The organism is uncultured Microbacterium sp., from assembly GCF_945952435.1.
Lineage (GTDB): Bacteria > Actinomycetota > Actinomycetes > Actinomycetales > Microbacteriaceae > Microbacterium.
This window is the reverse complement of the sequence record NZ_CAMFHZ010000008.1, coordinates 56,199-113,869: the sequence shown is the minus strand read 5'-3', so window position 1 is coordinate 113,869 and position 57,671 is coordinate 56,199. Positions and strand designations below refer to the sequence as shown.

Here is a 57,671-nt window from a genome sequence, read left to right as displayed (position 1 = left end):
ATCGGGCCGGGCGCGACGCCGTTCACGCGGATCCCGTGCGGGCCCTGCTGCTCCGCCAGCATCTGCACGAACGCGACGAGCGCGGCCTTCGTGAGTGCGTAGTCGAACAGGCCGGGAGAGGGGTCGAAGCCCTGGATCGAGGTGGTGACGATGATCGACGATCCTGGAGGCAGGTGCGGCAGCGCCGCCTGCGCGATCCAGAACGGCGCGTACAGGTTGGTGCGCATCACCCGGTCGAACTCCTCGGCGGGGATCTCGTCGACGTCGTCTCTGCTGCGCTGATAGCCCGCGTTGAGGACGAGGAGGTCGAGTCCGCCCAGGCATTCGGCCGCATCGGCGACGAGATCGTGGCACAGCGTCTCGTCGGTGATGTCGCCGGGGAGCAGGGCCTCCGCGGCGCCGGCCTTGCGCACCCATTCCGCGGTCTCCTCCGCGTCCTTCTGCTCGTCGGGGAGGTAGCTCAGCGCGACGTCGGCGCCCTCGCGCGCGAACGCGATCGCGACGGCCCGCCCGATCCCCGAGTCGCCGCCCGTGATGAGCGCGCGTCGCCCGGTGAGCCGTCCCGATCCCCGATAGCTGTGCTCCCCGTGGTCGGGTCGCGGCTCCGTCTCGTCCGTGAGCCCCGGCTGATCCGTTCCGGGATCGCGCGGATCCGGCAGGGCCGGATACTTCGTCCTCGGGTCCGTCATGACGTCGCTCATGCCGTCACGCTAGGCCGGGGAAGGCAACCGTCCGAGGGGGTTGACGTGTGAGGCGCGGGCGCGTATCGCGCCGTGCCGGAGGACCCGGCAGTCGGATCAGCCGTCGAGCAGCGCCTCGAACTCGGCCATGACGTCGGCGCGGTACGCGTCCACGTCGAGGTGGGCTGCGGGGACCTCCCCGGCGAGGAACGCCCGCATGCCGTCGGCGAGGGCCCGATCGTCTTGCGGCACGATCCGGATGGCGCCCTCGGGGAGCGCGCCATAGACCGAGCCGAACGAGGTGGAGACGATCGGCAGAGAGCAGATCGCCGCCTCGATGAGCACCATCGGCTGTCCCTCGTAGAGGCTGGAGAGCACGAAGCAGTCGCTCGCGGCGAGCAGCGCGTAGGGATTGCGCTGAGGGCCGGTGAGGAACGCGACGTCGCTCGCACCCGCGTCGTCGATCTGCTGCTGCAGTTCGTCCCGGAGGGGGCCGCCGCCGACGATGAGCAGCCGGGTCTCCGGATGCTCATCATGCACCTCCAGGAAGGCGCGGATGAGGCGGGCGTGGTTCTTCTCGGGGGAGAGGCGGCCCACCGTGATGAACCAGCGCAGCTCGCCCTCGTCGGCCTGCAGCGCCTCGTACCACGCCGGGCGCGGGACGACGATGCCGTCGATGCCCTCCTCGTCCTCGTCGTCGAAGAACTCGGCGAGAGGACGGCGCATGCCCCGCGTCACGTGCTCGACGTCGGGGAAGTTGCGCGCGGTCCGGAAGCGGTCCGCGGGCGCGTACTCGGCGAGCTCGACCTGGTTCAGCTCCGTGAGCTGGTGCGAGACGGAGACGAGCTCGTCGTACTGGCGGTACATCGCGAACACCGCGCCGAGGCCGCGGCGCATGTGCGCCTTGCCATTGACCGTGCGCTCGCGATCGGCGGCCATCTCGTTGTGCATCCACACGGCGCGGATCGGAGCCGGCCCACCGTCCTCGGGGGCCGGCGCATGCAGCAGCAGGCTCGTCCAGAGCGGGCCGTACCCGCTGAAGTCGGCGACCCAGTCGAAGCGCGCGTCGCCGAAGACGCGGGCCCATTCGGCACGCCAGAGGTTCTCGTGCCACGGTTCCGTGCCGGTCTGCCGGGGTGCCCCGCGCCAATCGTCGATCCGACGACGCAGGTGCACGGCCTTCGACCCGTTCATCCCGCCGGTGCGGAAGACCTGCCGCACGGTCGAGGGGATCCGCGCCTGCGTGAACGGATCGGTGGACAGTCGCCGCTTCGGCAGCAGCGCCGTCACGTCGTACTTCTCCGGATCCAGGGCGCTCAGCAGGTTCATCGCGGAGGTCGTGATGCCGTTGGGCTTCATCCCGCCGAGGTACACGAGCAGGCGGCGACGCCCGTCGCGCGCCGCGGATCGCACCCGGTAGCCCTCGGTCCGCCCGCCGAAGACGATGTCCACGACGCGCGCGGTGGCCCCTCCGTCGTCGAACGGCGTGAAGCGCTCGGCCCACGAGGCGTACTGCGGATGCGGCTGCGCACCGTCGGCCAGGAGTGCGCGCAGGGCGCGCCCCGTCGCCTCCGCGTCGTCCGACACGGGGCCGGGGAGGGTGTCCAGCGGCATGTAGGTTCCGCGCCCGGACGAGTACAGATCGGCGTCCGGGGTGAAGAAGGCGACGGGACGCCCGGTCGCCAGGTAGTCGAAGAAGATCGACGAGTAGTCGGTGACGAGACCGGCGGAGGCGCCCAGGAGGACGTTGGTCGGGATCGTGTTCGGGGCGAGCGAACGCGCCAGCTCGGGTCTGTCCGCCGCGCGGGCGTGCACGATCTGGTGCGTCTTGAGCACGACGACGTACTCGTCGCCGACCCCGGCCTGCAGGGCCTGGAGCTGCAGCTCGAGCTCGTCGATGTTGTCCTCGGGATCGTCGAACGTGCTCCCGCGCCAGGTCGGTGCGAAGAGCACGATCGGCTTCCCGTCGAGGATCAGTCCGTCGGATTCCAGCTCGGCGCGCACCGCCTCCTCCGCGGGGGCGTCGAGGTGCTGCCGGTCGATGCGCGGGTAGCCCTCCTCGACGATCGCGCCAGGGTAGACGTTGGTGAGCCGGTAGGCGTGCTCGTACATCGTCTCGGCCATGAACGGATTCGCCGCGAGCAGGTAGTCCGCCATGAGGAAGTTGCGCAGGGTGTTCGCCGACTGCACCGCCCCCGAGGGCATGTCGAAGCCCATGAGCTTGAGCGGGGTGCCGTGCCAGGTGTTGAGGTACACCTGCCCCTCGCGTTTGCCGAACCAGGTCGGGAAGGTCGCGTTGTTCACGAGCCAGCCGCTCACGGCGAGCGCCTGGCGGTAGGAGGCGGATCCGCGGCGCACGAACGACACGCGGTCGTGGCCGGCGAACTCGGCACGGAACCGTGCGATCGCGGCGTCGTCGGCGATCACCCAGACGTGCCTCAGGTGCGCGTACGCCGGGTCGTCGAGGAGGCGACGGAAGATCGCCTCGGGGTTGCACAGCACCCCGTTGCCGGCGAAGGACTCGTAGAGCACCTGGTCGCGACGGATCGGACGAGAACGCCAGAACGCGATGCGTTCCGCCTCGATGGCGCGCTTGAGCCGCCGGGCCGCGGTGCGCACGCGTCGGAGGGAGGAGGGGAGAGGCACCTCTCCAGGATATTCGGAGCCCGGTGTGGGATTGCCGGGAGGTGACGGGGAGGTGAACGTCGGGGACGCGCCCGTGAACCCCGGTGCGGGCACGGCGTGCTCCGAGGCGCCCCCAAGGAGCGCCCGATACGCTCGGACCCCGTGACCTCCACCGACGCGCTGGCGCCCCCGACGACCGGGGAGCGGGCGGATCCGCGGCGCCTCGGCGTCTGGGCCGCGGTCGTCGGCGTGCTGGCCGTCGCCGCGAGCGCCGCGGGAAGCTGGATCCCCTCGCTGTGGGGGGACGAAGCCGCGAGCCTCATGTCCGCGACGAGGCCGCTCGGCTCGCTGTGGCACATGCTGAGCTACGTCGATGCGGTCCACGGCCTGTACTACCTCGGGCTGCACGGCTGGATCGACGTCTTCGGGCCCAGCCCGTTCTCGATCCGCTTCCCCTCCGCGCTCGCGATCGGCGTCTGCACCACGGCGGTCGTGTGGCTGTGCGGGCGGTTCGGGACCCTGCCGTTCGCGGTCCTCGCCGGCGCCTTCACCGCGACCCTGCCGCGGCTCATCTTCGCGGGCGAGGAGGCGCGCTCCTATGCGATCGGGGCGGCCTTCGCCGCGGTGCTCGTCGTGATCGTCGTCGAGATCGGGCGGCGACAGGGATCGGCGCGGGGGTGGTGGATCGCCTACACGGCCGTCTTCACCGTCGCGATCTGGACCTTCCTGTACTTCGCGCTCATGGCGGTCGCGATCGGCGCCGTGGTCCTGCTCTCCGCGCCGCTGCGCGGTCGGTGGCGCGCGTGGGCGACGAGCACGGCGATCGCCTTCGTGCTGTGCTCGCCGCTCGCGTGGTTCGGCTTCCTGCAGCGGCGGCAGATCGCGTTCCTCGCCGTGCGGGAGTCGGTCACCGCCGAGGTGGTGCTGAAGAACATGTGGTTCCAGGAGTGGTGGTTCACGATCCTCGCGTGGGCGCTCATCCTCGTCGCGGTCGCGGCGTTCGTGGCCGAGGTCGTGCGGATCCGTCGCCGGGGCGGCGAGCTCGGACTGCGCCTGGAGGTCGTCGCGCTGTGCTGGATGGTGCTGCCGATGGGCGTGCTGTTCGCCGTCACGCCGTTCACGGCCGTCTACACCGCGCGCTACGGCACGTTCTCGGCGCCCGCGGTCGCGATCGTGATGGCGCTCGGCGTGCGCCGGCTCGCCGCGTTCGGCCGGGGACGGTGGATCGCGGGGCTCGCCGCGGCGGCGGTGCTCGTCGCGGCGGTGCCCGTGGCGGTGCTGCAACGCGGCCCGTACGCGAAGAACCAGTCGGACTGGAACGACATCGCCGCGTACATCCAGACGCACGCCCGACCGGGCGACGGCATCGTCTTCGACGACGGGGCGAGGCCCTCGCAACGCACCCGGCTCGCGAAGGCGACGAATCCCGCTCCCTTCGCGAACACCACGGACCTGCTGCTGAAGACGCCGTTCACGCGTTCGTACACCTGGTACGACCAGACCTTCTCGATCGCGCACGCCGCCGAGCGCGGACGCTTCGACGGCGTGGACCGGGTGTGGCTGGTGGAACTGAACTTCCAGGGCGTCGTCGACACCTGGGGGCAACGGGACCTGACCGACCTCGGCTACCACCGCACGGCTCGTCACGTGGGGGCGGGCAGCATGATCCTGCTCTACGAGCGCACAGGGGCCGCATCGAGCCGCTGAGCGCGCGGGCGTCGGGGGATCAGACGGTCGCGAGGATCGCGTGCGAGGCCTTGAACAGGGCCGTCGCGGGGGTGCCGACCGCGAGGCCGAGGTCGTCGGCGCTCGCCGTCTTCGACACGCACCGGAAACGGATCCGAAAGTTCGGCGGGATACGCGCCCTTCGAGCCGAAGATGCGTGCGCGCCGCACCGCCCGCGGCCCGCGGGGGCGTCACAGCTCCGGGACGATGCGGATCGCGCCCTTGTCGGCCGACTGCGCGAAGTGGGCGTAGGCGCGCAGCGCGGGGGTGATCTCGCGCACGCGGTTGCGCGGACGGTAGCCGCCGTTCGCCTCGAGGTGCTCCCTGCGGCGCTCCAGCTCCTGCCAGGGCACCTCGAGCTCGAGCTTGCGGGTCGGGATGTCGATCGAGATGATGTCGCCGTCCTCGACGAGCGCGATCACGCCGCCCGCCGCCGCCTCGGGCGAGATGTGCCCGATCGACAGCCCGGAGGTGCCGCCGGAGAAGCGGCCGTCGGTGATGAGCGCGCATGCCTTGCCGAGGCCTCGGCCCTTGAGGAACGAGGTCGGATAGAGCATCTCCTGCATGCCGGGACCGCCCTTGGGGCCCTCGTAGCGGATGACGACGACGTCGCCCTCCTTGACCTGCTTGTTCAGGATCTTCTCGACCGCCTCGTCCTGGGACTCGCAGACCACGGCGGGTCCCGAGAACGTCCAGATCGATTCGTCGACGCCGGCCGTCTTCACGACAGCGCCGTTCTCGGCGACGTTGCCGTGCAGCACGCCGAGACCGCCGTCCTTCGAGTAGGCGTGGGCGACGTCGCGGATGCAGCCGCCCTCGGCGTCCAGGTCGAGCGCCTCCCAGCGCTCCGACTGCGAGAACGCGGTCGACGAGCGCTTGCCGCCGGGCGCCGCGTGCCAGAGGTCCTGCGACTCGTCCGAGGCGGAACCGCTGCGCACGTCCCAGGCGTCCAGCCACTCCCCGAGAGTCGCGGCGTGCACCGTGTGCACCTGGTCGTCGAGGAGCCCTCCGCGGCGCAGCTCGCCGAGCAGGGCGGGGATGCCGCCCGCGCGGTGCACGTCCTCCATGTAGTACGTGCGGCCGCCGGCGGAGTTCGGGGCGACCTTCGCGAGGCACGGCACCTTGCGCGAGATCGCGTCGATGTCGGCGAGACCGAACTCGACCCCGGCCTCGTGCGCCGCGGCGAGCAGATGCAGGATCGTGTTCGTGGATCCGCCCATCGCGATGTCGAGCGCCATCGCGTTGCCGAACGCGGCGTAGGTGGCGATGCTCTTCGGCAGCACGCTGTCGTCGTCGTCCTCGTAGTAGCGGCGGGCGTTCTCGACGACGAGCGACCCCGCCTTCTCGTACAGGGCGCGACGGGCGGTGTGCGTGGCGAGCACCGATCCGTTGCCGGGCAGGGACAGGCCGATCGCCTCGGTGAGGCAGTTCATCGAGTTCGCGGTGAACATGCCGGAGCAGGATCCGCAGGTGGGGCAGGCCGACTCCTCGATGCGCAGGATGTCGGCGTCCGAGATCTTGTCGTTGACGGCGTCGCTGATCGCGTCGACGAGGTCGAGCGTGCGCACGGTGCCGTCCACGAGCACGGCACGGCCCGCCTCCATCGGGCCGCCGGAGACGAACACCGTCGGGATGTTGAGGCGGAGCGCTGCGAGCAGCATGCCGGGGGTGATCTTGTCGCAGTTGGAGATGCACACGAGCGCATCCGCGCAGTGCGCGTTGACCATGTACTCGACGGAGTCGGCGATGAGGTCGCGCGAGGGCAGCGAATAGAGCATGCCGCCGTGACCCATCGCGATGCCATCGTCGACCGCGATGGTGTTGAACTCGCGGGGGATGCCGCCGGCCTCGCTGATGGCCTCGGAGACGATGCGTCCGACCGGGGCGAGATGGGTGTGGCCCGGCACGAACTCGGTGAACGAGTTGGCCACGGCGATGATGGGCTTGCGACCGAGGTCCGCGCCGTTCACGCCCGCGGCGCGGAAGAGGGCGCGGGCGCCCGCCATGTTGCGTCCGTGGGTGACCGTGCGAGAGCGATAAGCGACCATGCCCCCATTGTGGACCCGACCGGTGCTCGTGCCGAGTCCCCGGGCAGGGAGGCTTTGTACTAGTACTCGGAGTACTGTTTTCGCATGATCCGTCCGCGCACCCCCCGCCGCGAGCAACTGGGCGAGTTCCTCGCGACCCGACGTCGTGCGGCGAGCCGCTCCGCGCTCGGTCTGCCGTCCGCACCGCGGCGCGGCGACCTCGGGCTCAGTCGCGAAGAGGTCGCGGCGCTCGCCGGCGTCAGCGCGAGCTGGTTCACCTGGCTCGAGCAGGGCCGTGACATCGGCGTCTCCCGGCAGGTGCTCGGCGCCGTCGCGCGCGTGCTGCAGCTGAGCGCCGCGGAGATGGACTACGTCGTGCACCTCGCCGGTCCCGATGACGAGACGGTCGCCGAGGAGCCGGAACGGCTCCCGAGCCACCTCCAGAGGCTCGTCGACGCCCTCGACTTCCCCGCGTTCGTCGTGGCGAGCGACTGGGCGATCGTCGGCTGGAACGCGCCCTACGCCGGGCTCTACGAGCCGATCGCGACTCTCGCGCCCGCCGATCGCAACCTGCTCTGGCTCGTCTACACGGATCCGCAACTGCGCCGCATGCTGCCGGACTGGGACCAGGAGAGCCGTCGGTTCCTCGCGGAGTTCCGCGCGGAATCGGGCGTGCGGCTCGGGTCGCACCGTCACCGTGCACTCGTCGCCCGCCTGCAGGAGGCGAGCGACGACTTCCGGATCCACTGGGCCGAGCATGCCGTCGAACGGTTCTCCTCCCGTCGACGGGTCTTCGAGCACCCCGTCCAGGGCCGGCGCGTCTTCGAGCACCACAGCCTGGTGCCGTCCGACGCGCCGGGGCTCTCGATCGTCCTCTACGTCCCCGTCTGAGCGGTCGCGGCCCGACCGTCGCGGCTCACGCGGACGCCGTCGCCGGATCGGCGTCCTCCGCGGCGACCTCGGCCGCGCTCGCCGCGGCCTCGGGGGACGGCGCGGCGTCGAGCGCACGACGTGAGGTCCAGAACAGCACGGCGGCGAGCAGGAACGTCAGGAACTCCGTCACCGCCATCGCCCAGATCACGCCGGGCAGGCCGATGACGGCGTTGCCGAGCAGGATGACGGGGATGAACAGCACACCCTGGGCGACCGACATGATCGTCGCGTTGCGCATCTGCTCGGTGGCCTGGAACACGGCGATCGCGAGGCCCGTGAAGCCGTTGAAGAGCGTGGAGATCAGCATCGCGGTGAGCAGGGCGGATCCGTCGGACAGCACAGCGGGGTCAGTGCTGAAGAGGCGCAGGATCGGATCCTTGAAGAGCAGCACCAGCCCGGAGAACACGACCGTGAACGCCGCGATGGCGAGGGCGACGCGCGCGATCGCCCCGCGCAGGCGGGCGTGGTCGCCCGCACCGAAGGCATAGGCGAAGAGGGGGAGAGCACCGAGGAACATGCCCATGCAGATCATCTCCGGCAGCTGCACGACGCGCTGCGCGATCCCCATCGAGGCCAGCAGCGCCTCGCCGTAGCCGGTGCCCACCCAGTTCATCACCAGGGCGCTGACCAGCAGGAACGACGACATCAGCAGCTCGGACACGCCCACGCCGAAGACGGTGCGCAGCATCTCGCGATCGGCGCGGAACCAGCGGGGGGCGAGCGACACCGCCGTGGACCGGCGGCTCAGCCACCACACGTAGTAGCCCGCCATGACGACGTTCGAGAGCCCCAGGGCGATGCCCGCACCGAGCACGCCCCAGCCGAGGCCGAGGATGAAGACGACGTCGAAGACGAGGTTCGCGACCGTGGAGGCGATGAGCCCGATCATCGAGGCGGTCGCGGCGCCCTCGGCCCGCACGAGCTGTTCGAGCGAGAAGGAGAGCACGAGCACGGGGGTGAAGGCGAACATCGCACCGATGTACTGCGCGGTCGGCGCGAGCGCGGGCCCCGTCGCACCGATGACGGCGGCGATCGGGGTGGCGAGCAGCAGCCCGGCGATGCCGACGACGACACCGGTCGCGAGCGAGCCCCAGAACGTGAAGGAGCCGACCTCTTTGGCCCGCACGGGGGAGGAGTCCTCCCCGCCGTCGGCGCCGAGCAGGCGGGAGACGTAGGTGCTGCCGCCCACGCCGAAGACCCCGCCGACGGCCATGATGAGCGCGAAGACCGGCATCGAGTAGGCGAGGGCCGCGAGCAGCGACGTGTCGTGCAAGGCGCCGATGAAACCGGCGTTGATGAGGTTGTAGACGACCCCGACGGACATGCCGGCGATCATCGGGATGCAGAGGTGCAGCAGCGCGCGCCAGATCGGCGCGGATGCCAGGGAGAGGCGGTTGCGGGACATGGGGACCTCCAGGGGTCGGTCGGGGGCGCGACGAAGGGACGCGGGACGCGGTGGGTGGCGTGGATCCGCGTCCTGCGGACACGCCGAAGAGGGCGACGGCGGTGCGGCGGGGCCGCGGAAGCCGGCGACTCGCGGGAAGGATGCCGTTCTGGGCCGGGCTCAGGTGGTCCGGGCCGGGCTCCCGTTCTGGGCCGGGCTCAGCCGGTCCGGCGTGGACGGCCGGGGCGATCGACGGATCTGCGGGCCGGTGGCCCCTGCATCACGGGGATGCCGGATCCGTCGATCGTCTTCTGCAGGAGGCGGAGCAGTGTCTCCTGCTCGGCCTCGGTCAAGGGGGCGAAGACGCGGGCCTGGGCCTCGCGCATGGCGTCGTCGAAGCCGACGACGAGACGGGATCCCTCCGCGGTGGCGCGGACGAACTTCACGCGCGAGTCGTCGGGCGACGCGCGGCGCGTGATGAGCCCGCGCTCCTCGAGCCCCTGCAGGAGACTCGTGACCGAGGCGGGCGTGGTGCCGGACACCTCGGAGAGCTCGCGCGCGATGACGCCGCGGTCCTGGTGCTCCTCGATGTAGCCGAGCGTGAACGCCTGCTGCCGGGTGAGGCCGCTGTCGCGCACCCACTCGTCGCCCGCCGCGCGCTGCGCGAAGGCGAGCGTGCGGATGGCCACGCTGAGACGTTCTTCGATCGACATGGTTAGAACTCTAACAGTTTGAAATCTAACTATCAAGCGTCAGGTGCAGGATCGTGGTGACGTGCACGCGATGGGTCTCGACGACCCGATAGCCGAGCGACTCCAGATGCCGCACATCCGGCGAGGCGCTCGGGGACGCACCGCGTTCGAGCGCCCAGACGTCGGGTCCGAGGTCCGCGACGCCGAGCGCCGCATTGGGCCGCGTCCGATCCCAGAGCCCCGTCCGCTCCCGGAACGACACGAGCAGGGCGGGATCCCGCAGCCCGCGGAAGGCGTGAGGGTAGGTCGCGGCGAACAGGCGCGGCTGCTCGGAGTTCTTCGGACGGTCGTCGAAGACGACGGCGGAGCCCGCGCGGGCGTGCGTCTGCAGGTACGCGGCCGCCTCCCGTCCGTCGCTGTCGTCCTTCGCGAACGGCATGCGCTGGACGATCGCGTTCGGCACGAACGAGGCGAGCAGCACGGCGAGGAGCACGCCGGTCGCCGTGGACGTGCGCACGCCGAGGAGCCTCCGCGCCGCGCGCGCGATCGCGAGCACCCCGAGCGCCACCAGGATCGCCGCCGCGGGCGTGCAGAAGGAGAGGTAGCGCACGGTGTACATCGGCGCGATCGTGACGCTCGCCAGGAGGATCGCGCCCGTGGGCAGCGCGACCCAGATGAGGCAGAGGGCGGCGAGCCGGCTCTCGGCGGGGTGGATCCGGCGATCGCGGACGGCGCAGACGACCCCGACGACGAGGAGCGCCAGACAGGGCCAGGCCGTCACGGGATCGAACCACTGCAGCGCGAGGACGTTGAGCGGCGTGAGGTAGTCCCGCGCGGAGAGGAAGCCGATCTGATCGCGCTGGATCGCCGCGAGCACGATCACGGGCGCGGCGAGCGCGACCCCCGCGGCGGCCGCGGCGGCCCAGGGGAGCAGGCGACGACGGGCGAGGAGGAGCACGAACAGTCCGTGCACGGCGACGAGAAGGGCGAGATAGAGGAAGACGTAGATGCTCGCCGCGACCCCGAGCGCGTACCCGGCCCACGCCCACCGATGCCCGGGGCGCTCCCGCAGGAGCACGAGCAGCACCGTGAGCCACACGGCGATCGCGGATCCGATCGCATAGGAGCGTCCCTCGGCGGCCATGAGCACCGTGCGCGGGATCAGGCACGCGATGAGGCCCGCCGTCACGGCCGCCCTCGGACCGCCGAACCTCCCCGCGAGCAGCGCGGTTCCCGCGGCGAGGAACCCCGCCGCGATCGCGCTGGGCAAACGCACCGCGAACTCTCCCGCGCCGAAGACGCCGATCCACACGTGCAGGAAGGCGTAGTACGCCCCGTGCACGCCGTCGACGTGCTGGAGCATCCCCCACAGGGAGGGCCAGGACCGCGAGGCGGACATGACGCTCGCCGCCTCGTCGCCCCAGAACGAGGGGATCCACGATCCCGCGACGCCGAGCAGCGCACCGATCACGCCGATCGGCAGCGTGATCCGCCACAGGCCGGCCGGGGAGGTCGAGGACACGGGTCGAGCCTGTCCTGCTCTGCTGTGAATCCGCCTCAGCGTGCGCCGTGGCCGAGGCGTCAGGCGAGCGGCAGCCGCAGCCTCACGACCGTGCCCGAGCCCTCGGCGGAACGCAGGTCGACAGTGCCGCCATGCCGGCGCAGAATTGCGGCCACCAGGCTCAGGCCGATGCCGGAACCGGGGAGGTCGCGGGCGTTCTGCGCACGTCCGAGCTCATCGAACACGTGCGGCAGGTCGGCCACGGGGATGCCGCGGCCCGTGTCGGCGACCTCGATCACGGCCTGCCCGGCCTCCTCCCGCAGGCGCACCTCGATCGGACCCGCATCCGAGTACTTCGCCGCGTTGCTGAGCACGTTGTCGACGGCGAGCGAGAGCAGATCAGGGTCGGCCCGGAGTGGCGGCACGGGCCAGGGCACGCGAGTCACGGCGAGCGCGATCCGGGATCCGGCATCGGGGCGCTGGGCGGCGAGCGCGGCGATCGCCTCGACGAGGAGCGGCTCGAGGTCGACACGCTCGCGTTCGAGCGGGCGCGATTCCAGCTCGGCGAGCTTGCGCAGATCGCGCACCAGTGCGCCGAGCTTCGCCGCCTGTCGGTCGACGATCGGCCACGCCGGGGGGCCGCCGGCGCCGTTCTGCGCCGCCGCCGAGGCCGCCAGGATCGCGGTGAGAGGATTCTTCAGCTCATGGTCGAGGCGCGCGAGGAAGCGGGCGTGGTGCTCGCGCTCCTGCTGCGCGCCCCGCGCCGAGGCATCGGCGCGGAGGGCAGCGTCCCTCCGGCGACGTCGGATGCGGGCCGCCGCGAGCGTGAGGGCGCCCAGCGCCACCGCGCTCAGCAGCGCACCGGCCAGCAGCGCGGCCCCCGGCAGCGCGAGCGTCGAGACGATCCGCCGCGACTCGCCGGCAGCGGCGAGGACGACGGCGACGGCAGCGCCGGCGAGGATCGGCAGGACGGCGAGGATCCACGAGATGACGCGCGGCCCGCGGCGGGCGGACGGCCGCAGCGGTTCCGCTGCCGGGTCGGTGGCGCCGCGGGCGCTCATGCCGGCCCCACCGGAGCGGCGAAACGGTATCCGAAGCTCTGCACGGTCTCCACGAACCGGGGCGCGGTGGCATCGTCGCCGAGCACGCGGCGCAGCTCCGCGACCCGATGGTCGACCGCTCGGCTCGATGTCGCGAAGTCGAATCCCCACAGCGTCTCCAGCAGGCGGTCCCTGGTGTGCACCTCGTCGGGATGCAGCATGAGGTATTCGAGCAGGGTCATCGCCTTCGGGGTGAGTGTGAGCTCGGCGTCGTCGAGCCAAGCCCGCCGCGCGGTGCGGTCGAGGACGAGTTCATGCGCTCTCAGCCGTGCGGCTGCGGCGAGCGAGGGACTGCCGGCCGCGGTGCGGCGGAGCACCGCACGGATACGCGAGACGAGCTCGTGAGGAGCGAAGGGCTTGTTGAGGTAGTCGTCCGCGCCCTCGTCGAGGGCTGCGCTGCGCTCCCACGATTCGCCGACCTGGGTGAGCAGGACGATCGGCAGCCAGAGGCGCCGCGCTCGCAGACGGCGCACGAGCTCGCGGCCGTCGAGATGCGGCATGAGCACATCGCAGACGACGAGGTCGGGGGCGTGCCGCTCCACCGCGACGAGTCCCTGAGCGCCGTCAGCGGCGATGTCGACGTCGAAGCCGCTGCGCTCCAGGAAGGGGCCGAGGGTGCCGGTGATCGCATCGTCGTCGTCAACGAGCAGGATGCGGGGCCGGATCTCCGCCATGTCAGCCCGCCGTCAGTGTGTTTGCGGATCCGATGTCGCTCACCGTCGGCGTCGCGCCGGTCCAGTGCACGACGTTCGCGTTTCCATTGACGCGCACCGTCTGCACGGTGCCGGCGAGCACGACGTTGCTGCTGCCGATCACCTCGACGAGCGCGGCATCGTCGATGACGAGCTGCGAGCCGGAAGCGTTCACGATGACGTGGTCGCACGCCCCCTCGACTCGCACGATGATCGCATCGTCCATGAGCGCGTACTCGCCGTCGCAACGAACGGTGCGCGTGGCTGCGGCGATCAGAGAGGCGCGGTCCGAGGCACCCTGCGCGGTCGAGGGAGGATCCGTCTCCCGTGCCGGCGTCGGGTCCTGACGGCTCGTGTCAGGGGAGGGCGACGTCCCGTCGACGACGCTCACCGAACAGCCGGCGAGGGCCGTGGCGAGTGCGAGGGCGGCGAGCATGGCCGGGATCCGGTGGAAGGGGGGCATGGTGTTCTCCGGTCGTTCTGTCGTCGGCGGGTCAAGCCGCGGCGGGGATGAAGATCTCGACGCGGCGGTTCAACTGACGGCCGGCCGGATCGTCGTGCCCGTCGATCTCGTTGGGTGCCACGGGTCGTGTCTCGCCGTAGCCGACCGGATCCATGGCGGTCTTCGCGCCCGCCTGCTGGAGGGCGGCGACCACGGATCGCGCGCGGCGTTCGCTGAGGTCCTGATTGTCCGCGTCGTCGCCAATCGCGTCGGTGTGGCCGGAGATCTCGGCGTTCGCGACGCTCTTGGCGACGAGCACCTGCGCGACCGCGGCGATGCTCTTCGCAGCGTCGGGTCGGATGTCGCTGCGGTCGAAGTCGAACAGCACGTCGTCCTGGAAGGTGATGGTGGTGCCGCACGAGGTGATGGGGGCGAGGGCTGAGATCGGTGGGAAGGAGCCGAGCTTCGCGACGGTCGCCAGTTTCTCCGCCTTCACCTCTGAGCCGTTCACCGTGGCCGTGCCGTCGCCGTCGTTCTGGATCCGGATCCGCGGGGCGGTGTAGGTGCCGGATCCGTCCCCGAAGTTCTCGATCTTCACCGAGCCGGCCGTGTAGGTGCCGGACCCGTCGCCGTAGTTCTCGATCCGGATCCCCGGAGCGGTGTAGTTACCGGATCCGTCGCCGAAGACCTCGACCGTGACCTCGCCGTCGGTGTAGGTCCCGGATCCGTCGCCGAAGTTCTGGATGCGGACGGAGCCAGACGTGTAGTCACCGGAGCCGTCTCCGTAATTCTCGATCGTGACCCCGTTGATGGTGGAGACGCCGGATCCGTCGCCGTAGTTCTGCACCGTGCCGTCGGGTCCGGTGTAGTTGCCGGAGCCGTCACCGTAGAGCATCGCGGAGCCATCACCGGAGACGACCTTCCCGCCGGTGTCGCAGCGTGCGGGGGAGACGGTGACGCCGGGGACGTCGGCGAAGCTCTTGTTGATCTCGATCGCGAACGCGTCGGCCGAGCCGGAGAGCAAGCCCAGATCGGGGAGACGGAACAGCGGGACCGGTGGGAACTGCCCGACGTCGTAGCCGGGCACGGTCGGCACCTCCGACCGGGCCTTGCCGGAGGTGGTGGCCGCCGGAGCCGGAGTGGCCTTCGCTCCCACACCCGCCGCGGGGGACGAACAACCGGAGAGAAGAAGGCCGGCGAGTGCGGTGGTGGCGAGGCCGACGCGCCGGAACCGCTGCGGCGCGCGATGCTGCGTGGTGCTCATGACAAGAGGCTAGCGATCCGGTGTCGCGGTTCCGTCGTCGCGCTGTCTCGATCTCGCGACATCCGTTTCGCCCCGCTCCGATGATGTGTGGACCGCGGACTTCACAGGGTCCCGAGGCGGTAGCCGAGGCGTCGCCCGAGCTGCCGTGCGGTGTCCGCGACGGCGACCGCGATCCTCTCCTCGTCCACGTCCTCCTGGTCCCCCCACGTCACCGCGACCGCGGCGATCGGCCAGTCCACGTGGTCCCGCACGGCGACGCCGATCGAGCGGAAGCCCTCCGTGACCTCGCCGTCCTCCCGCGCGAAACCCTCCCGGCGCACCTCGCGGAGCACCTCGCGCAGCTCGGCCGGCCGGGCGGGCCCGCGTCCGGTGCGCTCGGCGAACGACGCCGCATCGGGGTGGAGAGCCCTGACCTGCTCGCGAGGGAGGGCGGCGAGCATCGCCCGGCCCGTGGCCGTCAGAGCGGCGGGGAGCCGCACGCCGACGTCCGTCACGAGCGCAGGCCGGCGTGCGGCCCGCTCCTCGACGATGTACAGCACGTCGCGACCCGTCATCACGGCGAGGTGCGCGCTCTCGCCGATCCGGTCGGCGAGAGCGGCGAGCAGCGGCCGGCCGAGTCGCGCGAGCGGCTCCTGGCGCGAGTACCCGCCCGCCAGCTCGAAGGCGCTCGTGCCCAGGCCCCAGCGTCGCTCCTGGGGCAGATGCACCACGAAGCCGTACCGCTCCATCGTCGCGAGCAGGTGGTAGACGCTCGATCGGGGGATGTCGAGCTCTCGGGCCAAGGCCGACGCGGCGACCGGACCCGCGCGCCGGGCGAGGAAGCGAAGGATCCGCAGGGTCTGGTCCGCTGCGGGGACCTGCGGGCGCTCGTCGCGGGCACCCTTCGGCGAGTCCGTCCCGCCACCCTGGCCGGTGCGATCGGCGTTCACGGTCCCAGGATGCCATGTTCGCCCCGCGTCGGGCCGCCGCCCGCGGCGGGGGCCAGCACGGCGCGGCATGCGAGGTGCATCGCGAGGCGGGTCTCGGGATCCGTGAGGTCGACGCCGAGGAGCTCCTGCACGCGCCGGATCCGCACCGCGACCGTGTTGCGATGCAGATTCAGCGCCGCGGGGGTCGCGACCAGGCTCGACTCCTGGTCGAGATAGACCGACAGCGTGCGCAGCAGATCGCCGCTCGCGCCCCGCAAGGGCGCGAGGAGCGACTCCGCTGCGGGCACGAACGTGTCGTTGCCGATCCAGGCCAGCAGCAGCTGCTCGAGCCCGAGGCTGTCGACGCGGACGAACCAGCCCGTCGCCGAGCGCAGCGCGTACCGCGCATTGCAACGGCAGCGGACCCACCCGATCCGCGAGCCGCTGCGCCCCGGGATCGGGTGCGCCGGCTCCCGGCATCGCCACGCCGCGGAAGCCGCGCTCGTGGATCCGGCGCACCATCGCAACCTGCTGCCAGGGCGTCTCCGCTGCGGCGTCGAGCGGCACCGCGAGGGCGCCGTCGGATCTCCCGCGACGCGGCGTCGAGCACGACGAGGATCGCCGACGCGGAGGCGAGCAGCTCTCCGTCGCTGAGCACCGCGAGGGACTCCGAGCGGGTCACGATGCTGATGGCCGGGGATCGCGTGCTCGCGGAGATCCCCCTCGGTGAAACCGGCGAGCACGGCCGCGCCGGTGCCTCCGACCTGGACGATCGCCGAGTGCACGATGCGCTCGGCGTCCACGGCGGGGTGCGTCCTCGGCCGGGCCGGCGGGGCAGCATGCGGCCCTCCGTCGCGTGTCTGTGATCTCAGACAGAGTGACGTCCCGCGCCCTGTTCGCGCGGAGATCGAGGGTGTGGAATCGAAGCATGCCTCACACTTCTCCCGTGCTCGTCGGTGCCGCGCCCCTCCGCGCCGAGGACGTCGTCGCGGTCGCGCGGCACCACGCCCCGATCGTGATCGACGCCGGCGCCCTGGACCGCGTCGCGGCCGCCCGCGGCGTCATCGACGGCATGGCCGCCGACCCGAATCCGCACTACGGCGTCTCGACCGGCTTCGGCGCGCTCGCCACCACCTTCATCGCCCCCGATCGTCGTCGGCAGCTGCAGCAGAGCCTCATCCGCTCGCACGCCGCCGGCACCGGGGCCGAAGTCGAGACCGAGGTCGTCCGCGCGCTCCAGCTGCTGCGCCTGCAGACCCTCGCCTCCGGCCACACCGGCGTACGCCCGCAGGTCGTCGAGACGTACGCCGCGATGCTGAACGCCGGCATCACCCCGATCGTCCGCGAGTACGGCTCCCTCGGCTGCTCGGGCGACCTCGCCCCGCTCGCCCACGTCGCGCTCGCCGCGATGGGCGAGGGGGACGTCCGCGACGCGTCCGGCGAGAAGGTCCCCGCCGCCGACGCGCTGGCCGCGGCCGGCATCGAGCCCCTGCAGCTCGTGGAGAAGGAGGGCCTCGCCCTCATCAACGGCACCGACGGCATGCTCGGCATGCTCGTCCTCGCCCTGCACGACCTCGAGGACCTCTTCCTCACGGCCGACATCTCGGCGGCGATGTCGATCGAGTCGCAGCTCGGCACCGACGCGGTCTTCGCGGCCGACCTCATGGCGCTGCGCCCGCAGCTCGGCCAGGCCGTCTCCGCGGCGCACCTGCGCGCGTTCCTCGGATCCTCCCCGATGGTGCACAGCCACAAGGGCCCGGAGGACGGCCGGGTGCAGGACGCCTACTCGCTGCGCTGCTCGCCGCAGGTGCACGGCGCCGCTCGCGACACCGCGTCCTACGCCGCCACGATTGCCGAGCGCGAGCTCGCGAGCGTCGTGGACAACCCCGTCGTCACGAGCGACGGCCGCATCGAGTCCAACGGCAACTTCCACGGCGCGCCCGTCGCCGCCGTGCTCGACTTCCTCGCGATCTCGGTCGCCGACGTCGCCTCGGTCGCCGAGCGCCGCACCGACCGCGCGCTGGACCCGGCCCGCAGCCAGGGCCTGCCGCCGTTCCTCGCCGACGAAGTCGGCGTCGACTCCGGTCTGATGATCGCCCAGTACGCCGCCGCCGGCATCGTCTCGGAGCTCAAGCGGCTCGCCGTGCCCGCCTCGGTCGACTCGATCCCGTCCTCCGCGATGCAGGAGGACCACGTCTCGATGGGCTGGGCCGCGGCCCGCAAGCTCCGCCGCGCGATCGATGGCCTCGGCCGCGTCCTCGCGATCGAGATCCTCACCGGCGCCCGTGCGCTCGACCTGCGCGCGCCGCTCGAGGCCGGACCCGCCACGGGCGCGGTCCGCGACCTCGTCCGCACCGTGGCCGGAGGCCCCGGCCCGGACCGATTCCTCAGCCCGGACATGGAGGCCGTCGCTGCGCTCGTGCAGTCCGGCCGGATCGCTGCGATTGCGAAGGAGCACGCGAATGACTGACACCACCACTTCTCCTGCGGTTTCTCCGGCGGGCGGCCCGACGCTGTCGGATCCGACCCGCTCCATCCGCGCCCCCCGCGGCAACCAGCGCACCGCGAAGAGCTGGGGCGCCGAGGCCGCCAAGCGCATGCTCATGAACAACCTCGACCCCGAGGTCGCCGAGCACCCCGAGGACCTCGTGGTCTACGGCGGTACCGGTCGTGCCGCGCGCAGCTGGGAGGCCTACGACGCGATCGTGCGCACCCTCGACGAGCTCGAGCCCGACGAGACCCTGCTCGTGCAGTCCGGCAAGCCGGTCGGCGTGTTCCGCACGCACGAGTGGGCGCCGCGCGTGCTCATCGCCAATTCCAACCTCGTCGGCGACTGGGCGACCTGGCCCGAGTTCCGCAGGCTCGAGGCCGAGGGCCTGATGATGTACGGCCAGATGACGGCCGGATCCTGGATCTACATCGGATCCCAGGGCATCCTGCAGGGCACGTACGAGACGTTCGCCGCGGTGGCCCGCTCGCTCGGCAGGGACTCGCTCAAGGGCACCCTCTCGCTCACCGGCGGCGCCGGCGGCATGGGCGGTGCGCAGCCGCTCGCCGTCACCCTGAACGACGGCGTCTGCCTCATCGTCGACGTCGACGAGTCGCGTCTCGCGCGCCGCGTCGACCACGGCTACCTCGACGTCTACGAGACCGACCTCGACGCGGCGATCGAGCGTGCGGTGGCGGCGAAGGACGCCGGCGAGGCGCTCTCCGTCGGCATCGTCGGCAACGCGGCCGAGGTCTTCCCCGAGCTGCTGCGCCGGGGCGTGCCGATCGACATCGTCACCGACCAGACCAGCGCGCACGACCCGCTGGCGTACCTGCCGATCGGGATCTCGGTCGAGGACTGGAAGGCCGAGGCCGAGCGCGACCCCGAGGAGTTCACCCGCCGCTCCCGCGAGGCCATGGCCGCGCAGGTCCGCGCGATGGTGGCCTTCCAGGACGCGGGCGCCGCGGTCTTCGACTACGGCAACTCGATCCGCGCCGAAGCGGTGCTCGGCGGTTTCGACCGCGCGTTCGAGTTCCCCGGTTTCGTGCCGGCGTACATCCGCCCGCAGTTCGAAGAGGGCCGCGGCCCGTTCCGCTGGGCGGCGCTCTCGGGCGACCCGGAGGACATCTACAAGACCGACCGCGCCATCGCGGAGCTCTTCCCCGAGGACGCCGCGCTGCACCGCTGGCTGGAGAAGGCCGGTGAGAGGGTGCACTTCGAGGGCCTGCCCGCCCGCATCTGCTGGCTGGGCTACAAGGAGCGCCACCTCGCGGGCCTGAAGTTCAACGAGATGGTCGCCTCGGGCGAGCTGAGCGCGCCGATCGTGATCGGCCGCGACCACCTCGACTCCGGATCGGTCGCCAGCCCGTACCGCGAGACCGAGGCCATGAAGGACGGATCCGACGCGATCGCCGACTGGCCGCTGCTCAACGCCCTGCTGAACACGGCCTCGGGCGCGAGCTGGGTGTCGCTGCACCACGGCGGCGGAGTCGGCATCGGCCGCTCCATCCACGCCGGCCAGGTGACCGTGGCGGACGGATCCGCCCTGGCCGCCGAGAAGCTCGAGCGCGTGCTCACCAACGACCCGGGTACCGGCGTCATGCGGCACGTCGACGCTGGCTACGACCACGCGAAGGACATCGCCCGCGAGCGCGGCCTCACCGTCCCGATGGGTCTCTGAGCCCGGTCTTCCCCGGGGTGAGGTCGGGTCGTTGAGCGAGGCCGCGCGCCGCGCGACCGAGACGAAACGCGGTGAGCACGGGCCCGTCCCGCGCCCGAGTCGGCCCGCGGCGAGGTCGGGGTCGTTGGGCGAGGACGCGCGCCGCGCGACCGAGAAGAAACGCGGTCTCCCGCAGACCTGCGCCCCCTCAACGATCCCCAAGGAAGACGGAAGACTGTGCACATGAGGACCCTGATCACGAACATCGGCGAGTTGACGACCAACGTCGCTGCGGGCGACGACCTCTGCGGCACGCTGCACGACGCCGCCGTGCTCATCGAGGGCGACCGGATCGTCTGGGTCGGCGCTGCGGCGGACGCCCCCCTGGCTCCGTCTATTTCTGCCGAACCGTCGGTTTCGAGCGCCGAATCCCTCGGTTCGGCAGAAATAGATGGAGCTGTTGCGGTGGTGGACGCGGCGGGGCAGGCGGTGATCCCGGGCTTCGTGGACAGCCACAGCCACCTCGTCTTCGGCGGCGACCGCGCGGCCGAGTTCGAGGCGCGCATGCAGGGCCAGAAGTATGCCGCAGGGGGCATACGATCCACGGTCGCGGCGACGCGCGCGGCGTCCGACGACGAGCTGCGGGGACGCCTGCGCTGCTTCCTCGACGAGATGCTCGCCCAGGGCACGACGACGGTCGAGATCAAGAGCGGCTACGGCCTCGACGTCGCGACCGAGGAGCGTCTGGTGCGCCTCGCCGCCGAGGTCACCCCCGAGGTCACCTTCCTCGGGGCGCATGTCGTCCCGGCGGAGTACGCGGACCGCGGCGACGAGTACGTCGACCTCGTGACGGGGCCGATGCTCGACGCCTGCGCCCCGCACGTGAAGTGGATCGACGTGTTCTGCGAAACGGGCGCGTTCACCGTGGAGCAGTCGCGCCGCGTGCTCGAGGCGGGGATCTCCCGCGGGCTGGAGCCGCGCGTGCACGCGAGCCAGCTCGGCCCCGGCGAGGGAGTGCAGCTCGCCGTCGAGCTCGGCGCGGCCTCGATCGATCACGGCACCTACCTCACCGACGGCGACGTGACGGCGCTCGCCGGATCCGACACCGTCCTCACCCTGCTGCCGGGAGTGGAGTTCTCCACCCGCCAGCCCTACCCGGATGCCCGTCGGCTCATCGACGCCGGCGTGACGGTCGCGATCGCCTGCGACACGAACCCCGGATCGAGCTTCACCTCGTCGATGCCCTTCTGCATCGCGGTCGCCGTGCGCGACATGCGGATGACGGTCGCCGAGGCGATCCACGCGGCGACGGCCGGGGGAGCGGCGGCCCTGCGCCGCGACGACATCGGCCGCATCGCTCCGGGGATGCGCGCCGACCTGGTGCTGCTGAAGAGCCCGAGCCGCGTGCACCTGGCCTACCGTCCCGGCGTGCCGCTCGTCGAGGCCGTGTGGAAGGACGGCGTGCGCGCCGTCTGAGGCCTTCCGGGGCCGTTGAGCGAGCAGCGGCGGAGCCGGAGCGAGACGAAACGCGGTGATCCTGCGGGAGACCGCGTCTCGTCTCGGTCGCGCGGCGCGTCCTCGCTCGACGACCTCGACGCTCAGCCCAGCGCTTCCGCGCAGATCACGGCCGCCGCGGCGGACCACGCCTGCGGGCGGCAGGACGCGGGGTACGGGACAGGGGACCTCCCGGACGTCCGGGCGTCGCCCGCGTGCAGCTCCGGCATCCGGAAGTCGAAGCCCTCGGCCGCATCGACGAGTTCGCCGGCGACGTCGGCAGCCTCGGGAGCGAAGCCGGCGCGCAGCATGCCGTGGACGGCCACCGCGGTGTCGTGCGCCCAGACGCTGCCGCCGTGATAGCTGAGCGGCCAGAAGCCTCTCGCACCCGTCGACAGCGTGCGGATCCCGAACCCGCTCGACATCGAGTCGCCGAGCAGCAGCGCGACGCACGTGCGCTCCTCGTCCGGGTCCAGCAGCCCCGTGCCGATCAGGTGCCCGATGTTGCTCGTGAGCGTGTCGACCGCGGCGCCGTGCGCGTCGAGCGCGATCGCGGGGTAGCGGCCCTCGGGGGTGGCGACCCAGTAGGCGGCGCGGAACCGGGCGCGCAGATCGGCGGCCCAGACCCGCAACGGCTCGCTGCCGTCCTCGCCGAGCGCGTCGAGCAGATCCGCGCCGCGCACGGCCGCCTCGTAGGCATAGCCCTGCACCTCGCTGAGCGCGATCGGCCCCTCGGCGAGCCGGCCGTCGCGCCACTGGATCGAGTCGCCGGAGTCCTTCCAGCCCTGGTTCGCCAGGCCGTGGCCGGTCTCGTCGACGTAGTCGATGAACCCGGATCCGCTCGCGTCGCCGTGGTCGATCATCCAGTTCAGTGCCGCGCGGAGGTTCGGCAGCAGCTCGCGGACCTCGGTCTCGGGCATGCCCGCGTCGCGGGCGTCGGCGAGCAGGCAGATCCAGAGCGGCGTCGCGTCCACCGTGCCGTAGTACAGCGGAGGAAGATGCACGCCTTCGTTCGGCAGCGAGAGCGTACCACTGCGCAACTCATGCGGGATCTTGCCCGGTGCTTCGGCCGTCGCCGGATCGTTCCTGGTGCCCTGCAGGCGCGCGAGCACACGCAGGGTCGAGGCCGCGATCGTCGGGTCGAGGGCCAGCGCCAGGCGTGCGGCCCAGATCGCGTCTCGGCCGAAGAGCGTGAAGAACCACGGCGCGCCCGCGGCGTAGAAGGCGTCGTCCGGGTGTGCGGGGAGCGCGAGGCGCAGGGCGGCGAGGTCGCCGGCGGCGCGGTTCAGCCAGCGGCCCAGGCGCGGGTCACTGACCGCAGGCACGGTCGCGTGCGCGGCCGCGGCGGGCTCGCGCACCACCAGCGTCGCATCCTCGAGGGCGAGCGCGAATGAGAACTCCACCGTGGAACGCGGCTCCAGCACGGCCGTCCAGCGCACGGCGAGGGCGTCCTCCTCGACCGCCACCACCGCCCCGGGCGCCGTCAGGGCGAACGACGCCGTATCCGAAGAGGCGCGTTCGCCGTCCCATGCCCATGCTCCGTGGTCGGGAAGCCCCGCCTTGACGCGCTGCAGAGGCTCGAAGTCCGGGGCGAGCGTCACGGTCAGCGCGATGGGAACGGGCACATCGCGATGCGAGGAGATCCGGATCCGCTCCTCGACCCCGCCGGCGCGCACCGTCCGTTCCCGATCCAGGCGCACCTTCGGATCCGGCTGGTCGTCATCGACCCCGCGCAGCACGCCGGTGAACACGGCGCGCTGCGGCGCGGGGGAGGAGCAGGCGATCGTCTCGACCGCCGTGCCCTCCACCGAGACGGAGAGCGCACGCACGTGGCGCACGTCACCGTGGTACACGCCGTGGATCGGGGCGGTGCCCATGTCTCCGGTCTCGTCCGACCACACCTGGGTCGGCGCGTGGAGGACGATGACGGCATCGTCGAGAAGAGGCTGCAGCGGGGAGTCGGACATGGGGCTCCTTCGTGAGGGGCAGGGATGCGGGGCGGCCCCGCGGGGGATGAGGGTCTCGGTCACGGGGGAGGCGGACCGGCGCTCCGCCGCGGGGGGCGGAGCGAGGCCGTCGTACGGGTCACTCCTTCACCGCCCCGTCGCTGGAGTTCATGATCCGCTTCTGGAAGACGAAGAACATCACGGCGACGGGGATCGTCATGATGATCGCCGCGGCGAGCTTGAGCGGATACTGCCGTCCCTGGCTGAGCTGCCCGTTGGCGAGCTGCGCGACGCCCTTGGTCAGGGTCGTGAGCTCGGGCGACTGGGTCGACACGATGAAGTGGGCCAGCTCGTTCCAGGAACCCTGGAACGAGAGGATCACGATCGTGATGAGCGCGGGGCGCGCCATCGGCAGCACGACGGACCAGAAGACGCGGAAGGTGCCGGCGCCGTCGATCCGTGCCTGCTCCTCGACGGACGCGGGAATGGACTCGAAGAACCCCTTCATGATGAACACCCCCGCGGCGTCGACCAGAAGCGGCAGGATCATGCCGGCGTAGGAGTCGTACATCCCGAGCGTGTTGATGACCAGGAACTTCGGGATCAGCAGCACCACCGTCGGCACGCTCATGACGGCGATGAGGCCCGCGAAGACGACCGAGCGCCCGCGGAAGCGCAGGCGGGCGAGCGCGTAGCCGGCGAGGGAGTTGAAGAACACGCGCCCGGCGGTCACGACGACCGTCACGATGACGGAGTTGGTGAACCAGGTGGGGAAATCGCTGCGCAGGAACAACTGGGTGTACGCCTCGGTCGTGAACGTGCGCGGGACGAGGGCCAGCGGGTTCGACGCGGCATCCGGATCCGTCTTGAAGCTGGTCGCCACCTGGATCAGGAACGGGTAGATGTACACGAGCGCGAGGGCGATGAGCAGGGCGTAGAGCACCGAGGTCGACGCGATGCGCGCGGTGCTCCGTCGGGGCCGGGGCACGGTCCGGCGCGGTGCCGCGGCGGAGGGGGCGGAGACGGCGCTCATCGGGATGTCCTTCCGCCTGGAGCGGGAACGCGCGGGTCGTCGGCCGCGCGAGCGGCGGAGGCGGCTCGTGCGGCGGCTTCGAGGTAGGGGCGGTTGCGTCGGCGGGAGACCGGGCGCTCGCGCAGGACCCAGCGCTGCACGAGGGTGAAGACGATGATGATGACGAACAGGATGAACGCGATCGCGGCGCCCTGTCCCCACTCCTGATTGAGGAACGACGACTGGTACGACTGATAGGCCGGAGTGATCGTCGTCTTGGCCGGCTGGCCACGGGTGCCGGTGTAGATCTGGTCGAAGACCTGCCAGCAGCCGATGAGGCCCAGCGTGAGCACGGTGAACAGCGTGGGGCGCAGCTGCGGCAGCGTGACCCGCCAGAACCGCTGCCATCCGTTCGCCCCGTCCATCATCGCGGCCTCCTGCACCTCGCCGGAGATGTTCTGCAGTGCGGCGAGGAAGAGCAGCATCAGGGTTCCGCTGGTCGTGAAGACCGCCATGATGATGTAGACGCACATCGCGACACTGGGGCCGCCGATCCAGTCCCAGAACGAGACGCCGAGGAAGCTGTTCTGCGTCAGGGCCGCAGGCCCGGACGTGGCGCCGAAGTGCAGGATCCCGGACGGGTCGTTGAGCCAGTTCGGGCCGTTGATCCCGAGCCATCCGAGCGCTGCGTTGACGGCTCCGGTCGTGGAGAACAGGAACAGGAACAGGACGGTGATGGCGACGGAGCTCGTCACCGAGGGGAAGTAGAACGCGGTGCGGAAGAAGCCGCGGCCCTTGAGGATCTGCCGGTTCACCAGCACGGCGAGGAGGAGGCTCAGGGCGGTCTGGCACGGCACCACGAGCAGGACGTACCAGGCGTTGTTCTTCAGGCTCATGCCGAAGTCGGCCTCGGCGAGTCCACCGCCGAGCAGCAGCGCCGCGTAGTTCTTGAGGCCGACGAACGAGACGCCTCCGGAGAACGGCGAGCCGCGACCTCCCCAGTCGCTCACGCTCACCCACAACGCCATGAGCACCGGCACGACGAGGAACAGGCCGAGGAGGATCAGCATCGGGGCGGTGAAGAGCCACCCCGATGCGGCCTCCCCACGCCGCAGCCCCGAGTGGGACGCGGCGCGGAGAGACCGCTCGGAGGAGGAGGCCATGATTACTTGGTCAGCGCTTCCAGGTTCTTCTGCGCGGTCGCCAGCATGGACGTCGGGTCGCCGGTCGCGAGCGAACCGAGTTTGCCGTTGAAGTCGGTCACCACGTCGCTCGCGCCCTTCGCGGTCGGCATGCCCTGCGCGTACTCGGCGCCGTCGAGGAACGGCACGAGCGCGGCGTTGTCCGTCTTCCACTCGTCGGCGGCCGAGCGGATCGACGGCATGGGGCCGAACGCCTTCGAGAAGGCGAGCTGACTCTCCGCGCTGGTCAGGTGCTCGACGAGATCGAGGGCGGCCTTCTGGTTCTTGCTGTCGGCGGCGATGCCCCAGCAGTTCGTGAATTGGAGGGTGCCCTTCTTGCCGTCGGGGCCCGCGGGAAGCTCCACGGCCTTGTACTTCACGGTCGGGTAGTCGGTGCCCATCGCGCCCGTGATCCAGTTGCCCTCGACGACCATCGCGGCCTTCTGCGTGCCGAACGCCTCTCCGCCCCAGCCGGATCCGAGATCCGCCGCGAACTTCATCGAGCCGGCGTCCAGCAGCCCCTTGAGGTAGTCGAGCGCCTTCACGTTGCCGGGGGCGTCGGCGGTGGCCTTCGTGGAGTCGGCGTTCATGAGGCCGCCTCCCGCCGCGACCATGAACGCGCCGACGCGGGCGTACTCCCCGCTCATCGCCAGGCCCACGTGACCGTCGGCGGTGAGCTTCTTCGACACCGTGGCGAGCTCGTCCCAGGTCTTCGGCACGTCGGCGTCCGTGAGGCCGGCCTTGGCCCACATGTCGGTGTTGATGATCAGCTGCAGCGTGGAGAAGTCCTTCGGTGCGCAGTACAGCTTTCCGTCATAGGTGAACGACTTCTGCAGGCTGGGGTAGAAGTCGTCCTTGTTCTTGAGCAGGTCCCCGTAGGCGAGTAGAGAGCCGTTCGACGCGTAGCCGGCGAGGGAGTCGGTGGACTGGTAGAACACGTCCGCCGGGGACCCGGAGGCGAAACCCTGCGAGAGCTGCTGGTTCAGATCGCTCGCCGCGGTCACCGTCGCAGAGATGCCGGACGTCTTCGACCAGTCCGCGACCGCGGCCTTGACCGCGTCCGTCTCGGCGTCGCCGGAGGATCCGATGAGGATGTTGAGCGGCTTGTCGGAAGAAGTCAGCTTCGTGGCTCCGGTGGTGCTGTCGGCGCCTCCTCCGGAGAATCCCGATCCGCATCCGGTCAGGGCGATCGCGCCGACGAGGACGAGGGCCCCGGCCCCGATCGCGGCGCGTGTGCTGTGCCGTGTCATGTCTCTTCTCCCTTGATGAGCATCCATGGTGAGGTGTGCTGTGGTTCGGCGGCAAGGCGCCGTCGCATGAATTTGAACGATCAAACTCCGTGAGGAACACGCTAAGCGGCCGAAGCGGACGATGTCAAGGTGAGAAGTGCCACAGTGGGAGGGTGATCCAGCGGGTCCTCGGGGGCCGCGGAGGGAGAGACATGGCCAGGACGCCGACCGTCGAGGACGTGGCGCAGCGCGCCGGAGTGTCACGGCAGACCGTGTCCAACGTGCTGAACACGCCGGAGATCGTGAAGCAGGCGACCCGGGAGCGCGTGCAGCAGGCGATCCTCGATCTCGGATACCGCCGGCATGCGGCGGCGCGTCAGCTGCGCACGAGGCGCAGCTCGACGATCGGGGTGCATCTGGATCCCTACGTCGGTGGCGTCTCCGGCGTCGTGCTGGATCGGTTCGTGCACGCTCTCACCGAACGCGCGAGCGAGCGCGGCATGCGCATGCTCGTCTACGCGGCGCGGACGGCCGATGACGAGATGGCACGCCTGGCCGAGCTGTGGGAGGGCTCGGAGATCGATGCGGCCATCATCACCGGCACCTTCCACGGCGATCCCCGCACGCGCTGGCTCGGCGACGCGCGGCTCCCGTTCGTCGCCTTCGGCCGACCGTGGGGCGAGGACGACCTGGCCGCCCCCGAGCATCTCTGGGTCGACGTGGACGGCGCGGCGGGCACCAGGGCGGCCACCGCGCATGCGCTGGGATTCGGCTCCCGCGTCGCGTTCCTCGGCTGGCCGTCCGGGTCGGGGACGGGCGACGACCGAGAGCGCGGCTGGCGCGAGGCGATGGCCGATGCCGGTGCGATCGGGCCGCGGTGGACGGCCGAGGAGGATGTCGCTGCGGCCAGGACGGTCGTGGGATCCGCGGGGCACGAGGTCGATGCGATCGTCTGCGCGAGCGACTCGCTCGCGATCGGCGCGCTGCTGGCTCAGGCGGGTGGCGCCGCGCGCGTGCCCGTGATCGGATTCGACAACACCCCCACGGCGGAGGCGCTCGGGTTCTCCAGCGTCGAACAGCGCCCGGAGGACGTCGCGGTGGCCACGCTGGAGCTCCTGATGGGTCCCACGGGTGAGACCGTGACGCCGCGTGAGGTGCAGGCGGGCACCGCGCACGCGCTGATCGAGCCTCGTCTCGTCGTCCGTTGAGGTGTCTCGTCGTCCGCTGAGGTCAGGGACGAATGGCCCGCGCGGCCCCCATCGGGCCTAACGTGGAGGAATGGCACGAATTCTGATCTTCGGCGGCCACGGCAAGGTCGCGCTCCTGCTCGAACCGCTGCTCGCCGAACGCGGCGACACGGTCACTGCGGTCATCCGCGACGGCGCGCAACGCGACGAGGTGCGCGCGGCCGGGGCGGAGCCGGTCGTCTTCGACGTCGAGACGGCGTCGGAGGAGTCTCTCGCGGAACTCATCTCCGGGCACGACGCCGTCGTCTGGTCGGCAGGCGCGGGAGGCGGATCCGCGGAACGCACCAGGGCGGTCGATCACGACGCCGCGGTCCGCTCGATGGCCGCTGCGGCGACCGCCGGGGTGCCCCGCTACGTCATGGTGTCGTACTTCGGGGCGTCCCGGGACCACGGCATCGACCCGTCCGACTCGTTCTACGCGTACGCCGAGGCCAAGGCGGCGGCCGACGAGGCGCTTCGCGCCTCGGATCTGGAGTGGACCGTGCTCGCGCCGAGCCGATTGACCCTCGATGCGCCGACCGGCGAGATCGACGCCGAGGCGGAGACCTCGGGCAGCGTCTCCCGTGCCGACGTGGCGCGGGTGATCGCCCAGACGCTCGTCGAACCCGCGACGATCCACCGCACGATCCGCTTCAACTCCGGCACGACCCCCATCGCGGAGGCACTCGCCTCCCCCTGATGCGGCGGCCGGGTGCGGTCGTCGTGGCCGCGCCCGGATCGGTCGCCGGTCGCGCGAGCCTGCCAGGGCGCGGTCGCGGGAACCGCTCGCCGCCACGGGGCGGCAGCCAAGGCGGCCGGTGGCGCGGGCAGCGCTACGGCGTTGGCATTGGCGCGGTCCGTCCCGCGTCGCGCCCCGCGAGGGCGGCGAGGAGCTCCAGCACGCAGAGCGCCGCGAGGCGGACCGTGCGCGCGTCCTCGTCGTCCGCCGTCGCGTCGACCTCCGCGATGTCCGCGCTCACGACCCTGGCGTCGCTCGCGATCCCCCGCACCAGTGCGCGCAGCTCCCACGCGGCGAACCCGCCAGGGACGCTCGCGGGGCAGCCGGGGGTCGCGGCGCGGTCGCAGGCGTCCACGTCGATGTCGAGATGGATCCGGGGATCCTGCCCCGCGCTCGCGATCGAGACCGCTTCGGCCACCACGTCGTCGATGCCGCGGCGACGCACCTCGTCCAGGGTGATGACCCGGATGCCCCACTCCGCGGCGCGCTGGGCGTAGGCCGCCGAATTCGCGAAGTCCGTGATGCCGATCTGAACGATCCGGTGCGGATCGATCGCGGATCCGTCCGGGGCATCCTCGACGAGACGGCGCACCGGAGAGCCGTTCGAGACGCCGTCGCGCAGGTCGAAGTGCGCGTCGATGGTGATGAGTCCGGTCGCCCCGGCCCCGAGCGCGACCGGGTAGGTCAGCGAGTTGTCTCCGCCGAGGGCGATGGCCAGGCGCGATCCGGCGGTGAGTTCGGCCACGCGGGCGATCGTGCGGTCGACGCCCTCGTCGCCGTCGGGCTCGACGATGTCACCCGCGTCGGCGATCCTCAGCACCGTGTTCAGATCGACGACCGGAGGTCCCATGAGCGTGGGGCTGTAGCGCCGCAGCGCCTCGCGGATCGCAGCGGGGGTCGCATGTGCGCCCGTGGGGGAGAGCGACGTCCGCCAGGTCGGCACACCGAGCAGCACGGCGTCGACGCGTTCCGCGAACGGCGGCCAGTCGCCGCCGCGGGGCCAGAGGGGATCGTGCGACAGTGCCATGAGGGTCCCTTCCCGTCGGATCGGCGTCCGTCGACCAGCGTGCCACGACCCGCGCGAGGATCGGGCAGCCGCGGCACGCCGCTGTCTGGCCCACGAGACAGTCCTCCGCCGGGCGTATCGATCCTTCTCGCCACGCATGAGGTCACGATCCGCGGGCGGTGCGCCGGTCCGCACACCGGGTGACGATCCGCGCACCGAGGACGACCAGCCCATGAAAAGCGCCGTTCACCCTGCAGAAACGTGGTTCCGTGTGCAGATCGTCGCGGCGCCGTCCTACGCCGGGATCACGGCGTTCGCGATCGCGAAGATCGCGAGCCCGGCGAGGGCGCCCACGACCGTCCCGTTCAGGCGGATGTACTGCAGGTCACGGCCCACCATGAGTTCGATCTTCTCCGTGGTCTCTGCCGGGTCCCATCTCTCGACGGTGTCGGTGATGATCGAGGCGATGTCGTGCCGGTAGCGGTCGACGAGGAAGACGGCCGCATCCGTGGTCCAGCCGTCCACCCTGTCCTGGAGCGCCTTCTCCGAGGCCAGCCGGGCTCCGAGGTCCGCGATGGCCTCCGCGGCCCGTCGGCGCAGCCCGCTGTCCCGATCGGCGAGCGCGGTGAGCAGCCCGGTCTTCGCGGTGTCCCACGCCTCGGAGGCGAGGGCTCCGACCCGCGGGCTGTCGAACAGCGCGCCCTTGGCGTTCTCCAGACGGCCACGGGTCGCGGCGTCGTGCTGGAGGTTCTCCGCGAGCCGGGCGAGATAGCCGTCGATCGCGCGTCGCGCGGGGTGGTCGGGGTCGGCCTGCACGGCATGGACGAACTTGAGCGCCTCGTTGTACGCGGCCTCGTCCACGAAACGGTGCGCCATCCGCGGGACCCACGACGGCAGCCGCCGCGAGAGCAGGCCACGGAAGGCGGCGGCGTTGTTCTCCAACCACCCTGCGATGCTGTCCACCGCGAGGTCGACGGCGCCGCGGTGCGCCCGGCTCTGCACGATGCGCTCCAGCCAGGCACCGGCAGGCGTGCCCCATTCCAGTTCGACCAGGTGCTCGCGGGCGAGATCGGCGATGAGGTCGCGCACGTCGTCGTCGCTGAGGGCCCGCAGCACGGCCGCCGCGATCGTGGACCCCTCCGCGACGACGCGCTGCGCGTGCGGGGGATCGCGGAGCCAGGATCCCAGCCGGGCCGCGATCGAGGTCTCGGCGAGCTTGGTGCGCACGACCTCGGCGGAGAGGAAGTTCGTCTCCACGAACTCCCCGAGGGTCCGGCCGATCTCGTCCTTGCGGGTGGGGATGATCGCGGTGTGCGGGATCGGCAGTCCCAGCGGACGACGGAAGAGGGCGGTCACCGCGAACCAGTCCGCGAGCGCGCCGACCATCCCGCCCTCGGCCGCCGCGCGGACGTAGCCGAGCCACGGCAGGCGCGTCTGCAGCCAGAAGGCGACGACGAATGCGATCGCCATGACACCGAGCGCGACGAGGGCGACCGCCTTCATGCGACGCAGACCCCTCAGGCGCTCGCGGTCCGCCGGGGACAGCAGATCTTCTCGACGCGACGGCATGCGCCCATCCTGCCACCGGTCGGGAGCGGATCCGCAGAGCCCGAGCGGAGGCGGCGCGGTAGCCTCGAGACCGTGATCGAAGACATCAAGAAGCGCGCGCTGCACCGCACCAGCATCCTCGAGGGCCAGCTCCGCGGCGTCGCCAAGATGATCGAGAACGAGGAGTACTGCATGGACATCATCACGCAGTCGCGGGCGATCCAGCGCTCCCTGGAGTCGCTCAACCGGCTGCTGCTGGAGAACCACCTCCGCACGCACGTGGCGCACATGTTCGACGAGGGCGGCGAGCCGCGCGAACAGGCCATCGCCGAGCTGCTCAAGGCCTTCGACATCCAATCGCGCTAGTCGCGCGAAATCGCGACGAAACATGAAGATTCGTCGCAATCACGGTCACCTACAACGGATATCGTTGCAGGAATCTCAATAGCCTTCGTTTTCCACTGTACGCGATCCCCCACCTGTGCCAGACTGCTCCGCAGCGAAGTTTTCACTGTGGAGGTTTCATGACCGGTCCAACGTCCGTGCCGGATCCGCGCCCGTCCGCCGGCGGTGTCGAGATCGTCGATGTCACGAAGTTCTACGGGGATGCCACCGCGGTCGACCGGCTCTCGCTGCACATCCGCTCGGGCGAGTTCCTGTCGCTGCTCGGACCGTCCGGATGCGGCAAGACCACCACGTTGCGCATGATCGCGGGCTTCGAGCATCCGGATCACGGCGACATCCGCCTCTCCGGGCGGAGCGTGCTGGGGCTTGCGCCGCACAAGCGCGAGGTCAACACCGTCTTCCAGGCGTACGCCCTGTTCCCGCACATGACCGTCGCGGAGAACGTCGCCTACGGTCTGCAGCAACGCAGGGTGCCGAAGGCGGAACAGCGCGAGCGCGTCGCCGAAGCGCTCGACATGGTGCAACTGCGCCGGTTCGCGGACCGCAAGCCCACCCAGCTCAGCGGTGGCCAGCAGCAGCGCATCGCCCTGTCCCGGGCGCTCATCAACCGTCCCTCGGTGCTGCTGCTCGATGAGCCACTCGCGGCGCTGGACCGTCAGCTACGCGAGGAGATGCAGCTCGAGCTCAAGCTGCTCCAGGCGAGGCTGGGAACGACGTTCGTGTTCGTCACGCACGATCAGGCCGAGGCGCTCTCGATGAGCGATCGGATCGCGGTCATGCGTGCGGGCAGGATCGAGCAGCTCGCCGGTCCCGCCGAGATCTACGCCGAGCCCGCATCGGCCTACGTGGCCTCCTTCATCGGGCAGCAGAACTTCCTGCACGGCACCGCGCAGGGAACCGCCGTCCGCACGGCGATCGGAGAGGTGCACGGCCGCTGGGGCGGTGCGCAGGAGCCATCCGGATCCGCCGCAGTCGCCGCGATCCGCCCGGAGTTCGTCCGGCTCGCCTCGGCCGGTTCCGCGGACGGGCCGGGTCTCGACGGAACGGTCCTCGGGATATCCCACTTGGGGGAGACCCTGCAGATCGCGGTGGACGTCGGGCGCGAGCAGACCTTCCTCGTGCGGATCCCCGCGCCCGGCGCCCCTGCGGTCGCCGTCGGCGACGCGGTGCGCTGCACGTGGAGTCCGAACGACGTGCGTCTCTTCTCCGGCGAGGGGATCCCGGAGACGGCGACGCACGTCATCGCGCTGCCCAGGGAAGCCGCCTGATGTCGGAGCCGATCCGCATCCTCGCGGACGGCCCTGCGGCACGGTCCCTGGGCGCGCGACTGACGCGACGCGGCTTCCTCGCGACCGCGCTCGCCGCCTCCGGGGCGGTCCTGTTCACGGCGTGTGCGCCGCGGGGTGCCTCGACGGCTTCTTCGGCGCACGGAGGTCCGCTGGAGGACAAGGTCTCCGTCTACACCTGGAGCGACTACGACGACCCGAAGATCCTCACCTCGTTCACGAAGAGCAAGGGGCCGAAAGTCGTCGTCGACGCCTTCAATTCGAACGAGGAGCTCATCGCGAAGCTCGTCGCCGCACGGGGAACGTCCGGGTACGACATCGTCGTCCCGAGCGGCCTGTTCATCCTGCCGATGGCGCAGAACGGCCTCCTTGAGAAGCTCGACCACGACCTGCTGCCGAACTTCGCCACGATGAACCCGAGCTTCGTGCACCGCGCGTTCGATCCGAAGAACGAGTACTCGATCTGCAAGGCGTGGGGGACGACCGGCTTCGTCTACGACAGGACCGTGATCGCGCGTGAGCTGCGGACGTGGTCCGACTTCGTCGACGCCGCGCAGAAGGAGGCGTCAGGGCGCACCGCGGTGCTGGACGACCCGGCACCCCTGTGCGGCATCTACTTCTGGTCGCACGGGATCGACTGGAACACCACGGAGAAGAAGCACCTCGACGCGTGCGAGACCTTCCTGACGAAGGAACTCGCACCGCACATCACCACCTTCGACTCCGCACCGGGCGGTCAGATCATCCCGCAGGCCTCTGCCGCGCTCGTGCAGTCCTACAGCGGCGATGCGCGCACGGGCATCGCCCAGTCGAAGGATCCGGACCGCTGGCGATGGGTGCTCGGATCCCCTGCCACCGAGCTGTGGATGGACAACTGGGCGATCGCCAAGGGCGCCCCGCACCCGGAGGCCGCGCACGCCTTCATCGACTTCATGATCGCCCCGGACGTGCAGCTCGCCCAGGTCGACTACATCGGCTACGACACGGGCGTGCAGGGCACGCAGCAGAAGGCGGAGGAGGCCGGATTGGAGCGCCTGGACATGGTGTACTTCGACGACGCGCAGGTGAAGACCATGCACGAGCAGACCTTCACGAGCGCGCAGGAGCGGATCGTGGCGATCTGGAACGCGACGAAGGCGGCCGCGGGTGCGTAGGCCCCGGATCCGCTTCGGCCTCGCCGTCCCCGCCTGGGCCTGGCTGCTCGTCTTCTTCGTCGTGCCGATCGGGGTCGTGATCTGGTACAGCTTCGGCTACAAGCCGAGCATCTTCGCGACCAACGCGAACGACAGGCTGTCCTTCGACCGTTACGTCGAGGCGCTCTCGCCGACGTTCTTCGCCACCTTCCAGAACACGCTGTGGGTGGGCGTCGTCGGCACCGTGCTCTGCCTGCTCATCGGTGCTCCGGTGGCGTACTGGATCGCCGTGAAGTGCGCGCCGAGCCGGCGCGGGCTGTTCCTCGCGCTCGTGATGGTGCCGTTCTGGACGAACTTCCTCGTGCGGACCATCGGCTGGCAGATCATCCTCGCCCCCGAGGGGTGGCTCTCGCACGCCCTGCAGTTCCTCGGCGTCATCCCCGGACCGCTCGGGATCCTGAACTCCCGCGGCGCCGTGCTGCTCGGCGTCGTCTACAACTACCTGCCGCTCATGATCCTGCCGCTCTTCGTCGCGTTCGACCGGGTCAGCGGGCCGCTGCGCGAGGCCAGCAAGGATCTCGGCGCCGGCAGCATCACGACCTTCCTGCGGGTGACCGTGCCGCTCGCACGGCCCGGCATCGTGGCGGGCGTGCTGCTCGTCTACATCCCGCTCATGGGCGACTACATCACCGCGACCGTGCTCGGCGGGGCCAAGGGGAACATGGTCGGGCAGATCGTGGCGAGCCAGTTCCAGACCGCCCAGAACTGGGCGCTCGGATCCGCGATGGCCGTGCTGCTCATTCTCACGATCGGCGCGTCGGTGGCGCTCGCCGCGGGGATCGGCTGGCTCGTGACCCTTCCGGTCCGACGTGCCTACCGCCTGAACCTGGAGGAGGCGCGATGACCGCCGTCACCGAACGTCCGACCGCGTCCGCCGCCCGTACGGGTGCCGTGGCGAGGCCGCGGCCGCGCCGTAGCGCGAGCCGCTGGCTGCTGCCCCTCTGGGCGGCCCTGGTGTTCGTGTTCCTCTTCCTGCCGATCGCGGTCGTCATCGTCTACTCCTTCAACGTGGGGCGACTGCTCATCTCGTGGGACCACTTCGGATTCGACTCGTTCGCCGCGATCGTGACGAAGCCCGCCGTGCGCGACGCGGTGCTGGTCTCGCTGCGAACCGGGCTCCTCGCCGCGCTCCTCGCCACAGCCCTCGGCACCCTCGCGGGCATCGCGATGGCGCGCACGCCCGGTCGATGGGTGCCGTGGTTCCTGGCTCTGCTGCTGCTCATCTCGGTCACGCCGGAGATCGTGGACGCCGTGGCGCTGCTGCCGTGGGTCGTCTTCCTCGGCCAGGATCTCGGGCTGAGCGTGTTCGACGACGGCACGGTGCGTCTCGTGATCGGGCAGTCGCTGTTCTCGATCGCCATCGTCTCCTACATCGTGCGGGCACGGCTCGTGGGGCTCGACGCCAAGCTGGAGGAGGCCTCGGCGGATCTCTACGCGAAGCCGCTCACCACCTTCTTCAAGGTGACGCTGCCGCTGGCGATGCCCGCGGTGCTCGCGGGGTTCCTGCTCTCGTTCACGCTCGGACTCGACAACACGGTCGTGTCGGCGTTCGTGCAGGTCTCGGGGACCACGCCGTGGCCCGTGTACGTGCTGAGCGCGCTGCGCAGCGGGCTGCGTCCCGAGATCGCGGCGGTCTCGACGATCATGCTCGTGCTGACCCTCGGCGCCCTCGCGCTGGTCGCGCTCGTGCTCAAGCGCGCCGGCGACTCGGCGGCCGACATCGCCCGCACGATGGCCGGCGGCTGACCCGGGGCCGGCCTCGTCCGACATCACTTTCGCTCCCGGTCTCTCTTGCTCCCGTCGCGAAAGGTGCCGCTCTAGGGCGACCAGAGCGGCACCTTTCGCGACGGGAGCTCGCGGGACTCGTGCGGGGGGAGCGCGTGACTCGTCCGGGAGCGCCTGAGGCGCGAGGCGCTTCGTGCGCGTTTGCCTCCCCTCAGCGTCTTCGCCCCCCTGGGCGACGCCTACACGGGGAGGGGAAGACGCTCAGGGGAGGGGAAGACGGAGGAACCGGAAGCTAGAGGACGGACTCCGCCTCTTTCAGCACACCGCGCAGGATCCCGGCGATCTCGCGGAATTCGGCGGGACCGATCGTGAGCGGCGGGGCGAGCTGGATGACGGGATCGCCCCGGTCGTCGGCACGGCAGTACAGCCCCGCGTCAAAGAGCGCACGGGAGAGGAATCCGCGCAGCAGCCGTTCCGACTCGTCGTCGTCGAAGGTCTCCCGCGTCGTCTTGTCCTTCACGAGCTCGATCCCGAAGAAGTAGCCGTCGCCGCGCACATCGCCGACGAGCGGCAGGTCGAGCAGCGTCTCGAGCTCCGCGCGGAACAGCGGGGAGTTCTCGCGCACCCGTTCGTTGAGCTTCTCCTCCTCGAAGATGTCGAGGTTCTCCAGCGCGACGGCGGCGGAGACCGGGTGGCCGCCGAACGTGTAGCCGTGCGGGAAGGAGGTGTCCCCGTGCGAGAACGGCTCGTAGATCCGATCGCTGACGATCGCCGCGCCGAGCGGGGAGTACCCGCTCGTGATGCCCTTGGCGCACGTGATGATGTCGGGCGTGTAGCCGTAGGACGTGCACGCGAACATGTTGCCGATGCGGCCGAACGCGCAGATGACCTCGTCGCTCACGAGCAGCACGTCGTACCGGTCGCAGATCTCGCGCACGCGCTGGAAGTATCCGGGAGGAGGCGGGAAGCAGCCGCCGGAGTTCTGCACCGGCTCGAGGAACACGGCCGCGACCGTGTCGGGACCCTCGAACTGGATCATCTCCTCGATCCGGTCCGCCGCCCAGACCCCGAACGCCTCGGGGTCGGTCGGGGCGCCCATCTCCGCGGCGCGGTAGATGTTCGTGTTCGGCACCCGGAAGCCGCCGGGCGTGACGGGCTCGAACATCGATTTCATCGCCGGGATGCCGGTGATCGCGAGGGCGCCCTGCGTTGTGCCGTGGTAGGCGATCGAGCGCGAGATGACCTTGTGCTTGGTGGGCTTGCCCTGCAGCTTCCAGAACTGCTTCGCCAGTTTGAACGCGGTCTCGACCGCCTCCCCGCCGCCGGACGTGAAGAAGACGTGGTTCAGATCACCGGGCGCATAGCCGGCGAGCCGGTCCGCGAGCTCGATCGCGGCCGGATGCGCGTAGGACCAGAGCGGGAAGAAGGCCAACTGGGACGCCTGCTTCGCGGCGGCCTCGGCGAGGCGGGTGCGGCCGTGGCCCGCATTGACCACGAAGAGCCCGGCGAGCCCGTCGATGTACTGCTTGCCCGTGTCGTCCCAGATGTGGTGTCCTTCACCCCGGACGATGATCGGCACGCCCCCGTGGTCCATCGTCGACTGGCGGGTGAAATGCATCCAGAGGTGATCGTGTGCTTTTCGTTGCAGATCGGCGCTCATGTCCCGATCTTGTCACTCGTTTCGAGAAATGACAACAGTATCCGAAGGTGAGTATCGCTCGATTCTGCGGATTCCGAGGTCAGGGCCTCAGGGGAGCGTGACGGCCTCGGTATCGGGGATCGGCGCTGCGTCGCGGCCCCGGAGATCCGGGAGGGCGCGCACGAAGACCGACGAGACGAGGAGCGCGACGGCGGCGAACAGGGTGGCGGCGAGGTAGGCGCCGACGGGGCTGCCCGTGCCGTCGATGAGGAAGCCGGCGATCGCCGACCCCGCAGCGGCGCCGATGAGCTGCCCGGTGCCCGCCCAGCCGAACGCCTCGGCGGTCTCGGAGAACTTGACGCTCGCCGAGGTGATCGCGAAGAGCACCGCGAGCGCGGGCGCGATTCCCACGCCCGCCGCCAGGAGCGTGCCGCCGAGCCAGAAGACGTTGAGCGAGACCATGGTCAGGGCGAGTCCGACCGTGACGATCGCGAGGCGGCGCGCGAGCGCCCACGGCCCGATCGGCACCCGGCCCGAGGCGAGGCCGCCCACGAGACTGCCGAGCGAGAACACCGCGAGCACGAGTCCCGACTCCAAGCCGCCCTCCTCGAACGTGCGCACGACGCCGACCTCGACCGCGGAGCACGCGCCGATGAGCAGAAAGCCGATGACCGTCGCGAGCAGCACGGGCGGCTTGAGCACGACCGCGCCGAAGCCGCGCCGGCTGCGCGGGATCCGCACGCGGCCGACCTCGGGGGAGAGGATGAACCACGCCCCACCCGCGACGAGCACCGTGACCACGAGGAGCAGCCCAGGGACCGTGCCGACCTGCGTGGAGACGATCGTGATGGCCACCGGCGCCACGATCCAGATGACCTCCTGCAGGGAGGCGTCCAGGGAGAAGAGCGGCGTGAGCTGGGAGGAGTTCACGAGTTTCGGGTAGATGGTGCGGACGGCGGACTGCACCGGCGGTGTGGACAGGCCCGCGAGCAGCCCCAGCGCCATGTAGCCGGGGAGGGGAAGGGGGAGCAGCGCGAGTCCGAGGAAGGAGAGCACGCACACGGCGAGCGTCAGGGCGAGCACGCGCCGCATGCCCCAGCGCCCCATCCAGCGGCTCGTGATTGGGCCGGCGATCGCCTGACCCACCGAGCTCGCGGCGAGGACGAGTCCTGCCTGTCCGTACGAGCCCGTGATGTGCTCGACGTGCAGCAGGATCGCGAGGCTCGACATGCCGTTCGGGAATCGTGCCGTCAGCTGAGCGGCGATGATGCGCCCCACTCCCGGGGTGCGCAGGAGCTCCTTGTATCCCGATCCGGCCACGGATCCACGTTAGCGGTCGGCGCGGCTCCGGCGGGGGGCGGGCCGCCGCCTGCGGCTTCGCGATCGGTGAGCCGGCGCGACACGCCGACGACGCGCCGAAGGCCCCGATCCACACCCTGGGGAATGTCGGAGGCGGCTCTTAAGGTGCCTTCTGTGGATGGATCCGGATCGGCCGGGCCCGCCCCGCGGGAATCCGCGGATCGGGAAGTCCGAGAGCCCTCGAGGCGTTGTGGATAAGAGGGTGGAGAACCTGTGTCCAACCGGTGGAGAGCGGTGGAAAACTACACGGATGTAACTACTACCCCTTGTGGTCCACCCGAATGTCCGTCCCTATATGTAGTATTGAACTCCCGGCAGGGCCCCCTGTCCGAGAGCCGGGTTCTGAGGGGAAAGAAGAGGCGAATCGCATGTCCATCACGGTCTACACCAAGCCCTCCTGCGTGCAGTGCAATGCGACCTATCGCGCGCTCGACGCGAAGGGCATCGAGTACGAGGTGCACGACGTCTCCGAGGACGCCGCGGCGCTCGAGCACGTGAAGTCGCTCGGCTACCTGCAGGCTCCCGTCGTCGTCACCGACGAGGACCACTGGTCGGGCTTCCGTCCCGACAAGATCGACGAGCTCGCCGCTCGCCTGGCCTGAGCCGGCGGTCCCGCCGGTCGACACCGTCAAGGTCCGGTTCCCGAGGAGCGATCCCATGAGCGCCACCACCGCGACTTCCGCGCCGCTGCTGGTCTTCTTCTCGAGCGTCTCGGGCAACACAGCACGGTTCGTCGACAAGCTGGGCCTTCCGGCGCGAAGGATCCCCCTGCACGGTGCGGACGGGCCGCTCGTCGTCGACGAGCCGTTCGTCCTCGTCACGCCGACCTACGGCGGGGGACAGGGGCGCGGCGTCGAGAAGGGCGCCGTGCCGAAGCAGGTCATCCGGTTCCTCAACGACGAGCGCAACCGGCGTCACATCCGCGGGGTCATCTCCGCAGGCAACACCAACTTCGGCGACGCCTTCTGCGCCGCCGGGGACATCATCAGCCGCAAGTGCCACGTGCCGCACTTGTACCGGCTCGAGATCTACGGCACACAGGACGACGTCGATCGGGTGACCGACGGATTGGAACGATGGTGGGAATCGCAGTCGAGCATGCAGAGCATGGCGCAGTGAAGGACGAGGCGGCGTTCAAGATCAACGCGGCGTACGAGGGGATGGACTACCACGCCCTCAACGCGATGCTGAACCTGTACGACGCGAACGGCAAGATCCAGTTCGACGCCGACAAGCGTGCGGCCAGGGAGTACTTCCTGCAGCACGTCAACCAGAACACGGTGTTCTTCCACTCGCTCAAGGAGCGGCTCGACTACCTGGTGGAGAAGGAGTACTACGAGGGCGCCGTGCTCGAGAAGTACTCGTTCGACTTCATCCAGAAGCTCAACGATCTCGCCTACGCGAAGAAGTTCCGCTTCGAGACCTTCCTGGGCGCGTTCAAGTACTACACGAGCTACACGCTGAAGACCTTCGACGGCAAGCGCTACCTCGAGCGCTTCGAGGATCGCGTCGTGATGACCGCGCTCGGCCTCGCCGACGGCGACCAGCGCCTCGCTGAGCAGCTCGTGGACGAGATCATCTCCGGCCGCTTCCAGCCCGCGACCCCCACCTTCCTCAACACGGGCAAGGCGCAGCGCGGCGAGCTCGTCAGCTGCTTCCTGCTGCGCATCGAGGACAACATGGAGTCGATCGCCCGCGGCATCAACTCCGCCCTGCAGCTGTCCAAGCGCGGCGGCGGCGTGGCCCTGCTGCTCTCGAACATCCGCGAAGCGGGCGCGCCGATCAAGCAGATCGAGAACCAGTCCTCGGGCATCATCCCCGTCATGAAGCTCCTCGAAGACAGCTTCTCGTACGCCAACCAGCTCGGCGCGCGCCAGGGCGCCGGTGCGGTGTACCTGAACGCGCACCACCCCGACATCATGCGCTTCCTCGACACCAAGCGCGAGAACGCCGACGAGAAGATCCGCATCAAGACGCTGTCGCTCGGCGTCGTGATCCCCGACATCACCTTCGAGCTCGCCCGCAACGGCGAGGACATGTACCTGTTCTCGCCCTACGACGTCGAGAAGGTCTACGGCGTGCCGTTCGGTGACATCTCCGTCACCGAGAAGTACCGCGAGATGGTCGACGACGCGCGGATCAAGAAGACCAAGATCAACGCGCGCGAGTTCTTCCAGACCCTCGCGGAGATCCAGTTCGAGTCGGGCTACCCGTACATCATGTTCGAGGACACGGTGAACAAGGCCAATCCGATCAAGGGCCGGATCAACATGTCCAACCTCTGCAGCGAGATCCTGCAGGTCAACACGCCGACGACCTACAACGAGGACCTCTCGTACGCCGAGATCGGCAAGGACATCTCCTGCAACCTCGGGTCGATGAACATCGCGCTCGCGATGGACGCCGACGACCTGGGCACCACGGTCGAGACCGCCATCCGCGCGCTCACCGCGGTCAGCAACCAGAGCCACATCGGCTCGGTCCGCTCGATCGAGGACGGCAACGACCGCTCCCACGCGATCGGCCTCGGGCAGATGAACCTGCACGGGTACCTCGCCCGCGAGCGGGTGTTCTACGGCTCCGAAGAGGGGCTGGACTTCACGAACATCTACTTCTACACGGTGCTGTTCCACGCCCTGCGCGCCTCCAACCTGCTCGCGATCGAGCGCGGCACGGCCTTCGACGGCTTCGCGGACTCGACGTACGCGTCGGGGGAGTTCTTCGACAAGTACATCGAGCGTCCCTGGGTCCCGGAGACGGAGAAGGTCGCCGAGCTCTTCGCGGGCAAGCACATCCCCACGCAGCAGGACTGGATCGAGCTCAAGGAGTCCATCCAGCAGCACGGCATCTACAACCAGAACCTGCAGGCCGTGCCTCCGACCGGATCCATCTCCTACATCAACAACTCGACGAGCTCGATCCACCCGATCGCGTCCAAGATCGAGATCCGCAAGGAGGGCAAGCTCGGTCGCGTGTACTACCCGGCGCCGTTCATGACGAACGACAACCTGGAGTACTACCAGGACGCGTACGAGATCGGCTACGAGAAGGTCATCGACACGTACGCCGCCGCCACCCAGCACGTGGACCAGGGCCTGTCGCTGACGCTGTTCTTCAAGGACACCGCGTCGACCCGCGACATCAACAAGGCGCAGATCTACGCCTGGCGCAAGGGGATCAAGACGATCTACTACATCCGTCTCCGTCAGCTCGCCCTCGAGGGCACCGACATGACCGAGTGCGTCAGCTGCATGCTGTGATCCGCTGCGTTTCGTCTCGCTTCGCTCGCTCAAGGACCGAAATAGGTAAGAAATGACCCCCGAACCGCTCAAGCTGGTCGACCGCGTGCAGGCGATCAACTGGAACAAGATCCAGGACGATAAGGACCTCGAGGTCTGGAACCGGCTGGTGAACAACTTCTGGCTGCCCGAGAAGGTGCCGCTGTCGAACGACATCCAGTCGTGGAACACGCTCACCCCGGAGGAGCAGACCCTCACGATGCGCGTCTTCACGGGCCTCACGCTCCTGGACACCATCCAGGGGACCGTCGGCGCCGTCTCGCTGATCCCCGATGCGATCACCCCGCACGAGGAGGCCGTCTACACGAACATCGCGTTCATGGAGTCGGTCCACGCGAAGAGCTACTCGTCGATCTTCTCGACGCTGTGCTCGACCAAGGAGATCGACGAGGCGTTCCGCTGGTCCGTGGAGAATCCCAACCTTCAGAAGAAGGCGCAGATCGTCATGGACTACTACCGGGGCGACGAGCCGCTCAAGCGCAAGGTCGCATCGACCCTGCTGGAGAGCTTCCTGTTCTACTCGGGCTTCTACCTGCCCATGCACTGGTCCAGCCGCGCGAAGCTCACCAACACGGCCGACCTCATCCGCCTCATCATCCGCGACGAGGCCGTGCACGGCTACTACATCGGCTACAAGTTCCAGCGGGGCCTCGAGACGCTCGACCAGGCGAAGAAGGACGAGCTGAAGGACTACACGTTCTCGCTGCTCTACGAGCTCTACGACAACGAGATCCAGTACACGCAGGACCTCTACGACGGCGTCGGGCTCACCGAGGACGTCAAGCGCTTCCTGCACTACAACGCCAACAAGGCCCTGATGAACCTGGGCTACGAGGCGATGTTCCCCGCCGCGGTCACGAACGTGAACCCGGCGATCCTCTCCGCCCTGTCGCCGAACGCCGACGAGAACCACGACTTCTTCTCGGGATCCGGCTCGTCGTACGTCATCGGCAAGGCCGTCGCCACCGAGGACGAGGACTGGGACTTCTGAGCTCCACCTGTGGCGGCGTCACACTGGGTGACGCCGTCACAGGTGACATCGGTGCACGTCACAGGGCGCGGCGCTGATCCGGGTCGATGACCGAGGACGCCATGAACAGTGACGTGCGGGGTCGGCGTCTCCCGAGGTGAGCGGCGGATCTTCTGCGACCGAGTGCGCCTTTCGGGGGATCAACGATCACTTCACTCTGCGTAAAAGTCGCTGGTTTTTACCCAGGCCATCTACCAAACGATCAAACGTTCTTTCCTAGCATGGAGGTGCATCCAGAGATAGGAAGGGCGGACAAATGGCGGATCGGGCGCAGCGCGAGTCGCAGGGGCCGCGTGAGGGCGTCATCCGCGATGCGTACTTCGTCTCGGACAGCACGGGCATCACCGCGGAGACCCTGGGCAACGCCCTCCTGGCGAACTTCCCCGCTCTGACGTTCCGCCGGCACACCCTGCCCTTCGTCCAGTCCCCGCCCGAGGCCGCGAGGGTGGTCGCCGAGATCCGCGACCGGCGGCGGGGGGCGGACGCTCCGATCATCTTCACGACGGTGAAGTCCCCGCAGATTCGCGAGATCCTCGACGATGCCGACGGGGTGATCGTCGATCTGCTCGGCGGCCATCTCCGGGAGCTGGAGACCAGCCTCGGCAGCACCGCATCGGTGCGCGCGGGGGAGTTCCACGGCGTCGGCGACATGGAGCGCTACTTCGCCCGCATGCGTGCCGTCGAGTACGCGATCGAGCACGACGACGGCCAGAGCATGCGGGCCCTCGACATCGCCGACGTGATCATCATCGCGCCGTCGCGCTGCGGAAAGACGCCGACCACGATGTACCTCGCGCTGCAGTACGGGCTGCTCGTGGCCAACTATCCGCTCACGGACGACGACTTCCCGGCGGACGGCCTTCCGCGGCCGGTCGCCCCCTACGCCGAACGGTGCTTCGGCCTCACGACGACACCGCTGCGATTGAGCCAGGTGCGGCATGAGCGCCGTCCCGACAGCACGTACTCGAGTCTCGCCCAGTGCACGCTCGAGATCCGGCGGGCGGAGGACCTCTACCGCCGCAACCGCGTCCCCTTCCTCAACTCCTCGACGAAGTCCGTCGAGGAGATGTCGGCCGTGATCATGCAATCCATGCGACTGCGCAGCTAGGAGCCCCCCACATGACGAACATCCTCTGGTTCACCGAGCTCGGAATGGACGACCTCGCCCAGGTCGGCGGCAAGAACGCCTCCTTGGGCGAGATGGTCTCCCACCTCTCCGACGCCGGCGTCAGCGTGCCCGGCGGCTTCGCGACCACGGCGGACGCCTACCGGGCGTTCCTCGCGGCGGACGGCCTGTACGACAGGATCCGCGCCGCGGTCGAGGCGCTCGACGTCGACGACGTCGCCGAGCTCGCCCGGGTGGGCGCGACCGTGCGCGAATGGATCGAGCGCCAGCCGCTTCCCTCGGACGTCGAGCGCGACGTGCGCGAGGCGTACGCATCGCTGGTCGCGGCGGATCCCCAGCCCGAGTCCGTGTCCTGGGCGGTCCGCTCCAGCGCCACCGCCGAGGATCTCCCCGATGCGTCGTTCGCCGGCCAGCAGGAGACGTTCCTCAACATCAGCGGCATCGACAACGTCCTGGACGCGATCCGCCGGGTCTTCGCCTCGCTCTACAACGACCGCGCGATCGCCTACCGCGTGCATCACGGGTTCGACCATCACGACGTCGCGCTGTCCGCCGGCGTGCAGCGGATGGTGCGCTCCGACGTCGGCGCCTCCGGCGTGCTCTTCACGGTCGACACCGAGTCGGGCTTCGACCGCGCCGTGTTCGTCACCAGCTCCTACGGACTCGGGGAGGCCGTGGTGCAGGGTGCGGTGAACCCGGACGAGTTCTACGCGTACAAGCCAGCGCTGCGGGCCGGGCGTCCCGCGATCCTCAAGCGATCGGTGGGGGAGAAGGCCGTGAAGATGGTCTACGCGGACGCGAACCAGGTGGGTGCCAGCACCGTGTTCACCGACGTCGACCCCGCAGAACGCGCGCGTTTCAGCATCACGGACGCCGAGGTCGAAGAACTGGGCCGTCAGGCGCTCGTCATCGAGGAGCACTACGGGCGTCCGATGGACATCGAGTGGGGCAAGGACGGGGTCGACGGGAAGCTCTACATCCTGCAGGCCCGCCCGGAGACCGTGGTCTCCCGCGCCGACGGGAACGTCATCCGTCGGTTCGTCCTGAACGGCGACGGGGAGACGGTGGCCGTCGGCCGCGCGATCGGACAGAAGATCGGCGCCGGGTCGGTCCGCGTGCTGACGTCGCTGGATCAGATGGACGCGTTCGAGGTCGGAGACGTGCTCGTCGCCGACATGACCGATCCCGATTGGGAGCCGATCATGAAGCGGGCGTCCGCGATCGTCACGAACCGCGGAGGACGCACCTGTCACGCCGCGATCATCGCGCGGGAACTCGGGATCCCCGCCGTCGTCGGCACGGGGGATGCCACGAGCGTGCTGCGCGACGGTCAGGAGGTCACCGTGTCGTGCGCCGAAGGGGACAACGGCTACGTCTACGAGGGGCTGCTCGACTTCGAGGAGGTCGTCACCCGCCTCGACGAGATGCCGCCGAGCCCCGCGAAGATCATGCTCAACGTCGGCACGCCGGATCAGGCGTTCGCGTTCTCGAAGCTGCCGAACAAGGGCGTGGGCCTGGCCCGTCTGGAGTTCGTGATCAACCGGCAGATCGGGATCCACCCTCGGGCGCTCCTCGACCACGACTCTCTGCCCGCGGACCTGAAGACCGTGATCGACGAGCGGATCGCCGCCTACGGATCGCCGCGCGAGTACTTCGTCCGCCGTGTCGCAGAGGGGGTCTCGATGCTCGCCGCCGCGTTCGCTCCCGAGCCCGTGATCGTGCGGCTGAGCGATTTCAAGTCGAATGAGTACGCGAACCTCATCGGCGGAGAGATCTACGAACCGCACGAGGAGAACCCGATGCTCGGCTACCGGGGCGCATCGCGGTACATCTCGCCGGACTTCCGCGAGTGCTTCGACATGGAGTGCGAGGCGCTGCGCTACGTGCGGGACGAGATGGGGCTCACCAACGTCGAGATCATGGTTCCCTTCGTCCGTACCCTGGGCGAGGCCGCTGCGGTCACCGAGTTGCTCGCGGAGAACGGGCTGCGACGCGGGGAGAACGGGCTGCGCGTCATCATGATGTGCGAGCTGCCCTCGAACGCCGTGCTCGCCGACGACTTCCTCGAGTACTTCGACGGGTTCTCGATCGGCTCGAACGACATGACCCAGCTCACGCTCGGCCTCGACCGCGACTCGGAGCTCGTCGCCTCGACGTTCGACGAGCGCGATCCCGCGGTCCTGAGGATGCTCACGATGGCGATCGACGCCTGTCGCAGGGCCGGGAAGTACGTCGGGATCTGCGGGCAGGGGCCGAGCGATCACCCCGATCTCGCGGAATGGCTGGTAGGTCAGGGCATCGAGTCGATGTCGCTGAACCCGGACACGGTCGTGGAAACCTGGCTCAGGCTCTCGACGCCGGCGCGGGTCTGAGCGGGGCGGCCTCGGGCGCGACGCCAGACTCACAGCCGGCTCCCAGCCCCACGGGACCAAATCCCGGCCCTCCACGGTTCTTCTCTATGACGCTGCAGCCAGCCGCGTCAGAAAAGGAGAATCATGTCGCACGACTACGCCAAGACGCCCGAGGCGGTGGACGCCCTCACGCGCGCTCAGTACGAGGTGACGCAGCGCGACGGCACGGAGCCCGCGTTCCACAACGCCTACTGGGACAATCACGACGAGGGCATCTACGTCGACGTCGTCTCGGGTCAGCCTCTGTTCTCGTCGACCGACAAGTTCGACAGCGGCACGGGATGGCCGAGCTTCACGAGGCCGATCGACGCGGACGCCGTCACCACGCGCACCGACCGCACGCTGTGGATGACGCGCACCGAGGCCCGCTCCTCCGGGGCGGACAGCCACCTCGGGCACGTCTTCGACGACGGTCCCGCCTCCGGCGGCGGGCAGCGCTACTGCATGAACTCCGCGGCTCTCCGCTTCATCCCGGCCTCCCGCCTGGAGGAGGAGGGCTACGGTCGATACAGCGCCCTTTTCACCCACGACACCACCGCCGAGGAGCAGTCATGACCGACATCGGAACCATCACCCGCACGCCGGGAACCGAGACCGCGGTGCTCGCGGGCGGCTGTTTCTGGGGCGTGGAGGACCTGATCCGCCGCCAGCCGGGGGTGCTCGACACGCGCGTCGGCTACACCGGCGGATCGAACGACCACGCCACGTACCGGAACCACCCCGGTCATGCGGAGGCGGTCGAGATCGTCTTCGATCCCACGAAGACCACCTACCGCGACATCCTGGCGTTCTTCTTCCAGATCCACGACCCGTCGACCCTGAACCGTCAGGGCAACGACATCGGGTCGAGTTACCGCTCGGCGATCTTCCCGCTCTCGCCGGAGCAGGAGCGCGTCGCGCGCGACACGATCGCCGACGTCGACGCCTCCGGCCTGTGGCCCGGACCCGCCGTGACCACGATCGAGCCCGAGGGTCCGTTCTGGGAGGCGGAGCCCGAGCACCAGGACTACCTGGTGCGCTACCCCGACGGCTACACCTGCCACTTCCCGCGCGCGGGATGGGTGCTTCCGCATCGGGACGACGCCACGGTCTGACGAATCACGGTCTGACGAATCACGGTCTGACGCACGAGAGGGCGGCCCGGTCGGAGACGGCCGGGCCGCCTCTCGGCGTCGCCGCCGTAGGGTGGACGACATGCCCGATCAGACCGCCCTGCGCGATGCGGCGCCGTCGGATCCGCGCCGCACGATGCGGGGGCGCCCCGTCGACGCGCAGACCCGCTGCGTGCACTACCGCACCGCGCTCGACATCGTCGCGATCCGCTTCGCCTGCTGCGGCGAGTACTACCCGTGTCACGCCTGTCACGAGGAGACGGCCGACCACCCGGCGCGGACCTGGCCGGCCGATCGCCGGGACGCCACGGCCATCCTGTGCGGTGCGTGCGGGGCGGAGCTGTCGATCGCCGCGTACCTCGCGGTCACGGCCTGTCCTCGGTGCGGAACGGGGTTCAACCCGCGCTGCGCCCTGCACGCGGACCTGTACTTCGCGCCGCAGCCGCGCTCCTGAGGTCCGTTCCTCGAAACCGAACCGGTCCGTGGCGACGACGTCGGCGGATCCGCGAACCCGCGAGCCTCGTCGCACGCGCGCCGCGGCGCGCTCCTAGACTGTCGCCGTGAGCGGAGACGAGGCGCCGACGGCGCGACGGTGGTGGACGATCCTGAGGCGGCTGCCCTTCACGCTGGCGCTGCTCGTCGCGATCCTCCTCGTCGCCGTGCTGACCGGCTCCCTCGTGACGCCGGCGTCCGCGCAGCCGTGGTTCCCGTTCGTCGCGACGGGCCTTCCCGCGCTCGGCGCCGGGCACTGGTGGACGCCGCTCAGCTCGCCGTTCGTGCTCGACTCGCCCCTGCGCTATGCGGTGGGCCTGCCGCTCGCGCTCCTCGCGATCGGATGGGGCGAATGGCGCATCGGCACCCGGCGGGCGGCCCTCGTGTTCGGCGCCGGGCACCTGTTCGGCGTGCTCGGGGCGGCGGGGCTGCTCGCGGCCCTGCGGCCCATCGGCTGGGAATGGGTCGCGCATCTGGCGAGCAGGACGGATGCAGGCCCCGCGGTCGGCGCTCTGGCGCTGCTCGTGTTCGCCATCGCCACACTGCGCGCGCCGTGGCGGCTGCGCGCCCGCCTCGCCGTGGGCACCACGGTCGCCCTGCTCTTCCTCTATCTCGGCCGCCTCGCCGACGTCGAGCACGTTCTCGTGGTGACTGCGGCGCTCCTGCTCACCGGGTTCCTTCCGGCGTACCGGCACCGGGCAGGGCGCCCCAGCGAGCGCGAGTGGCGGCTCATCGGATTCGTCGGCCTGCTCGTGCTCGGTGCGGTGGAGCTGATCGATCTGCTCGTCCCCTACGACGGGCCGCTCGGGAAGCACACGCCCGGTGCGTTCTCGTTCCTGGACGTCGCGACGGACGTGATCGTGATCGCGCTCTTCTCCGACGGGATCCGCCGCGGCTACCGTTTCGCCTGGATCATCGTGCAGGCGTGGGGATGGCTGAACGTGCTCTTCGGCCTGTTCGTCATCGCGATCGTCCCCGTGGTCGTCGCCCTCGGTGCGACCGACGTGCAGGCGGATCTCGGCCAGGTCTTCGTGCCGACCCTGCTCTGGCTCGCCGTGCTGGTGTTCCTCATCCTGGGCCGCGGATCCTTCCGCGTCCCGATGCGGCGCTCCCGTCGCGTTCTCCGGGGGACGTCGCTGGACCGCGCCGAGACGGTGCGGCGGCTTCAGGCCGTCGGCGGCGGCACGATCAGCTGGATGACGACCTGGCCGGCGAATCGGCGACTCGCGGCGGAGGACGGATTCGTCGCGTACCAGGCGCACAACGGGGTCGCGATCATGCTGGGCGACCCGGTGGTTCCGCAGGCGCGCATGGGACAGGCCATCGAGCGCTTCGTCTCCGAGACGCAGCAGGTCGGCCTGATCCCGTGCGTGTTCTCGGCAGGGGCGGCCGCCGCGGCGGCACGCCCGGAGGGGTGGCGTGCGCTCGTCGTCGCGCAGGACACCCTCGTGGACCTTCCCGATCTCGCGTTCACGGGCAAGAAGTGGAACTCGGTGCGCACCTCGCTCAACCGCGCGGAGCGGGAGGGGATCCGGTTCCGGCTCGTGCGTCTCTCCGAAGAGCCGTGGCGGGTGCTCGCGCAGGTGCGCGCGATCTCGGAGCAGTGGGCGGGGGACAAGGGCCTTCCGGAGATGCGCTTCACGCTCGGAACCGTCGACGACGCCCTGGCGCCCGAGGTGCTCACCGGCATCGCCGAAGACGAGGACGGCAATCTGCACGGCGTGACGTCCTGGCTCCCGGTGTACGCGGGGGAGGGGCGGATCCGCGGGTGGACGCTCGATCTCATGCGTCGCCGCGACGACGGATTCCCGATGGTGATGGAGTTCCTCATCGCGGCCAGCGCCCGCCGGTTCGCGGAGGACGGCTACGAGTTCGTCTCGCTCTCCGGCGCACCCCTGGTCCGCCCCGAGAGCGGGCAGGACGGTCCGGTGGAACAGGTGCTCGACCGGGTCGCGGAGGCGATCGAGCCCCTCTACGGTTTCGCGACGCTGCACCGCTTCAAGCAGAAGTTCAGCCCGCGTTCTGAGCCGCTCTCGCTGCTCTATCGGGACGAGGGCGATCTTCCGCGGATCGGCCTCGCGATGACCGGCGCCTATCTGCCGGACGCGACGCTCCGGGATCTGCTGCGCTCGGCCTCGGCGGTGCAGGAACGCCGGCGCTGACCGCGGTCGGACCGGGGTCACCGGGCGACGGCCTGCCCGCCGCCCGACGAGCGCGACTCAGTGCCTGCGGTGCGCGTGGTAGTAGGCGAGCAGTTCACGCGTGGAGGGATCCTGCGCGGCGATCGCCTCGCGATCCCCCTCGACCGCGGGAGCGATCTGGAGCGCGAGCTGCTTGCCCAGCTCGACGCCCCACTGATCGAACGAGTTGATGCCCCAGACGGCACCCTGCGTGAAGGTGATGTGCTCGTACAGGGCGATGAGCTGCCCCAGCACCGCCGGAGTGAGGGCGGGGGCGAAGATCGACGTCGTCGGACGGTTGCCGGGGAAGGTGCGGGCGGCGACGAGCGGACCGGTCGTCCCCTCCGCCTCGACCTCCTCCGCGGTCTTGCCGAAGGCGAGCGCCTTGGTCTGCGCGAGGAAGTTCGCGAGGAACAGCGCGTGCACGTCGCGGCCGTCGTCGGTCAGCGGATAGGCCGGGTTGACGAAGGCGATGAAGTCGGCGGGGATCAGCCGGGTGCCCTGGTGGATCAGCTGGTAGAAGGCGTGCTGTCCGTTGGTGCCCGGCTCTCCCCAGAAGATCTCCCCGGTGTCGGTCGTCACGGGGGACCCGTCCCAGCGCACGGACTTGCCGTTCGACTCCATCGTGAGCTGCTGCAGGTAGGCGGGGAAGCGGCTCAGCTGCTGCGCGTAGGGGAGCACCGCGTGCGACTGGGCGCCGAGGAAGTTCGTGTACCAGACGTTGAGCAGACCCATCAGCACGGGCACGTTGCGCTCGAGCGGCGTCGTGCGCATGTGCTCGTCGACGGCGTGGAATCCCGACAGCAGCTCGCGGAAGGCGGCGGGGCCGAGGGCGATCGCGAGCGACAGACCGATCGCCGAGTCGACGGAGTAGCGGCCGCCCACCCAGTCCCAGAACCCGAAGGCGTTGACCGGGTCGATCCCGAACTCGGCGACCTTGTCGAGCGCGGTCGAGACCGCGACGAAGTGGTGCGCGACGGCGTCGGTGCGGGAGGCCTCGTCGCCCGAGATCGCCCCGGAAGCCTCGAGGCCCGTCCACAGCCAGTCGCGGGCGAGGCGTGCGTTGGTGAGGGTCTCGAGTGTCGTGAAGGTCTTCGAGGCGACGATGAAGAGCGTGGTCTCCGGGTCGAGGTCCGCGGTCTTCTGGGCGAGGTCGGTGGGGTCGATGTTCGACACGAACCGGGCCTGGATGCCCGCGTCGGCGTAGGGCTTGAGCGCCTCGTAGACCATGACGGGGCCCAGGTCGGATCCGCCGATGCCGATGTTGACGACGTGCGTCACGGCCTTGCCGGTGACGCCGCGCCACTCTCCGGAACGGACCCGGTCGGCGAAGGCGGAGAGCGCGTCGAGCACGCCGTGCACGTCGACGTCGATCGCCTGTCCGTCGACCACCAGCGCGGGCTCGGCGTCCGCGGGGCGACGCAGCGCCGTGTGCAGCACGGCCCTGTCCTCCGTGGTGTTGATGTGCGCGCCGGCGAGCATCGCCGCAAAACGCTCCGCGACCCCCGTCTGCTCCGCGAGGCGCACGAGCGCCGCACGCACCTCGGGCGTGACGAGGTTCTTCGACAGGTCGGCGTGGAGGTCGGCCAGATCGAACGTGAGGCTCTCCACGCGATCGGCGTCGCGGGCGAACCAGCCGCGCAGGTCGGGGGAGAACGCATCCCGGAGCGCGGTGAGCTCGGTCCAGGCCGGAGTGGAGGTGGGATCGATCGGGGAGGTCATGCCCCCACGCTAGCGCCGTGCGGCCGGACTCGCCCAGCCGCACGCGCCGCACACGCCGTCGCCGGGGGACCGCAGCGCGGGGGAGACAGCACGACGGCGGAGCGCCGCGCCTCAGCCCTGGGCGGCATAGTCCGGGAGCTCCTGCAGAGTCCAGCCGTTGCCGTCCGGGTCGGCGAACGTGACGAAGCGCCCCCAGCTCAGCTCCTCCACGCCGCGGGCCTCGACCCCGGCCGCCTGCAGCTGCGCGAGGGCACCGTCGGCGTCGGGGACGACGACCTGGATCGAGTCCTGCTGGCCCGGCCGCATGCCCTCGTGCCCCAGACCGGTTCCGAAGGCGATCGAGCACGCGGATCCGGGCGGGGTCATCTGCACGAACCGCAGCCCCTCCATCGGTGTCGAGTCGTGGTCGGCGTGGAAGCCGATCCGCTGATAGAACTCCTTCGCGCGATCGACGTCCGTGACGGGGACGAAGATGAGCTCGATCTTCCAGTCCATGAGGAACGCTCCTTCGGCGGACCATCCGCCTCGCTGCGAGGCTACGCCGGGGCACCGACATCGACGCCGACGGGACCCGGTCGGCGCACAAACCCTGCGCGAGCGGATGCGGCTCTACTCGATCGGACGCGGCGGGGCCAGGCGCAGCGCATCCCGATCGATCCGGGTCTGCAGCACCCGCAGCGTCGCGTCGCTGATCACCTTGCGGTCGCGCATGCCGATCAGCACCTCCCGCTTGTGCTCGAGCACCGCGAGACCGAGCTGCGCGTAGTCGCCGTCGGCCGCCCAGAGCGCCGGATCCGAGCCGTCCGCCGCCCGGTCGATCCGCTCCAGCCGCTCCCGGTACTCCGCGGCGATGCGATCGCGCACGCTCTCCGGGGCTCGGAGCCGCTCGGCGAGCGACGGCACCGCCCGGAGCGCGGCGAGCGTCGTGTCGCGCTGCGCCTCGGAGAGCTCATCCGTCAGCGCGGTGTCCGGCTCGAAGCGCGCCCAGCGGATCGCGGCGGGCAGCAGCATGCCCTGTACGACGAGCGTGAGGATCACCACGCCGGTGGCGACGAAGACGATCTCGTCGCGCCCAGGGATCCCGCTCGGCACGGCGAGGGCGACCGCGAGCGACACCGCGCCGCGGAAGCCCGCCGTCGTGGACACGACGCGGGCGCGATGCGGCAGCCGCCGGCTGCGCTGGGACGGGCGGCGATCGAGCAGCCGGAGCGACCAGGCGGTGAGCATCTGGAAGACGAAGCGGATCAGCAGGAGCGCGACCCAGGCGAGCACGCAGAAGAGCAGCAGCCCTGGCACCGCCTCCGACGGCACGGCGCGCACGGCCGACTGCGCCTCGATGCCGATGAGGACGAAGAGCGCACCGTTGAGGCCACGGGTCGCGAGGGTCCAGAACGAGTTCATCTGCTGCCGCGAGAGCGGGGTGCCCGCCCGGGGGCCCGTCCGACCGATGACGAGCCCGGCGACCACCACGGCGATGACCCCGGAGGCGTGCACCTGCTCGGCACCCAGGAACGCGGCGAACGGGATGAGCGCCATCGCCGTGTTCTTCGTGATCGCGTCGTCCAGCCTTCGGACCACGAACGTGCCGAGCAGGCCCGCGGCGAAACCGACCGCGCCTCCTCCCGCGTACGCGAGCACGACGAGCCCGGTGACCTGCCACCCGGTCACGGTCGCCGCGCTCGTCGCGACGGCGGTCGTGATCGTGAACAGGACCAGCGCGGTGCCGTCGTTGACGAGACTCTCCGCCCGCAGCTGCGTCGCGACCCGGTGCGGCAGCGCGCGGGCGAGGCCGCCGACCGCCGTCGCATCGGTCGGGGCGAGCGCGGCGCCGAGGACGAGGGCGGCGACGGCGCTCCAGCCCAGGGCCACCCCGGTCTCGGCGATCCCGAAGGCGGTGACGACCACGAGCAGGGTGCTGAGCAGCAGGATCACCCGCATGTCGCGGCGGACCTCCCGCAGCGGGATCGTCACGGCCTCCCAGAACAGCAGGGCCGGCAGGAACAGCACGAGCACCACCTCGGACGGGAGGTGGATCCCGCGCACCGCCGGGACGAACCCGCTCAGCACTCCCAGCAGCAGCTGCAGCAGCGGCGCCGGAATCCGCAGGAGCGGCGCGAGCCAGTTCGCGGCGACGACGAGCGCGCCGACCAGCACGATCACACCCAGAGGATCGATCATGGTCCACCTCCCACCGCACCGATCGCTCCAGTGTGGGCGACGCGGATGACGGCGGTGTTACGCGGGGGACGCGCGGAGGTTTCGGCCGAGCGGGACCGCGCTCAGTCGTCGTCGCGCAGCGCCTCCGTGGCCTGGCGATGCGGCAGCACGGGATGCAGCCCCGTGTATCCCTCGCGCTGCGCGGCGGCGGCGAGGATCCGCTTGCGCGCGGCGAACCAGCCCACGGCGAGCGCGGGCGCGATCACCACGAGCGACAGCAGCACCCAGCGGCCCGTCTCGGTGAAGCCCATCGTGACGAGCACGAACAGGAGGAAGGCCAGGGTGAGGTAGCCGGTGTAGGGCGCGCCGAACATGCGGAACGACGACCTCTCGAGCACGCCCTTCTTCGTGAGCGCGTGCAGGCGCAGCTGGCACAGGATGATCGTCGCCCATCCGCCGATGATGCCGAGCGCCGAGACCTCCAGCACGATCTCGAACGCCTGCGAGGGCACGACGGCGTTCAGCACCACGCCGGCCAGGGTGATGACGGCGGTGAGCAGGATCCCGCCGTAGGGCACGCCGTTGCGGCTCATCCGCGCGGTGAACCGCGGAGCGGATCCGTTCACCGACATCGAGCGGAGGATGCGTCCGGTCGAGTAGAGGCCTGCGTTGAGGCTCGACAGCGCGGCGGTGAGCACGACGAAGTTCATGATCGATCCGGCGACGGCCCCGGTCTGCGCGCCGCCGAGGTGCGAGAAGAACGTCACGAACGGGGACTCCCCGGCCTTGTACGTGCTGAACGGGAGCAGCAGCGACAGCAGCAGGATGGATCCGACGTAGAAGACCGCGATCCGGATCACGACGGTGTTGATCGCCCGGGGCATGACCTTCGCGGGCTCCGCGGTCTCGCCCGCGGCGGTGCCCACGAGCTCGATCGAGGCGTAGGCGAACACGACGCCGGAGATCGCGATGAGAGGGGCGAACACGCCCATCGGGAAGACGCCGCCGTGGTCGGCGATGATCGAGAACCCGGTCGGCCCGACGTCGGTCGAGCCCTGCAGGACGAGGATCACGGTCCCGATGACGAGGAACGCGACGAGTGCGACGACCTTGATCATCGCGAACCAGAACTCCATCTCGCCGAAGACCTTGACGCTGACGAGGTTGAGCGAGAGGACCACGACGAGCGCGACGAGCGCGATGAGCCACTGCGGGACCGCCTGCAGCGGCGGCCAGTAGTGCGCCCAGAACTTGACGTAGAGCGCCGCGGCGGTCACGTCGACGATGGAGGTCATCGCCCAGTTCAGGAAGTACAGCCAGCCGCTGACGAACGCGACTTTCTCGCCGTAGAACTCGCGGGCGTAGGAGACGAACGACCCCGACGAGGGGCGGTGCAGCACGAGCTCGCCGAGCGCGCGCAGGATGAGGAACGCGAAGAAGCCGCAGACCGCGTACACGAGGATGAGGGCCGGTCCGCTGGACGCCAGGCGTCCGCCCGCGCCCATGAACAGGCCCGTGCCGATCGCCCCGCCGATCGCGATCATCTGGATCTGACGAGGCTTGAGCGCCTTGTGGTAGCCGGCGTCCTCGCTGGAGAAGTCCTCGACCGCGGTCAACCGGTCTCCGGTCAGCTCGCGCTCGTTCTCGAGGGCGTCCTCGGGATCCACGGCGCGGCCGGGGGTCTGCTCGCTCATTGCGATGCCTTTCCTCTGGGCCGCCCCGGGTCGACAGCCGTTCTTCGATGCATCGGAGATCATCCCCCGGATGCGACGCGCAAGGCAACGTACGAAACGGCGTGGCGGCGTGCCGAGTCGACGCGATACCACCGGGAACCGGCCGCGGAAGGGACAATATGGGGCATGGTCGAGACCAACCTCGTCGGGCAGCCGATGCTGTCCCGTGCCGGAGGCATCGCCGCGGGACGCGCGGCCAGGCAGCGCACGCCGCGCACCGCTCTCGCGGAGATCGCGACGGACGCCAGGGATCCGCTCGGGATCCTCGCCCGGCAGGACGAGACGCGGCTGCAGGATCTCGTGCCGTTGCGCGCCGAGCGCATGGCGGCGGATCCGTTCGCGTTCTATCGCGGCACGGCGGCGATCATGGCGGCGGATCTGGCGCGCGCGCCGCACACCGGCATCCTCGTCCCCTCTTGCGGCGACGCGCACATCGGGAACTTCGGCTTCTTCGCCTCGCCGCAGCGCACGCTGCTGTTCGACCTCAACGACTTCGACGAGGCCGCCTGGACGCCCTGGGACTGGGATCTGAAGCGCCTCGTGGCGAGCGTCGTCATCGGGGCGCGCGAGACACGGGGCGCGGCGGTCGCCGACGACGCGGCCCGGCGCAGCGTCCTCGCCTACTGCCGCGCGCTGCAGGCCGCCGTCCACCGGGATCCGCTGCGTCGCTACTTCGCCCACTTCGACCCGGCCGCGGTGCTCGACGGCCTCGACGCCACCTCCCGGCAGGAGCTGCAGGCGGCGATCACGGCGGCGGAGAAGCGCACCGGCCGGCGCGCCGTGCGCAAGCTCACCGTCGCGGGCGACGACGGCCACCCCCGCTTCATCGAGCAGCCGCCGGTCATGACCCACGTCGGCGCCGACATCCACGCGATCGGGGACCACGCGTTCGGCCGGTATGCGGCGTCGGCGAACGTCGACATCCAGCTGCTGCTGCAGCAGTATCGCCTGCGGGACATCGCCCGGAGGGTCGTCGGCGTCGGGAGCGTGGGCACGCGCTGCTACCTCGCGATGCTGGGAACGCCGGACGCCGAGCCGATGATCCTCCAGGTCAAGGAAGCGGGGCGCAGCGTGCTGGCGGCGTACGGGGGGATCGCCCAGCCCGCCGAGATGCAGCGCCGGATCGCCGAGGGCGGGGAGGGGGCGCGGGTGGTCGCGATGCAGCGGGTGCTGCAGGCCTTCTCGGATCCGTTCCTCGGGCACATCCGCGGCGTGGAGCAGAGCTATTACGTGCGCCAGTTCCACGACATGAAGGGGGCGATCGACACGGACGTCGTCGAGGACGAGGGCTATCGTGAAT

At 70.3% G+C, this 57,671-nt stretch carries 47 protein-coding genes (2 of these 47 cut by a window edge); 23 read left to right on the top strand and 24 right to left on the bottom strand.

Features of this window, described 5'->3' with window-relative positions; all coding sequences use genetic code 11:
* Together Q0P88_RS06205 and Q0P88_RS06200 are read right to left on the bottom strand one after the other, a co-directional pair.
* A protein-coding gene (locus Q0P88_RS06205; RefSeq protein ID WP_295012237.1) for an SDR family oxidoreductase crosses the window boundary here: on the bottom strand, window positions 1–689 show its 5' portion. It extends 184 nt beyond the left edge of the window; 689 of the gene's 873 nt are visible here — the first part of the coding sequence; its start codon is at window positions 687–689; its stop codon lies off the left edge, out of view.
* Between the two features lie 108 nt (window positions 690–797).
* The gene (locus Q0P88_RS06200; RefSeq protein WP_295012187.1) at window positions 798–3,326 is read right to left on the bottom strand and encodes a glycosyltransferase; all 2,529 of its coding nucleotides are present in this window, start codon (window positions 3,324–3,326) and stop codon (window positions 798–800) included.
* 141 nt (window positions 3,327–3,467) lie between these two features.
* Here Q0P88_RS06200 and Q0P88_RS06195 point away from each other — a divergent pair, with 141 nt between their 5' ends.
* Window positions 3,468–5,012, top strand: a complete 1,545-nt coding sequence (locus Q0P88_RS06195) for a glycosyltransferase family 39 protein (protein ID WP_295012185.1) — start codon at window positions 3,468–3,470, stop codon at window positions 5,010–5,012.
* Window positions 5,013–5,221: 209 nt separating this feature from the next.
* Here the strand turns inward: Q0P88_RS06195 and ilvD are convergent, their stop codons facing one another.
* A complete protein-coding gene (gene ilvD / locus Q0P88_RS06190; protein ID WP_295012183.1) occupies window positions 5,222–7,078 on the bottom strand; it encodes a dihydroxy-acid dehydratase in 1,857 nt (618 codons plus the stop codon).
* An 84-nt stretch (window positions 7,079–7,162) separates the two neighbouring features.
* Here ilvD and Q0P88_RS06185 point away from each other — a divergent pair, with 84 nt between their 5' ends.
* Window positions 7,163–7,948, top strand: a complete 786-nt coding sequence (locus Q0P88_RS06185; RefSeq protein ID WP_295012181.1) for a helix-turn-helix transcriptional regulator — start codon at window positions 7,163–7,165, stop codon at window positions 7,946–7,948.
* Between the two features lie 25 nt (window positions 7,949–7,973).
* Here Q0P88_RS06185 and Q0P88_RS06180 read toward each other — a convergent pair whose 3' ends face one another.
* From Q0P88_RS06180 to Q0P88_RS06140, 9 genes are all read right to left on the bottom strand, one after another.
* On the bottom strand, window positions 7,974–9,395 hold the full coding sequence (locus Q0P88_RS06180; RefSeq protein WP_295012179.1) for an MATE family efflux transporter: 1,422 nt from the start codon (window positions 9,393–9,395) through the stop codon (window positions 7,974–7,976).
* A 197-nt stretch (window positions 9,396–9,592) separates the two neighbouring features.
* Window positions 9,593–10,087 (bottom strand): MarR family winged helix-turn-helix transcriptional regulator, encoded by a 495-nt coding sequence (locus Q0P88_RS06175; protein WP_295012177.1) that lies wholly within the window; start codon window positions 10,085–10,087, stop codon window positions 9,593–9,595.
* Between the two features lie 25 nt (window positions 10,088–10,112).
* Window positions 10,113–11,588: a glycosyltransferase family 39 protein gene (locus tag Q0P88_RS06170; protein WP_295012175.1), complete on the bottom strand. Its 1,476-nt coding sequence runs from the start codon at window positions 11,586–11,588 to the stop codon at window positions 10,113–10,115.
* A gap of 59 nt (window positions 11,589–11,647) precedes the next feature.
* Window positions 11,648–12,628, bottom strand: coding sequence for a sensor histidine kinase KdpD (locus tag Q0P88_RS06165; RefSeq protein ID WP_295012173.1), 981 nt, complete (start codon window positions 12,626–12,628; stop codon window positions 11,648–11,650).
* Entirely contained in the window at window positions 12,625–13,341 is a 717-nt protein-coding gene (locus tag Q0P88_RS06160) for a response regulator transcription factor (RefSeq protein ID WP_295012171.1), read from the bottom strand. The genes Q0P88_RS06165 and Q0P88_RS06160 overlap by 4 nt, the downstream gene beginning before the upstream one ends.
* A 1-nt stretch (window position 13,342) precedes the next feature.
* Window positions 13,343–13,822, bottom strand: coding sequence for a DUF3060 domain-containing protein (locus Q0P88_RS06155; RefSeq protein WP_295012169.1), 480 nt, complete (start codon window positions 13,820–13,822; stop codon window positions 13,343–13,345).
* A gap of 31 nt (window positions 13,823–13,853) precedes the next feature.
* Complete coding sequence (locus tag Q0P88_RS06150) at window positions 13,854–15,065, bottom strand: OmpA family protein (protein WP_295012167.1); 1,212 nt, start codon at window positions 15,063–15,065, stop codon at window positions 13,854–13,856.
* Window positions 15,066–15,166: 101 nt separating this feature from the next.
* Window positions 15,167–15,901, bottom strand: a complete 735-nt coding sequence (locus Q0P88_RS06145; RefSeq protein WP_295012235.1) for an IclR family transcriptional regulator — start codon at window positions 15,899–15,901, stop codon at window positions 15,167–15,169.
* A gap of 89 nt (window positions 15,902–15,990) precedes the next feature.
* Complete coding sequence (locus Q0P88_RS06140) at window positions 15,991–16,500, bottom strand: CdaR family transcriptional regulator (protein ID WP_295012165.1); 510 nt, start codon at window positions 16,498–16,500, stop codon at window positions 15,991–15,993.
* 401 nt (window positions 16,501–16,901) lie between these two features.
* Here Q0P88_RS06140 and hutH point away from each other — a divergent pair, with 401 nt between their 5' ends.
* From hutH to hutI, 3 genes are all read left to right on the top strand, one after another.
* On the top strand, window positions 16,902–18,443 hold the full coding sequence (hutH, locus tag Q0P88_RS06135) for a histidine ammonia-lyase (RefSeq protein WP_295012163.1): 1,542 nt from the start codon (window positions 16,902–16,904) through the stop codon (window positions 18,441–18,443).
* Window positions 18,436–20,142: a urocanate hydratase gene (gene hutU / locus Q0P88_RS06130; protein ID WP_295012161.1), complete on the top strand. Its 1,707-nt coding sequence runs from the start codon at window positions 18,436–18,438 to the stop codon at window positions 20,140–20,142. Before hutH ends, hutU begins: the two co-directional genes overlap by 8 nt.
* Window positions 20,143–20,364: 222 nt before the next feature.
* The gene (gene hutI, locus Q0P88_RS06125; RefSeq protein WP_295012159.1) at window positions 20,365–21,597 is read left to right on the top strand and encodes an imidazolonepropionase; all 1,233 of its coding nucleotides are present in this window, start codon (window positions 20,365–20,367) and stop codon (window positions 21,595–21,597) included.
* A 122-nt stretch (window positions 21,598–21,719) separates the two neighbouring features.
* Here the strand turns inward: hutI and Q0P88_RS06120 are convergent, their stop codons facing one another.
* From Q0P88_RS06120 to Q0P88_RS06105, 4 genes are all read right to left on the bottom strand, one after another.
* Window positions 21,720–23,582 carry a glycogen debranching N-terminal domain-containing protein gene (locus Q0P88_RS06120; RefSeq protein WP_295012158.1) on the bottom strand — a complete coding sequence of 621 codons (1,863 nt, stop codon included), beginning with the start codon at window positions 23,580–23,582 and terminating at the stop codon, window positions 21,720–21,722.
* 118 nt (window positions 23,583–23,700) lie between these two features.
* Window positions 23,701–24,594, bottom strand: a complete 894-nt coding sequence (locus Q0P88_RS06115; protein ID WP_295012156.1) for a carbohydrate ABC transporter permease — start codon at window positions 24,592–24,594, stop codon at window positions 23,701–23,703.
* Window positions 24,591–25,736 (bottom strand): carbohydrate ABC transporter permease, encoded by a 1,146-nt coding sequence (locus Q0P88_RS06110; protein ID WP_295012154.1) that lies wholly within the window; start codon window positions 25,734–25,736, stop codon window positions 24,591–24,593. Before Q0P88_RS06110 ends, Q0P88_RS06115 begins: the two co-directional genes overlap by 4 nt.
* Window positions 25,737–25,738: 2 nt before the next feature.
* On the bottom strand, window positions 25,739–27,004 hold the full coding sequence (locus Q0P88_RS06105; RefSeq protein WP_295012151.1) for an extracellular solute-binding protein: 1,266 nt from the start codon (window positions 27,002–27,004) through the stop codon (window positions 25,739–25,741).
* A gap of 191 nt (window positions 27,005–27,195) precedes the next feature.
* Between Q0P88_RS06105 and Q0P88_RS06100 the strand changes: the two genes are divergently transcribed.
* On the top strand, window positions 27,196–28,191 hold the full coding sequence (locus Q0P88_RS06100) for a LacI family DNA-binding transcriptional regulator (RefSeq protein WP_295012149.1): 996 nt from the start codon (window positions 27,196–27,198) through the stop codon (window positions 28,189–28,191).
* Between the two features lie 70 nt (window positions 28,192–28,261).
* Complete coding sequence (locus Q0P88_RS06095) at window positions 28,262–28,909, top strand: NAD(P)H-binding protein (RefSeq protein ID WP_295012147.1); 648 nt, start codon at window positions 28,262–28,264, stop codon at window positions 28,907–28,909.
* Between the two features lie 133 nt (window positions 28,910–29,042).
* Here the strand turns inward: Q0P88_RS06095 and Q0P88_RS06090 are convergent, their stop codons facing one another.
* Entirely contained in the window at window positions 29,043–29,975 is a 933-nt protein-coding gene (locus Q0P88_RS06090) for an agmatinase family protein (RefSeq protein WP_295012145.1), read from the bottom strand.
* A 273-nt stretch (window positions 29,976–30,248) separates the two neighbouring features.
* On the bottom strand, window positions 30,249–31,523 hold the full coding sequence (locus Q0P88_RS06085) for a DUF445 domain-containing protein (protein WP_295012142.1): 1,275 nt from the start codon (window positions 31,521–31,523) through the stop codon (window positions 30,249–30,251).
* 72 nt (window positions 31,524–31,595) lie between these two features.
* Between Q0P88_RS06085 and Q0P88_RS06080 the strand changes: the two genes are divergently transcribed.
* From Q0P88_RS06080 to Q0P88_RS06060, 5 genes are all read left to right on the top strand, one after another.
* A complete protein-coding gene (locus Q0P88_RS06080; RefSeq protein WP_295012140.1) occupies window positions 31,596–31,868 on the top strand; it encodes a metal-sensitive transcriptional regulator in 273 nt (90 codons plus the stop codon).
* Window positions 31,869–32,026: 158 nt separating this feature from the next.
* Window positions 32,027–33,175 (top strand): ABC transporter ATP-binding protein, encoded by a 1,149-nt coding sequence (locus Q0P88_RS06075; protein WP_295012138.1) that lies wholly within the window; start codon window positions 32,027–32,029, stop codon window positions 33,173–33,175.
* Entirely contained in the window at window positions 33,175–34,347 is a 1,173-nt protein-coding gene (locus Q0P88_RS06070) for a spermidine/putrescine ABC transporter substrate-binding protein (protein WP_295012137.1), read from the top strand. The genes Q0P88_RS06075 and Q0P88_RS06070 overlap by 1 nt, the downstream gene beginning before the upstream one ends.
* A complete protein-coding gene (locus tag Q0P88_RS06065; protein ID WP_295012134.1) occupies window positions 34,340–35,230 on the top strand; it encodes an ABC transporter permease in 891 nt (296 codons plus the stop codon). The genes Q0P88_RS06070 and Q0P88_RS06065 overlap by 8 nt, the downstream gene beginning before the upstream one ends.
* Window positions 35,227–36,132 carry an ABC transporter permease gene (locus Q0P88_RS06060; protein WP_295012132.1) on the top strand — a complete coding sequence of 302 codons (906 nt, stop codon included), beginning with the start codon at window positions 35,227–35,229 and terminating at the stop codon, window positions 36,130–36,132. Before Q0P88_RS06065 ends, Q0P88_RS06060 begins: the two co-directional genes overlap by 4 nt.
* A gap of 271 nt (window positions 36,133–36,403) precedes the next feature.
* On the opposite strand, the gene Q0P88_RS06055 is transcribed toward Q0P88_RS06060, so the two are convergent.
* Both Q0P88_RS06055 and Q0P88_RS06050 read right to left on the bottom strand, forming a co-directional pair.
* Window positions 36,404–37,771, bottom strand: coding sequence for an aspartate aminotransferase family protein (locus Q0P88_RS06055; protein ID WP_295012130.1), 1,368 nt, complete (start codon window positions 37,769–37,771; stop codon window positions 36,404–36,406).
* Between the two features lie 87 nt (window positions 37,772–37,858).
* Window positions 37,859–39,070 carry an MFS transporter gene (locus Q0P88_RS06050; protein ID WP_295012128.1) on the bottom strand — a complete coding sequence of 404 codons (1,212 nt, stop codon included), beginning with the start codon at window positions 39,068–39,070 and terminating at the stop codon, window positions 37,859–37,861.
* 407 nt (window positions 39,071–39,477) lie between these two features.
* Here Q0P88_RS06050 and nrdH point away from each other — a divergent pair, with 407 nt between their 5' ends.
* From nrdH to Q0P88_RS06000, 10 genes are all read left to right on the top strand, one after another.
* Window positions 39,478–39,711, top strand: coding sequence for a glutaredoxin-like protein NrdH (gene nrdH / locus Q0P88_RS06045; RefSeq protein WP_045251249.1), 234 nt, complete (start codon window positions 39,478–39,480; stop codon window positions 39,709–39,711).
* A 55-nt stretch (window positions 39,712–39,766) separates the two neighbouring features.
* Complete coding sequence (gene nrdI / locus Q0P88_RS06040; RefSeq protein ID WP_295012125.1) at window positions 39,767–40,228, top strand: class Ib ribonucleoside-diphosphate reductase assembly flavoprotein NrdI; 462 nt, start codon at window positions 39,767–39,769, stop codon at window positions 40,226–40,228.
* Between the two features lie 41 nt (window positions 40,229–40,269).
* Window positions 40,270–42,369 carry a class 1b ribonucleoside-diphosphate reductase subunit alpha gene (gene nrdE, locus Q0P88_RS06035; protein WP_295012233.1) on the top strand — a complete coding sequence of 700 codons (2,100 nt, stop codon included), beginning with the start codon at window positions 40,270–40,272 and terminating at the stop codon, window positions 42,367–42,369.
* A gap of 52 nt (window positions 42,370–42,421) precedes the next feature.
* Window positions 42,422–43,399 carry a class 1b ribonucleoside-diphosphate reductase subunit beta gene (gene nrdF / locus Q0P88_RS06030; protein WP_295012123.1) on the top strand — a complete coding sequence of 326 codons (978 nt, stop codon included), beginning with the start codon at window positions 42,422–42,424 and terminating at the stop codon, window positions 43,397–43,399.
* Between the two features lie 295 nt (window positions 43,400–43,694).
* Window positions 43,695–44,546: a pyruvate, water dikinase regulatory protein gene (locus Q0P88_RS06025; RefSeq protein ID WP_295012121.1), complete on the top strand. Its 852-nt coding sequence runs from the start codon at window positions 43,695–43,697 to the stop codon at window positions 44,544–44,546.
* An 11-nt stretch (window positions 44,547–44,557) separates the two neighbouring features.
* Window positions 44,558–46,936, top strand: a complete 2,379-nt coding sequence (gene ppsA / locus Q0P88_RS06020; protein WP_295012119.1) for a phosphoenolpyruvate synthase — start codon at window positions 44,558–44,560, stop codon at window positions 46,934–46,936.
* A 123-nt stretch (window positions 46,937–47,059) separates the two neighbouring features.
* Window positions 47,060–47,530 (top strand): peptide-methionine (R)-S-oxide reductase MsrB, encoded by a 471-nt coding sequence (gene msrB / locus Q0P88_RS06015; RefSeq protein ID WP_295012117.1) that lies wholly within the window; start codon window positions 47,060–47,062, stop codon window positions 47,528–47,530.
* Window positions 47,527–48,069, top strand: coding sequence for a peptide-methionine (S)-S-oxide reductase MsrA (gene msrA, locus Q0P88_RS06010; RefSeq protein WP_295012115.1), 543 nt, complete (start codon window positions 47,527–47,529; stop codon window positions 48,067–48,069). The genes msrB and msrA overlap by 4 nt, the downstream gene beginning before the upstream one ends.
* Window positions 48,070–48,169: 100 nt before the next feature.
* Entirely contained in the window at window positions 48,170–48,541 is a 372-nt protein-coding gene (locus tag Q0P88_RS06005) for a CHY zinc finger protein (protein WP_295012113.1), read from the top strand.
* Between the two features lie 106 nt (window positions 48,542–48,647).
* Complete coding sequence (locus Q0P88_RS06000) at window positions 48,648–50,741, top strand: bifunctional lysylphosphatidylglycerol flippase/synthetase MprF (protein WP_295012111.1); 2,094 nt, start codon at window positions 48,648–48,650, stop codon at window positions 50,739–50,741.
* A 57-nt stretch (window positions 50,742–50,798) separates the two neighbouring features.
* On the opposite strand, the gene pgi is transcribed toward Q0P88_RS06000, so the two are convergent.
* From pgi to Q0P88_RS05980, 4 genes are all read right to left on the bottom strand, one after another.
* The gene (pgi, locus tag Q0P88_RS05995; protein WP_295012109.1) at window positions 50,799–52,481 is read right to left on the bottom strand and encodes a glucose-6-phosphate isomerase; all 1,683 of its coding nucleotides are present in this window, start codon (window positions 52,479–52,481) and stop codon (window positions 50,799–50,801) included.
* Window positions 52,482–52,592: 111 nt separating this feature from the next.
* On the bottom strand, window positions 52,593–52,976 hold the full coding sequence (locus tag Q0P88_RS05990; RefSeq protein WP_295012107.1) for a VOC family protein: 384 nt from the start codon (window positions 52,974–52,976) through the stop codon (window positions 52,593–52,595).
* A gap of 114 nt (window positions 52,977–53,090) precedes the next feature.
* Complete coding sequence (locus Q0P88_RS05985; protein ID WP_295012105.1) at window positions 53,091–54,659, bottom strand: Na+/H+ antiporter; 1,569 nt, start codon at window positions 54,657–54,659, stop codon at window positions 53,091–53,093.
* Window positions 54,660–54,760: 101 nt separating this feature from the next.
* Window positions 54,761–56,332 carry an amino acid permease gene (locus tag Q0P88_RS05980; protein WP_295012103.1) on the bottom strand — a complete coding sequence of 524 codons (1,572 nt, stop codon included), beginning with the start codon at window positions 56,330–56,332 and terminating at the stop codon, window positions 54,761–54,763.
* 165 nt (window positions 56,333–56,497) lie between these two features.
* Here Q0P88_RS05980 and Q0P88_RS05975 point away from each other — a divergent pair, with 165 nt between their 5' ends.
* A protein-coding gene (locus tag Q0P88_RS05975) for a DUF2252 domain-containing protein (protein WP_295012101.1) crosses the window boundary here: on the top strand, window positions 56,498–57,671 show its 5' portion. It continues 224 nt past the right edge of the window; 1,174 of the gene's 1,398 nt are visible here — the first part of the coding sequence; the start codon lies at window positions 56,498–56,500; the stop codon falls past the right edge of the window.

What these genes read in the sequence shown, in the direction of transcription:
- ilvD (WP_295012183.1), bottom strand. Translation starts at nt 7,078, where the DNA reads ATGGTCGCTTATCGCTCTCGCACGGTCACCCACGGACGCAACATGGCG.
- Q0P88_RS06185 (WP_295012181.1), top strand. Translation starts at nt 7,163, where the DNA reads ATGATCCGTCCGCGCACCCCCCGCCGCGAGCAACTGGGCGAGTTCCTC.
- Q0P88_RS06180 (WP_295012179.1), bottom strand. Translation starts at nt 9,395, where the DNA reads ATGTCCCGCAACCGCCTCTCCCTGGCATCCGCGCCGATCTGGCGCGCG.
- Q0P88_RS06175 (WP_295012177.1), bottom strand. Translation starts at nt 10,087, where the DNA reads ATGTCGATCGAAGAACGTCTCAGCGTGGCCATCCGCACGCTCGCCTTC.
- Q0P88_RS06165 (WP_295012173.1), bottom strand. Translation starts at nt 12,628, where the DNA reads ATGAGCGCCCGCGGCGCCACCGACCCGGCAGCGGAACCGCTGCGGCCG.
- Q0P88_RS06160 (WP_295012171.1), bottom strand. Translation starts at nt 13,341, where the DNA reads ATGGCGGAGATCCGGCCCCGCATCCTGCTCGTTGACGACGACGATGCG.
- Q0P88_RS06155 (WP_295012169.1), bottom strand. Translation starts at nt 13,822, where the DNA reads ATGCCCCCCTTCCACCGGATCCCGGCCATGCTCGCCGCCCTCGCACTC.
- Q0P88_RS06150 (WP_295012167.1), bottom strand. Translation starts at nt 15,065, where the DNA reads ATGAGCACCACGCAGCATCGCGCGCCGCAGCGGTTCCGGCGCGTCGGC.
- hutH (WP_295012163.1), top strand. Translation starts at nt 16,902, where the DNA reads ATGCCTCACACTTCTCCCGTGCTCGTCGGTGCCGCGCCCCTCCGCGCC.
- hutU (WP_295012161.1), top strand. Translation starts at nt 18,436, where the DNA reads ATGACTGACACCACCACTTCTCCTGCGGTTTCTCCGGCGGGCGGCCCG.
- hutI (WP_295012159.1), top strand. Translation starts at nt 20,365, where the DNA reads ATGAGGACCCTGATCACGAACATCGGCGAGTTGACGACCAACGTCGCT.
- Q0P88_RS06120 (WP_295012158.1), bottom strand. Translation starts at nt 23,582, where the DNA reads ATGTCCGACTCCCCGCTGCAGCCTCTTCTCGACGATGCCGTCATCGTC.
- Q0P88_RS06115 (WP_295012156.1), bottom strand. Translation starts at nt 24,594, where the DNA reads ATGAGCGCCGTCTCCGCCCCCTCCGCCGCGGCACCGCGCCGGACCGTG.
- Q0P88_RS06110 (WP_295012154.1), bottom strand. Translation starts at nt 25,736, where the DNA reads ATGGCCTCCTCCTCCGAGCGGTCTCTCCGCGCCGCGTCCCACTCGGGG.
- Q0P88_RS06105 (WP_295012151.1), bottom strand. Translation starts at nt 27,004, where the DNA reads ATGACACGGCACAGCACACGCGCCGCGATCGGGGCCGGGGCCCTCGTC.
- Q0P88_RS06100 (WP_295012149.1), top strand. Translation starts at nt 27,196, where the DNA reads ATGGCCAGGACGCCGACCGTCGAGGACGTGGCGCAGCGCGCCGGAGTG.
- Q0P88_RS06095 (WP_295012147.1), top strand. Translation starts at nt 28,262, where the DNA reads ATGGCACGAATTCTGATCTTCGGCGGCCACGGCAAGGTCGCGCTCCTG.
- Q0P88_RS06090 (WP_295012145.1), bottom strand. Translation starts at nt 29,975, where the DNA reads ATGGCACTGTCGCACGATCCCCTCTGGCCCCGCGGCGGCGACTGGCCG.
- Q0P88_RS06085 (WP_295012142.1), bottom strand. Translation starts at nt 31,523, where the DNA reads ATGCCGTCGCGTCGAGAAGATCTGCTGTCCCCGGCGGACCGCGAGCGC.
- Q0P88_RS06075 (WP_295012138.1), top strand. Translation starts at nt 32,027, where the DNA reads ATGACCGGTCCAACGTCCGTGCCGGATCCGCGCCCGTCCGCCGGCGGT.
- Q0P88_RS06070 (WP_295012137.1), top strand. Translation starts at nt 33,175, where the DNA reads ATGTCGGAGCCGATCCGCATCCTCGCGGACGGCCCTGCGGCACGGTCC.
- Q0P88_RS06060 (WP_295012132.1), top strand. Translation starts at nt 35,227, where the DNA reads ATGACCGCCGTCACCGAACGTCCGACCGCGTCCGCCGCCCGTACGGGT.
- Q0P88_RS06055 (WP_295012130.1), bottom strand. Translation starts at nt 37,771, where the DNA reads ATGAGCGCCGATCTGCAACGAAAAGCACACGATCACCTCTGGATGCAT.
- nrdH (WP_045251249.1), top strand. Translation starts at nt 39,478, where the DNA reads ATGTCCATCACGGTCTACACCAAGCCCTCCTGCGTGCAGTGCAATGCG.
- nrdI (WP_295012125.1), top strand. Translation starts at nt 39,767, where the DNA reads ATGAGCGCCACCACCGCGACTTCCGCGCCGCTGCTGGTCTTCTTCTCG.
- nrdE (WP_295012233.1), top strand. Translation starts at nt 40,270, where the DNA reads ATGGACTACCACGCCCTCAACGCGATGCTGAACCTGTACGACGCGAAC.
- nrdF (WP_295012123.1), top strand. Translation starts at nt 42,422, where the DNA reads ATGACCCCCGAACCGCTCAAGCTGGTCGACCGCGTGCAGGCGATCAAC.
- Q0P88_RS06025 (WP_295012121.1), top strand. Translation starts at nt 43,695, where the DNA reads ATGGCGGATCGGGCGCAGCGCGAGTCGCAGGGGCCGCGTGAGGGCGTC.
- ppsA (WP_295012119.1), top strand. Translation starts at nt 44,558, where the DNA reads ATGACGAACATCCTCTGGTTCACCGAGCTCGGAATGGACGACCTCGCC.
- msrB (WP_295012117.1), top strand. Translation starts at nt 47,060, where the DNA reads ATGTCGCACGACTACGCCAAGACGCCCGAGGCGGTGGACGCCCTCACG.
- msrA (WP_295012115.1), top strand. Translation starts at nt 47,527, where the DNA reads ATGACCGACATCGGAACCATCACCCGCACGCCGGGAACCGAGACCGCG.
- Q0P88_RS06005 (WP_295012113.1), top strand. Translation starts at nt 48,170, where the DNA reads ATGCCCGATCAGACCGCCCTGCGCGATGCGGCGCCGTCGGATCCGCGC.
- pgi (WP_295012109.1), bottom strand. Translation starts at nt 52,481, where the DNA reads ATGACCTCCCCGATCGATCCCACCTCCACTCCGGCCTGGACCGAGCTC.
- Q0P88_RS05990 (WP_295012107.1), bottom strand. Translation starts at nt 52,976, where the DNA reads ATGGACTGGAAGATCGAGCTCATCTTCGTCCCCGTCACGGACGTCGAT.
- Q0P88_RS05985 (WP_295012105.1), bottom strand. Translation starts at nt 54,659, where the DNA reads ATGATCGATCCTCTGGGTGTGATCGTGCTGGTCGGCGCGCTCGTCGTC.
- Q0P88_RS05980 (WP_295012103.1), bottom strand. Translation starts at nt 56,332, where the DNA reads ATGAGCGAGCAGACCCCCGGCCGCGCCGTGGATCCCGAGGACGCCCTC.